Source organism: Aquamicrobium terrae (genome assembly GCF_052978165.1).
The window spans coordinates 450,787-506,029 of record NZ_JBRKLZ010000002.1 but is presented as its reverse complement, the minus strand read 5'-3'; the positions used below and the strand labels follow the sequence as shown (position 1 = coordinate 506,029).

The window sequence follows — 55,243 nt, the reverse complement described above, 5'->3', positions numbered from 1 at the left end:
TCCGGCTCGGGCGCGACGTGCCGCCTTCGGCTGCCGTCCTAGACAGGGCCGAATGCGCGGCGCTTGTCGATGCCATCGTGCCGGCGCTGGAAATCCTCGAGACCCGGCTTGAGCCGCCTGCGGCGCAGGACCCGCTGTGGAAGCTGGCGGATTTGCAGGCCAATGGCGCCATGGTGGTCGGCAAGCCGGTGCCTTGGACCGGACAGGATCCCGGCCAGGTCCGTCTCGCCATCGGCTCCGGGCAGGGCGGGGCCTTCGATGAGGTCGCCCATCCGTTCGGGGCGCCGTTCGACCTGTTCTGCTGGACCGTCAACCACGTCGCGCGCCAGCGCGGCGGGCTGAAACGCGGCGATGTGATCATCACCGGAAGCTATTGCGGGATCGTCGAAATCCGCGATCCACAGCGCTTCGTGGCAACTTTCGCGGATTATGGCGACGTTTGCCTGACCGTCCTCTGATAATTTCGAATTCGATAATAGTTACCAAGATTAATTCAATGGATTTGTCAATCCGATGCCGGAATAGTGCCGGTATCCACTATGTCCGTCGGGAGAGAAAAGTGACGAAAGCTGGCCGCCATTTCCTGCAGATCCCCGGGCCCTCGCCGGTGCCCGAACCTGTTCTGGCCGCGACCGCGCAACAGGTCATCGACCACCGCAGTCCGGAATTCGGCGAGTTGGGAGCCAGGGTGCTGTCGAAGGTCAAGCAGATCTTCAAGACCCGGTACGACGTCATCATCTACCCGTCGTCGGGCACCGGCGCCTGGGAGGCGGCGCTCTGCAACGCGCTGTCGCCGGGCGACAAGATCATGACCTACGAGACCGGCCATTTCGCCTCGCTCTGGTCCAAGCTCGCCACCCGCATCGGGCTGGTGCCGATCACCGTCGGTGAAAACTGGCGCGGCGGCGTCGACCCCAACGTCATCGAGGCGGAGCTGCGCAAGGACACCGGCCACGAGATCAAGGCGGTGTGCGTGGTCCACAACGAGACCTCAACCGGCTCGACCACGCGCATCAAGGAAGTGCGCGACGCCATCGACGCCGCCGGCCATCCGGCGCTGCTCATGGTCGATACGATTTCCGGGCTGGGCTCCGCCGACCTGCGCATGGACGAATGGGGCATCGACGTCGTGGTGGCCGGTTCCCAGAAGGGCCTGATGCTGCCGCCCGGCCTGTCTTTTAACGCCGTGGGGCCGAAGGCGCTGGCTGCTTCCAAGACATCCGGCATCCGCCGTTCCTACTGGGACTGGGCCGAGATGATCGCCATCAACAAGACCGGCTATTTCCCCTACACGCCAGCGACCAATCTCCTGTTCGGCCTCGACAAGGCGATCGACATGCTGCTGGCCGAGGGCCTCGACAATGTCTTCGCCCGCCATGAGCGGCTGGCCGAGGCCACCCGCCGGGCGGTCCAGTCCTGGGGCATGGAGAACCTGTGCCAGTCGCCGCGCCATTTCTCGCCGGTGCTGACCACGGTGGTGATGCCCGAGGGCCACAGCGCCGACGCCTACCGGCGCAAGGTGCTGGAGAACTTCAACATGTCGCTGGGCTCGGGCCTGTCCAAGGTCGCCGACAAGGTGTTCCGCATCGGCCATCTGGGCGACATCAACGAGCTGACCTTGATGGGTACGCTGGCCGGGTGTGAAATGGGCTTCGAGCTTGCCGGCGTTCCGCACCAGAAGGGGGGCGTCGACACCGCCATGCGCTATCTTGCGGAAACCAGTGCGGCCTAGGCGATGAATTCTCCCGTTTCTTCCCCGGCTCTGCCCACCTATGCCGACGTCGTCGCGGCGCACGAACGGATCGCCCCGTTCGTGCATCGCACGCCGGTTCTCACCAGCGCCTATCTGGACGCGCTTACCGGCGCCAGCCTGTTCTTCAAATGCGAGAACTTCCAGAAGGCCGGGGCGTTCAAGGCGCGCGGGGCCTCCAATGCGGTGTTCGGTCTCTCTGCCGAACAGGCAGGGAAGGGCGTCGCCACCCATTCCTCCGGCAATCACGGCCTGTCGCTTTCCTATGCAGCAGGCCGGCGCGGCATTCCCTGCACCGTGGTCATGCCGCGCACCGCGCCGGAGGCCAAGAAGGATGCGGTGAAGGGCTATGGCGGCCGCGTGGTCGAATGCGAGGCCTCGACCTCCAGCCGCGAGGCGGTGTTTGCCGAGGTCGTGGCCGAGACCGGGGCGGAATTCGTCCACCCCTACAACGATCCGCGCGTCATCGCCGGGCAGGGCACCTGCTCGCGCGAGCTGGTCGAGCAGGTCGAGGGGCTGGATGCGGTGATCGCGCCCATCGGCGGCGGTGGCATGGTGTCGGGCACCTGCCTGACTCTGTCCGCCATAGCGCCCGGCATCCGCATCTATGCCGGCGAGCCGGAGCAGGCCGACGATGCCGCGCGCTCCTTCCGCGCCGGCCACATCATTGCCGACGACTCGCCCGAGACGGTGGCCGACGGGCTCAAGGTTCCGCTCAAGGAGCTGACCTGGCATTTCGTGAAGAACCACGTCACCGATATCCTCAGCGCCGGCGAGGACGAGATCGTCGCCGCCATGCAGCTCGTGTGGAAGCGCATGAAGATCGTCATCGAGCCGTCGAGCGCGGTGCCGCTCGCCGCCATTCTCAGGAACCCCGACATATTCCGCGGCAAGCGGGTCGGGGTGATCGTAACCGGAGGCAATGTCGACCTCGAAAGACTGCCCTGGGGCAGGTCCTGACGAACGGCATCGCCGCAGTTTCAAGCTGGAGCCTTCAATGAACGCACATGTGGACTTCGCCACTCTCGACGTCGGCTACGACATCCCCGCCGTTCCGGGCATGGACGAGGTCGATATCCAGACCCCGTGCCTGATCCTCGATCTCGATGCGCTGGAGCGCAACATCGTCAAGATGGGGGACATCGCAAGGGAAATGGGCGTGCGCCACCGCGTCCACGGCAAGATGCACAAGTCCGTCGATGTGGCGAAACTTCAGGAGAAGCTGGGCGGCGCCTGCGGCGTCTGCTGCCAGAAGGTGTCGGAGGCGGAGGTCTTCGCCCGCGGCGGCATCAAGGACATCCTCGTTTCCAACGAGGTCACCGACCCGGCCAAGATCGACCGGCTGGCGCGGCTGCCGAACCTCGGCGCGCGCACCATCGTGTGCGTCGACCATCTGCCGAATGTCGCCGACCTGTCGGCGGCGGCGGTGAAGCACGGCACCACCATCGAATGCATCGTCGAGGTCGATTGCGGCGCGGGGCGTTGCGGCGTCACCACACCGCAGGCGGTGGTGGAGATCGCGCGCGCCATCGACGCCGCGCCCGGCCTGAAATTTTCCGGCCTGCAGGCCTATCAGGGCGCCATGCAGCACATGGACAAATACGAGGACCGCAAGGCCAAGATCGACGTCGCCATCGCCCTGGTGAAGGATGTTATCGCCGCGCTGAAGGCGGCCGGCCTCGATTGCGACATCGTCGGCGGGGCCGGCACCGGTTCCTATTATTTCGAGGGAACCTCGGGCGTCTACAATGAGCTCCAGTGCGGCTCCTACGCCTTCATGGACGCCGACTACGGCCGCATCCTCGACAAGGACGGCCGCCGCATCGACCAGGGCGAGTGGGAAAACGCGCTGTTCATCCTCACCACCGTCATGAGCCACGCGAAGCCCGGCAAGGCGGTATGCGACGCCGGCCTGAAGTCGCAGTCGGTCGACAGCGGCCTGCCGCTAGTCTTCGGCCGTGACGACGTGACCTATGTGAAGTGCTCCGACGAACACGGCGTCATCGACGATCCGGATGGCGTACTGAAGGTCAACGACAGGCTGCGGCTGGTGCCCGGCCACTGCGACCCGACCTGCAACATCTACGACTGGTATGTCGGCGTGCGCGGCGGCAAGGTCGAGCTGGTGTGGCCGGTCAGCGCGCGCGGCAAGGCCTATTGAGCGGGCCGATGCTGTATCTTTCGGAACAGGATGCCCGCGCCCTCGTCGGCCATGAGAACGCCTTCGGCGCGGTGCGCGAGGTGTTCGCCTCGATCGCGCGCGGCGAGGCCCGCAATTTTCCGGTGGTGCGCGAGGACCTCGGCCATGCCGGCGCGGTCTATGGCATCAAGTCGGGCTTCGACCGGCTGGGCAAGATCCTCGGCCTGAAATCCGGGGGCTACTGGCCCGGAAACGAAGAACGCGGCCTGACCAACCACCAGTCGACCATCATCCTGTTCGATGCGGACACCGGCCAGCCGCTGGCGGCGGTGGCCGCCAACTGGCTGACCGCCGTGCGCACGGCCGCCGCCAGCGCGTTGTCCATCGACCTGCTGGCAAGGCAGGACACCGAGGTCCTCGGCATCGTCGGGGCCGGCTTCCAATCCCGCTTCCAGCTCGAGGCCGCGGTGCGCCGGAGGAAATTCCGTGAGATCGTCGGCTGGAATTTTCACGCCGACATGCTGCCCAACCTGGAGCGCACCGCCGCCGATCTCGGCCTGCCGTTCCGGGCGGTAACACCGCAGGAACTGTGCGCCAGCGCCGATGTCATCATCACCATCACCTCGGCCGCCAGCGCGCATCTGGAGGCCGGATGGATCAGGCCCGGCACGCATATCGCCTGCATGGGCACAGATACCCGTGGAAAGCAGGAACTCGATCCGGAAATCCTTGCGCTCGGCTCGGTTTTCACCGACGAGGTGGAGCAGTCGATCAGCATTGGCGAAGCACAGCATGCCTTCGCTGCCGGCCGGCTCCGACGCGATGCCATCTGCCAAATCGGCAGGGTCATCGTCGGGGAGCGGTTGGGCCGCGCCTCGGATGACGAGGTGACGGTCTTCGACGGAACCGGCGTGGCCTTGCAGGATCTCGCGGTCGCCAAAATCGCGCTGGAGGCCGCCGCCGCACAGGAACTGGGAAAAAGCCTGACGGCTTGAAGCGAACGATATGGAGGATATGAAATGATCGAAACCAAGCAGCTCGAACTGGCAGATGCGCGCGCCGTGGTCGAGGCCGCCCAGAAGGAGGCGGCAGCCAATGGCTGGAAGATAAGCGTGTCAGTGGTCGATGCCGGCGGTCATCCGATCCTCTACGAGCGCATGGACGGCGCCTCGCCGGCGACCGCCCGCATCGCGTACGAGAAAGCGCGCACCGCCGCGATGTTCCGTGGCCCGACCGGACCCATGGAGGACCGCATCGCCGAGCGTCTGGCGATGCTGGCGCTGCCCGGCGCCACGCCGGTCAAGGGCGGCGTGCCGCTGGTGGCCGGCGGCCAGGTGGTGGGCGCAGTCGGCATTTCCGGCGTGCTGCCGCAGCAGGACCATCAGGTGGCCGAAGCCGGGGCGGCAACCGTCAGGTAAACGGACGGACGGGCGGCGCGCGGGAGAACGACATGGAACTCATTCAAACGGATCGCGCGCCACACCCCTTCGGCCACTATTCCCAGGCGGTGAAGGCCAACGGCATGGTCTTCGTTTCCGGCATTCTGGGTGTGCGCCACGACGATCACGAGATCGTCGTGCGCGACCTCGCCGCCCAGACCGAAATCGTGCTCGCCAACCTGAAGGCGGTGCTGGAAGCCGCCGGCTCGGCGCTGGACCAGGTCGTCAAGGTGACGATCTATGCCGAGAGCGTGTCGAACTGGGACAAGGTCAACGAAATCTACCGCAGCTATTTCGGCGAACACCGGCCCGCCCGGGTCTTCGTGCCCACCGGCAAGCTGCATCACGGCTTCCAGATCGAGATCGACGCGGTGGCGATGGCCTGAGCGGTTGGCCTCGGGCCGACCTGTATGGGGCCACCGGCCCGTCACGTTTGGGGAAAAGAAGATGAAGGCACTGTTTCTGACGAACCGGGCTCCGCGCCATCAGAAGATCGCCATGCAGGCGGCACCGGATTTCCTCGACATGACCATGCTGGAGGCGCCGAGCCGCGACAGCATCCTGGCCAACATCGCGGATGCCGAGGTGCTGATCACGGAACGCAGCGGCGTCATCGACGCCGGCATCGTCGAGGCGGGCCGCAAGCTGCGCCTCGTCCAGCGGCTCGGCCGCTTCACGCACGACATCGACGTCGCGGCGGTCGAGCGGGCGGGAGCGGCGCTGTGCTTTTCTCCCCTGCTGGTCAGCACGCTGGTTTCCGAGCATGTGGTGATGCAGGTCCTGGCGCTCGCCAAGACCTATCGCGAGGCCGCCCATGCCATGCTCCAGCCCGGCGATTGGCCTCAGCCGCGCAAATGCGACGAGAATTATTTCGCCTATAACTGGACCGGGCGCACCGGCATGCGCACGCTGGCCGACTCCACGGTCGGCATCGTCGGCCTCGGCGAGATCGGCGCCGACGTGGCCCGCCGCCTGCAAGGGTTCGGCTGCGAGGTGCTCTACTACAAGCGGAACCGCCTGCCCGAGGCGGTGGAAGCCGAGCTGGGCATCGCCTATGCCGATCTCGACACCATCCGCGCCCGCAGCGATTTCCTGTGTCTGCTGACGCCGCACAGCCCGGGGGCAGGGGAGTCCATCGACCGCGCCTACATAGACAGGATGAAGCCCGGCGCCTTCCTCGTCTCGACCGGCGCCTCGACGGTGCTGAAGGAGGCGGACGTGGCCGAGGCGGTGCTGGACGGCCGCCTTGCCGGCGTCGCCTCGGACGGGTTCGTCTATGAACCTGCGCCGCTCGATAGCCCGCTGCTCAGCCTTGCCCGCGAGCACCCGCAGGCGAACGTCATCCTCAGCCCGCACATTGCCGGCGGTGTCGCCTCGAACGACGTTGCGGCACGGGCGCGCGAATTCGAAAACATCCGCCGCCTCAAGGACGACCGGCCGCTGCTCCACCGTCTCGTCTGAACCCGGCCGTACCCGAACCAAAATCCGCTTTTGCTGCCGCGACCATGCGTGGGACCTTCCCGCGCCTGCCCGCCGCCGCCCTGTTTCGACACGAAAGGCCAGTCCATGAACGATCAGTTGCGGCAGGATGCGCTCGCCTATCACGCGGCGCTGCCGAGGGGGAAGTTCCAGATATCGGTGACCAAGCCGATGACCACGCAGCGCGATCTGGCGCTTGCCTACAGCCCCGGCGTCGCCATTCCCTGCGAGGAGATCGCGGCTGACCCCGGTCAGGCACACGCCTATACGATGCGCGGCAACCTCGTCGCGGTGATCACCAACGGCACGGCGGTTCTGGGGCTCGGAAATATCGGGCCGCTGGCCTCCAAGCCGGTGATGGAGGGCAAGGCGGCGCTGTTCAAGCGCTTCGCCGGCATCGACGTGTTCGACATCGAGGTTTCGCCCACCGAGATCGACGCCTTCTGCAACGTGGTCGAGGCGCTGGAGCCGACCTTCGGCGGCATCAACCTGGAAGACATCAAGGCTCCTGAATGCTTCGAGATCGAACAGCGGCTGCGCCGGCGCATGGCGATCCCGGTCTTCCATGACGACCAGCACGGCACGGCCATCGTGTGCATGGCGGCGGTGCTCAACGCGCTGGAGGTGGTGGGCAAGGCGATCGGCGAGGTGCGCATCGTCGTCAACGGTGCCGGCGCCGCGGCCCTGGCCTGCCTCGACCTGCTCGTCGGCTTCGGCGCCGACAGGCGCAACATCGTCGCCTGCGACCGCAAGGGCGTCATCTACAAGGGCCGCGACGCCAACCCCGATCGCTACAAGCAGGCCCATGCCTGCAATACCGGCGCGCGCACCCTTGCCGATGCGCTGAAGGGAGCCGACATCTTCATCGGCCTGTCCTCGGCAGGGGCGGTCACGCCCGAAATGATCGCCACCATGGCGCCGCGCCCGCTGATCATGGCCATGGCCAATCCCGAGCCCGAAATCCGGCCGGAGGCGGTGCATGCGGTGCGCGGCGACGCCATCGTCGCCACCGGCCGCTCCGACTATCCCAATCAGGTGAACAACGTCCTGTGCTTCCCCTTCATTTTTCGCGGCGCGCTCGATGTCGGGGCAACCGAGATCAACGAGCCGATGAAGCGGGCCTGCGCCGAGGCCATCGCTGCACTCGCCAAGGCGCAGCCGCTGGACTGCGTTCTGGCTGCCTATGGCGCCAGCGGCATGAGCTTCGGGCCGGATTACATCCTGCCCAAGCCTTTCGACCCACGCCTCATCGTGGACGTGTCGTCGGCGGTGGCGCAGGCGGCGATGGACACCGGCGTCGCCACCCGGCCCATTGCCGACATGGCGGCCTATCGCGCATCGCTGGTGGGCTACGGCGCCTCGCTCACCGGTGCCGGCGGCTGAGATCTCCGCTTCCCGGAACCGATATGCTGGGTCCCTGGCCCACCGTGCCGGAAAGGTAGGGTGGGTTTTTCGGTTGACCTTGAGTCAACAGGATCGATAACGCAGGGGCTGTCTTTTGCGGCTATAACGTGATTGAACTTCGGCAATGGCACTTGTTACAGTTTCAAGTGCCTCGACTTGCATCGGGTTCCAAGAAGAAAGCTCGTCAGAAACGGGGAAGCTGGAATGAATATGGGAAGAATCAACACGCGTTTTCGTCCGCTGTTCGCAGGCGCGGCCATGTCGCTGCTGCTCGTCGCCGGCGGTTTTGCGCCCGCATCGGCAGCGACACCGGCCGACACGCTGGTCCAGGCCTGGGCCATCGACGACACCATCACGCTCGACCCGGCCGAATCCTTCGAGCTGTCGCCGGCCGAGTTCATCGGTAACGCCTATGACATGCTGGTGCGCCTCGACATCGACGACACCACCAAGGTCAAGCCCGGCATCGCCGAGAGCTGGGAAATCTCCGACGACGGCTTGACTTACACCTTCAAGCTAAAGCCGGGCATCAAGTTCGCCTCCGGCAATCCGATCACCGCCGAGGACGTCGCCTGGTCGTTCGAGCGCGTCGTCAAGCTCGACAAGAGCCCGGCCTTCATCCTCACCCAGTTCGGGCTGACCGGCGACAATGTCGCTGAAAAGGCCAAGGCGGTGGACGATACCACCTTCGTCTTCACCGTCGACAAGCCCTATGCGCCGAGCTTCGTGCTCAACTGCCTCACCGCCACGGTGGGCGCCGTGCTCGACAAGAAGCTGGTGATGGAGCATGCGCAGGCCACCACGCCGAGCGACGACTACAAATACGACACCGACTTCGGCTATGCATGGATGAAGACCAACTATGCCGGCTCGGGTCCGTTCAAGATCCGCGACTGGCGCGCCAACGAACTCGTCGTGCTGGAGCGCAACGACAACTACTATGGCGAGAAGCCGGCGCTCGCCCGCGTCATCTACCGCCACGTCAAGGAAAGCGCCACGCAGCGCCTAATGCTCGAGGCCGGCGACGTCGATGTCGCCCGCAATCTGGAGCCCGGCGACCTGGAGGCCGTGCAGAAGAACACCGAGCTTGCCTCGACCAGCGCGCCGAAGGGCACGGTCTATTACATCAGCCTCAACCAGAAGAACGAGAACCTTGCCAAGCCAGAGGTCCGCGAGGCGTTCAAATATCTGGTCGATTACGACGCCATCGGCGCTACCCTGCTCAAGGGCATCGGCGAGATCCACCAGACCTATCAGGTCAAGGGCGTGCTCGGCGCTCTGGAGTCCAACCCCTACACCTTCGACGTGGCCAAGGCCAAGGAACTGCTGGAGAAGGCAGGGCTGAAGGACGGCTTCTCCGTCACCTTCGACGTGCGTAACACGCAGCCGGTGACCGGCATCGCCGAATCCTTCCAGCAGACCGCCGCACAGGCCGGCGTGAAGATCGAGATCATCCCCGGCGACGGCAAGCAGACGCTGACCAAGTACCGTGCCCGCAACCACGACATGTATATCGGCCAGTGGGGCATGGATTACTGGGACCCGAACACCAACGCCGACGCCTTCACCTCCAATCCGGACAACAGCGACGATGCGGCGGTGAAGTCGCTGGCATGGCGCAATGCCTGGGACATTCCGGAGCTGACCAAGCAGGTGCAGGCCGCACTTCTGGAGCGCGACAACGACAAGCGCGCGGAACTGTACCAGAAGCTGCAGCAGGAGGCGCTGGAGACCAGCCCCTTCGTCATGATCTTCCAGCAGATCGAGGTCGCCGGGGTGCGCGGCAACGTCAAGGGCTACAGGCTGGGGCCGAGCTTCGACTCCAATCCCCTCGCGCCCGTCTCCAAGGAATGATCCGGCAGGGTCAGCCCGGTGAGCAGCACTGAGACACCAATGCCGGCCAGGCGCGCCAACCGGCGCGCCTGGGCCCTCTTCAAATCGGTCGCCGGCTTCCTGGTGATCGTCGCCACCACCTATCTCGGCCTTCTCGCGGTAACCTTCTTCATCGGCCGGGTGGTGCCGATCGATCCGGTGCTGGCCATCGTCGGCGACCGCGCGCCTGCCCATGTGGTGGAGCGGGTGCGGCAGGAAATGGGCCTCAACCTGCCCTATTACCAGCAGTTCATCCTCTACGCGAAAGGCGTTCTGCAGGGCGATTTCGGCACCTCGGTGCTGACCACCAATCCAGTGATGACCGACATCCGCCGCGTGTTCCCGGCGACCATGGAACTGGCCACCGTCGGCACCATCATCGGCGCCGCCTTCGGCATACCGCTCGGCGTGCTGGCGGCGGTCAAGCGCGGCAGCCTCGCCGACCAGATCGTGCGCATCCTCGGCCTCATCGGCTATTCGGTGCCGATCTTCTGGCTGGGACTTCTGGCGCTGCTGGTGTTCTATGCAAGGCTCGGCTGGACCTCGGGCCCCGGCCGCATCGACGTGGTCTATGAATACACCTTCACCCCGGTCACCGGCTTCTACCTGATCGACGCGATCATCACCCGCGACTGGGCCGCCTTTCGCGATATCTTCTCGCACATCATCCTGCCGGGCTCCCTGCTCGGCTATTTCTCGCTCGCCTATATCAGCCGCATGACGCGCTCCTTCATGCTGAACGAGCTGCAACAGGAATATATCGTCGCCGCCCGCGCCAAGGGCCTGTCGGAAACGCGCATCATCTGGGGCCATGCGCTGCGCAACGCCGCCGTGCCGCTGGTGACTGTGATCGCGCTATCCTATGCCGGCCTGCTCGAAGGCTCGGTGCTGACCGAGACCGTCTTCGCCTGGCCCGGCCTTGGGCTCTACATCACCAATTCGCTCCAGAACGCCGACATGAACGCGGTGCTTGGCGGCACCATCGTCATCGGCTCGGTGTTCATCGCCATCAACCTCCTGTCCGACGTGCTTTATCGCATGCTCGATCCCCGCACGAGGAGCTGACGCGGATGAGCGAGACCGCAATGACCCGTCGCGAATGGCTGCTGACCGACCGGCCGCAGTCGCGCCTGCAGGCGAGGCTCGGACGCGCCTACGTCACCTGGCGGCGCTTCTCCGCCAACCGGCTCGCCGTCGTCGGCATGCTCATCATCCTGGGGCTGGTGCTGGTGGCGATCTTCGCGCCGCTGCTGGCGCCGCATTCGCCCTATGTCGGCGACCTGGCGGGCAAGCGCCTGCTGCCGCCGGGCGGCGACCATTGGCTGGGCACCGACGACCAGGGCCGCGACATCCTCTCGCGTCTCATCTACGGTTCGCGCCTCACCTTGCAGGTGGTGGTGCTGGTGGCCATCATCGCCGCGCCCATCGGCCTGCTGGTCGGCACCGTCGCCGGCTATGCGGGCGGCTGGGTGGATGCGGTGCTGATGCGCATCACCGACATCTTCCTCGCCTTTCCGAAGCTGGTTCTGGCGCTGGCCTTCGTCGCCGCGCTCGGCCCCGGCATCGGCAACGCCATCATCGCCATCGCCATCACCTCGTGGCCGCCCTATGCGCGCATTGCGCGGGCCGAGACGCTGACGGTGCGCAATTCCGACTATATTTCGGCGGTGCGGCTGATGGGCGCTTCGCCATGGCGCATCGTGCTGCGCCACATCATGCCCTTGTGCATCTCCTCGCTCATCGTGCGTGTGACGCTGGACATGGCCGGCATCATCCTCACCGCCGCCGGGCTCGGTTTCCTTGGCCTCGGTGCGCAGCCGCCGCTGCCCGAATGGGGCGCGATGATCGCCTCGGGCCGTCGCTTCATCCTCGACCAGTGGTGGGTGGCGGCGATGCCCGGCTTCGCCATCCTCATCGTCAGCCTCGGCTTCAACCTGCTGGGTGACGGCCTGCGCGATGCGCTCGACCCGCGGGGAAGCGGCCAATGAGCACGCTTCTCGAAGTCGAGGACCTGCGCGTTTCCTTCCCCACGCGCACCGGCGTTGTGGAGGCGGTGCGCGGCGTCTCGTTCACGCTGGGACGCGAGCGGCTAGGCATCGTGGGTGAGAGCGGTTCTGGCAAGTCGCAGACCGGCCGCGCCATCATGGGGCTGACGCCCGAGCATGGGCAGATCACGGCGAAGAAGCTGGAATTCAGCGGCATCGACCTGCTCAAGGCATCAAAGGCCCAACGGCGGGCGCTGCGCGGCAACCGCATCGCCATGGTCCTGCAGGACCCCAAATATTCGCTGAACCCGGTGATGACCATCGGCCGCCAGATTGTCGAGACATTGCGCGCGCATGAGAAGGTCTCCGGCGCCGAAGCGCGCAAGCGGGCGCTCGACATGCTGGCCGCCGTGCAGATCCGCGACCCCGAGCGCGTCTTCGATCTCTATCCGCACGAGGTGTCCGGCGGCATGGGCCAGCGCGCCATGATCGCCATGATGCTGGTGGCGGACCCCGAACTGCTGATCGCCGACGAGCCGACCTCGGCGCTGGACGTGACCGTGCAGCTCGATGTGCTGGGCATCCTCAACCGGCTGGTCGCGGAGCGCGGCATGGGGCTGATCTTCATTTCGCACGATCTCAGGCTGGTGTCGTCCTTCTGCGACCGCGTCATCGTCATGTATGCGGGCCGGATCGTGGAGGAACTGCCGGCCGGCGAGCTGGCGCACGCGAAACATCCCTACACGCAGGGCCTGCTCAACTGCATGCCGCGCATCGGCGCCGACCGCCATCCGCTTCCCGTTCTCGACCGCAAGCCGGAGTGGGCGCTATGACCCCGGCACTCGCCATCGACAGGCTGCGCGTCACCTTCGAGGATTTCGTCGCGCTGAACGATGTAAGCCTCACCGTGGCGCCGGGGGAATCCTTCGGACTGGTGGGCGAGTCCGGCTCCGGCAAGTCGACACTGCTGCGCGCCGTCGCCGGCCTTGCGCCGATTGCCGGCGGCACCATCGAGGTCAACGGCCAGAGGCTCGACACCAAGCGCAGCAAGGCGTTCTACCGGCAGGTGCAGATGGTGTTCCAAGATCCTTACGGTTCGCTGCATCCGCGCCAGACGGTCGATCGCCTGCTGCTCGAACCGCTGGCCATCCACGGCTTTGCCGACACCGAGCGCCGCATCGTACGGGCGCTGGACGAGGTAGGGCTGGGGTCCGGCTTCCGCTTCCGCTATTCGCACCAGCTTTCCGGCGGCCAGCGCCAGCGCGTCGCCATTGCCCGCGCGCTGATCCTCGAACCATCGATCCTGCTGCTCGATGAGCCGACCTCGGCGCTCGACGCCTCGGTGCAGGCCGAGGTGCTGAACCTGCTGGAGGAGGTGCGCGCCGCCCGCAAGCTCACCTTCGTCATGGTCAGCCACGATCTCGCCGTCGTCACCCATATGTGCGACCGCCTGATGGTGATGCAAAACGGAAGCGAAGTTGAGCTTCTGACCAGTGCCGACCTTGCCGGCCGCAATGTCGGGCAGGACTATACGCGCAACCTGCTCATAGCCAGCGAAGGTTTCCGCCGCAGCGCCTGAAACAGGTCGCCAGAAAGCGGGAACCGGTTTCCAGCAACATACGTAAAATCAATAAAGCGCGAGGAGCGAAGCTGAAAGATCATAGCGCACCTTAGAGCTTTGCGCGTCCTGCAAATAGGCATGCAGGCGGTGCGGTGACGCCGGGTAATGTTGTTGCTGCCGCTGTCGAGAGGATCGGACTGCAGGCGCGCGAACTTCATTCAAAACTATTGTGTCTCACCATCGTTAACCTGATTTTCGTTGATTTATGTTCGTCTGCAAATTGAGCATCTGTTGACTCCATATTTGAGGTCATTGATGCTGTGAAAGATTTCTGAACCCGTGGAGCATCTAATGGACGACCCTCAGGACACTGAATCAGTGCAGATCGCCGCCGTCGACGCCTCTCCAGCGCCGGCACCTTCTCCGGCCAAGAAGAGAGCCCCCCGCAAGAAGGCTGCTCCCAAGGCCCAGAAATCGCAACCTGCGGTCAAGCGCGCCGCCAAGAAAGCGGCACCGGCGCCGGCCGTGGAGCCCGCGAAGGCGCGCAAGACCCGCAAGGTCTATTCTGACAAGGAGCGCACCCAGAAGCTCGGCGAGATCGATAAATCGATCAGCCGTGGCACGAGCACCCGCAATGCGGTCAAGCAAGCCGGCATTTCGGAGCAGACCTATTACCAGTGGAAGAGGTCGGCAGCAGCACCGGCTGCCGCCACAGGCGGTCACCTGAAGGACCTGTTGGCGCTGGAGCAGGAAAACGAGCGGCTGAAGAAGCAGCTTGCCGAGCGTCTTCGCAAGGAAAATGCGGAGCTGAAAAAGAAGCTGGGGCTCGCCTGAACGGGTTGACCTGATCGATCCGGCTCGACCGGATCAATAACCGGCCGTTGCCCAACCGGGCGCGGCCGGATTGAGCTATTGGTTTCGGCCCGGTAAGCGGGAAATGTCGTCCGCAATGCGGGCACCCTGCTCCTACCGGCGGGGCAGGGGCCGTTTCCGGCAAAAACCGGAAACGCTCTACCGCGACAGCCGGTTCTCGTCGTCGACCAGAGTAAGACGACAGGGTGCGGCGTCGCCCCATTTCCACAGGACGAGGTTGAGGTCGTCGGTGCTCGCGCCGGGGGCGAAGCTGCGCACCAGCAGGCCGTGATAGCCCGCCGCGGCGAGCCAGCGGGCGAAAGTCTGCGTTCCGGCTTCCCCGGTCGCCTTCATCTGGTCGCGCCAGGTCGCATCGGCGAGCGCGGCGGCATCCATGTCTTGCCCGCGCAGGGCCGTCTCGTCGCGGCTGTCGAAGACGCGCTCGATGTCCGCGTCATAGGACACCAGCGTCGTCGGTTGCAGGCTGCCGACCTGATTGGCCTCCCTGAGCGCCGTCATGATCGCCAGGGAGGTGTAGAGCGCCGGCGTTCCCTTGCGGTTGAAGCGGCCGCCGTAAAGCTCCGTGCCACGACCCAACAGCGGCTGTCGGGCATGGACCGGGCTGAGCGCCCGATACAGTGGACCCTGAAAATGCATGCGGTGTCAGGTGTGCACGCCGGCGTCGACCGCGTCGATATAGTCAAGCACCTCTTCGGCGCGACCGTCGCGGACCAGTTGCATGGCTGTCATGCCGGAAAAGCCGGGCAGGGGCTCGGAGCGATACCAGGCATAGGCCATCAGTGCCGAGCCGAAGCGCGGCTCGACCTTGTTGACGATCTCCGCCATCTCGCGCAGCCGGCGCTGGGTCTTGGCGGAGCGGATGCGGTTCTTGCGCTGGATCGCATCCTTGCCGAGCCCGGCGGTGCGCGCGATCTCCTCGCTCGTCGTGCGCAGCGCATCGGCGATCTTGCGCGGCGAAAAGAGTCCGCCCTCGGCATATTGGGCGATGCCCATGGATCTGACCTCCAATGCTGAATGCCAATTATTATGACGCAAAATAGCGTCATAGTTTGCGGTGTCCAATCCGATTATGGGAAAAGAATGCCGCCGGCCAAGCGGGCGGAATCAGGCGTTTGCGGTTGTTGGGGCGACGGGCGATACTAAAACCATGACGGACGACCCCTACGAACTGGAGCGGTTCGTGGCCGCGCAGGCCCCGGTCTTTGACGCGGCGGTGGCAGAACTGCGCGCCGGGCGAAAGCGAACGCATTGGATGTGGTTCGTCTTTCCGCAGCTTCGCGGGCTCGGCCGCTCGTCGACGGCCCGGTTCTACGGCATCGCCTCGCTGGACGAGGCCCGCGCCTATCTCGCCCATGCCGTGCTGGGGCCACGGCTTGACCTCGCCACCAGCGCCGTGCTGTCGACGCGCGGCCGCTCGGTGAGCGAGATCTTCGGCGCGCCGGACGATCTCAAGTTCCACTCGTCGATGACGCTGTTCGCCCTTGCCGGGGGCAGGACGGAAAGTCCCTTCAGCGAAGCGCTCGAGCGGTGGTGGCAGGGCCGGATGGATGAGGCGACGCTGTCGCTCCTCGACCGCGACAATCCGGCCTGAGCTTTTGCCCTATCAGCCCTTGGCGTGGATGCGCCGGCGCTCCGGGAAATACCATTGCAGGACCTTGCGGAACCTGTCCGAGCTTTCCCTTGCCCAGTTGCGCATCAGTTCGCTGCCGAAGGAGATGGCGGTGACGGGGTGTGCGCCTGCCTGGATCATGCGGTCGAAGGCGCGCTCGTGGCTGACCGGCGAGATGCCGCCCACCGCGTCGGCGACCGGATAGACCTCGTAGCCCTCGGCCAGCATGTCGAGCACGGGAAAGGCGAGGCAGACCTCCGTCCACAATCCGCCGATCACAACCTTGCGCCGGCCCGTCGCCTCCACCGCCTTGCGGAAATCCTCGTCCTCCCACGAATTGACGCCGGTCCGGTCGATCTCCGCCACATCGGGCAGCACCTGGCGGATGGCGTCGACCGTGCCCTTGTTGACGCCCATGTCGACGCCCACGGTCGAGAGCACCACGGGGATGTCGTAGGCGACGGCCAGCTTGCAGACGGCCACGGCGTTCAGGGTGATCTCGTCATGGGAGCCGGAGGTGATCGTCGAATATTGCTCGGGCTGGTAGTCGATCAGCACCACCACGCAGTTTTCCGGCGTCAGCAAATGGTCGGTCTTCGGGTCGCGGACCGGTTCGGGTCGGGTCTTGGCCATCGCAAAGTCTCCTTCCTCGGTTGAGGGTTAAGTCCCGTCTCAGGGGCTTTCGCCGGGCGCGGTGGTGAACGCGTCCGACCATTCGGCATGCTTGGCATATTGGGCCCGCACATAAGGGCATATCGGAATGATACGGAAGCCGTTCCGGCGCGCATCCTCGACCATGAAGGAAACCAGCGCGGCGGCAGCGCCGGTGCCGCGCATGGTTTCGGGCGCGCCGGTGTGGTCGGCGCTGATGCGGTCCGGCCCGCGCCTGGTGAAGGTGATCTCGGCCTCGCCCTCGACACCCTCGATGCGGGCGACATAGCGTCCGTGCCGCCCCTCGCCCTCTTCCTTCTCAATCCTGATACCCGCCATCGTGCTCTCCCTGTTTTTCGGCAAGCCATTGCCCTGCAAGTTCCGCGTCCTGCGGGGTGATCTCGTGGCCTGCCTCGATGCGATGCGCATCGAGATCCACGCCGGCCCGGCGCAGCCAGGCTTCCAGCTCTGGCGCGGTGCGGGCGAAGGGATCGCGCGCGCCGGTGACCAACAGCACCTCGGCGCCGGCCAGATCGACCGGCGGCGGCGCCTCCAGAACCGGTATCGCCCGCAGCAGGATGGCCCGGCGGATCAGGCCCGGATGCAACCCCATCACGGCGGCCAGGAAGTTGGCGCCGTTGGAAAGGCCCAGAAAGCTGGTGCGCGCCGGATCGAGGCCGTAGCCGGTCACCGCGCCTTCGACGAAGGCGGCGAAGGCTTCCGCCTCCGAGCGGATGTCGGCCTGGTCGAAGCTGGTGGGGGTGAGGCGACGGAACCAGCGCGCCACCCCTTCCTCATGGGCACGGCCGCGCACTCCCAGAAGCGTGGCATGCGGCGCGGCGCGGTGCGCCAGCGGCATCAGGTCGGCCTCGTCGCCGCCAGTGCCGTGCAAGAGAACGATGGTGCTGCCGTCCGGCGCCTCGGGCGTGTGGAAGCGATGCACGAAGGGCAGGTCGCGCCATGGCAGGCGCGGCGCGCCGGGCATGGCGAACTGTGGCAGCATCACCTTGAGGTCTTCGGCGCGCTCGCGGTCATGCGGCGGTATCAGCAGCGTCTCGCCGAGCCGGTCTTCGGCCTCGTCCACGGTGAAACCGGGACCATCGGTGGCCAGCTCGAACAGCGTGCCGCCCGGCTCGCGCACATAGAGCGAGGTGAAATATTTGCGGTCGTGGAAGCTGGTCGGTGACGAGTTGAGCCGCGAAAACGCCTCCTGCGCGGCGCGCACGGCCGCCACGTCCGCAGCGCGGAAGGCGACATGGTCGGCGGTGCCGGTTCCGGGAATGCCGGGCACGTAACCGGATGCGTCGCGGATATCGATGGCGTCGGTGTCCGACAGCATGCGCTGGATGGCCCCGGCGCGCGGACCCGGCCGGTAGCCGAAGCGCGTGACGAAGGCCGCCGTCTCGTCCGGCGTTTCGGTCAGAATGGTGGCGGCGCGCAGCCGCCGCACGGCCGTCGCCGCATCACCCCACGGGTGGGCGGCGGGAAGGTCCGCTCCCACCAGCTTGACGATGATGCCGTCGGGGTCCTTCAGGCGCAGCACCGGCTCGCCGAACTCGCGCGAAGGCCCCTCGACCGGCACGCCGTGGGCGAGCGCGCGCGTCATCCACTCACCGATGGCCGATACCGGCACGGCGAAGGCGATTTCGGAGACCTGGCCGTTGCCGACGCGGCCGGACGCGCCGTCCTCCCAGACCAGGAAGGTGACGAGCGAGCCGGGGGAGCCAAGCCGGTCGCCATAGAACAGATGTAGCTGCTCGCCGTCCTCATAGCCGCCCGTGCGCTTGGCCAGCCGCAGGCCGAGGAAGCCGGCATAGAAATCGACATTGGCCTGCACGCGCCGGGTGATGAGCGTGAGGTGGTGGATGCCGCTGGAAAAACTCGTCGTCATGCCGCTCCTGAAGCAGGCCGCCTGAAAGGGGAACCCGGTTTCAACGCCTATGGAGGCTCTCGAACTCAAGTTACAGTTTCAATCGCGGCAGGCACAAGCGGTTCCCTGAACGGCGATCGCACCTGCGGCCTTGACTCATTCATATCCGGATGGTTATGAATTAAAACAATAACCAGAGAGTTATGAATATCGATGTCGAACGTCCCCGCGGACCTGCTGTTCAGAACCCTCGCCGATCCGACGCGGCGGGCCATCTTCGAGCGGCTGTGCCTGGAAGGGGAGCAGACGGTGGGGGCGCTGACGGCGCGGGCGGGGGTCTCGCAGCCGGCCGTGTCCAAGCATCTTGGCGTGCTGAAGCAGGCCGGGCTGGTGCTCGACCGCCATGAAGGCCGCCAGACGCATTACAGCGCGCAGCTTGCCGCGCTTGCCCCGCTGGTCGACTGGACGAGCCGGATGAGCGGCTTCTGGGAAGGACGGTTCGACAATCTTGAAAACCTGCTGAACAGGATGGACCAATGAACGCCACATCGGCCGAAACGCGCTCCGTCGTCGTCGAACGTGAGATCGCTCACCCGCCGCAAAAAATCTGGCGCGCGCTCACCCAGCCGCATCTGATGGCGGAGTGGCTGATGGCGAACGATTTCAGCCCCGTCGTAGGCCACCGTTTCAACCTGCGCGGCGAGTGGGGCGGGGTGCTGGATTGCGAGGTCCTTGTGGTCGAACCCGACAGGAAACTCGCCTACACATGGAATTTCGCGCATGACGACCCCGCCTACAACCTTGAGAGCGTGGTGACCTTCACGCTCACCCCGACGCCCGCCGGCACGCTTCTGCGCATGGAGCAGGCGGGTTTCCGCCCCGACCAGAAGCAGGCTTTTGGCGGTGCCAATGCCGGCTGGCGGGAATTCTTCGGCAAACTGGAGCAGGTGCTGGCGCGGATGGGCTGAAGGCGCCGGCAACGAACGGGAAATGGTCATGAACATTGTTTTGTGGGTCCTGCAAATCCTGCTGGCGGTGCACACCGCCATCGGCGCGGTGTGGAAGTTTTCCAACCCCGCGCAGACGATGCCGTCCCTGAGCGCGATTCCGCCGGGCGTCTGGCTGGGCATGAGCGTGGTGGAACTGCTGTGCAGCCTGGGTCTCGTCCTGCCCGCCTTCCACAGGCCGCTGGCCTATTTGGTGCCGGTCGCGGCACTCTTCGTGGCCGCGGAAATGCTGGTGTTTTGCGCCTTGCACATCGCTTCCGGTGACGGAACCTATGGTCCGCTTATCTATTGGGTGGTCGTAGCGGCCCTGTGCGCCTTCATTGCCTATGGCAGGCTGACGCTCAGGCCCCTTTGACGGAAATGCAAACCTGACGGAAACGCGAACGATGTGCCGGAGGTGACCGCCATGGCCGACAGGAAAACGCCGAAGACAGACCGCCCGAAGACCGCCCGAAAGACGGACGCCGGGCAGGACGATGCGAAGCCCGTACTGCTTTCCGGCGGCAATCCCCAGATCGCCAAGGGCTATGGCGATGAGCCGGTGCAGGCCTATATCGCCGCCATGCCGGGCTGGAAAAGCGAGATCGGGCGCCGCATCGACGCCGTGGTCGAGCGCGTCGTTCCGGGTGTCAGCAAGGCCGTGAAGTGGAACTCGCCACTCTACGGCGTCGAGGGGGAGGGGTGGTTCCTCAGTTTCCATTGCTTCACCAGATACGTCAAAGTCACCTTCTTCCGCGGCGCCTCGCTGGATCCGGTCCCGCCCGGCGCGTCCAAGCACAAAGACGTGCGCTACCTCGATATTTACGAGGACCAGTTCGACGAGGCCCGGTTTGCGGATTGGGTCGGGCAGGCGAGCCGGCTGCCCGGCGAAAGGATGTGACACGCGGTCCGGCCGATGAGACGAAACAGGGAGTTGCGAAATGACGAGGCGATTCAAGATCGGCGATCACGTGAGCTGGAATTCCGAGGCGGGCCGGGTGTCGGGAACCATCATCGCCGTCCACACCAGCGACTTCGATTACAAGGGCCACACGCATCACGCGACAGAAGACGATCCTCAATATGAGATCAAGAGCGACAAGACCGATCATGTCGCCGCGCATAAAGGCAGCACCCTCGACCATGCGAAATGATGGAAACGCGTAAGCTGCCTTCTTCCGCATGGGCAGGCGGGCCTACACCAAGGCACGGCCGAAGCATGATCGGCGGCGCTTGGGAAGAAACCATTCCTCCGACGAATATCGCTCAGAACTTCATGCGCAAGGAGGCCTCTATGCTGCGGCCGACGCCCGGTATCTCCTCCAGGGAGGACCGATATTCCTTGTTGAGGATGTTGTTGAAGGAAACGGCGTAACTGTATTTATCCTCATCGCCAAACGAACCGCCGAAGGCGAAGTTGAGCGTCGCCCAGCCGGGAAGGGAGTTGGTAACGAACCCGCTGACCCCTGGCGCCCGTCGTATCACCCAGTTCGTCTGTTCCACGCCGGTCGCCGCGCGCACGAAAAGGTCGGCCCATGTAGCATGATTGGCGACCTCGCCCTCCCAGCGTACGCCGAAGCGGCCGGAAAGCGCCGGCGTGTTGGTATTGTAGGTCGACATCGTGCCGAAGCTGCCGGTGAGTTCCATCTGCCGGCGCATCCAGGTAGCGGAAACGTAGGGTGTGAAGGCGGTGCCGGGCACGGCGTATTCGGCGGCCAGTTCGATGCCGTAAGAGGTTGCCGAATCCGCGTTGATATAGATTCTTTCATTATCCAGTGAACCGGCCGGGCATCCGGCACCGGCGGTGCAGGGAACGCTGGTGATGTAGTTGCGGGCCTTGGTGTAGAAGCCGGCCACGTCGAAGGTGAAGTCGCCGGCATTATAGCGCGCGCCGATCTCGACATTGCGCGAGGTCTCGGGGGCGAGGTTCGCGTTCGCATGGGTGGTTTCGCCGCTGCCGGCCGAGGTGTCGGTGAAAAGCTGAAGCAGCGTCGGCGTGATATAGCCTTCGGAATAGAGCGTGCGCAGTGTCGTGTTCTCGATCCCCGTGTAGGTCAGCCCGGCGGAGGTGACGAACCTGCCATCACTGCCGTTCGGACGGGTCGGCACGGCCACCGAATTCACCTCCGAATAATCATGCACGGTTCTCGAATAATAGTAGCGGGCGCCCGTGGTCAGCTTGAAATCGTCGGCGAAGGACCACTCGTTCTGGGCAAAGCCCGAAACCGTATGGATCGAGGCATCGTCGAAACCCCATGACGGTGTAACCATGGCAACGGGCGGCGGCGGCAGGTGGAGGGTCGTGGTCATCGTGCTCGTCTTCGCCACCTGCAGATTGTCCGTGAGATATTGCACGCCGAAGATCGTGTAGTGGTCGAGGTGGAGTTGCAGGTCCACCTGGGCCGTGCCGCCATAATTGATGATGCGGTCATCGGAAGTCGAGGCAACGCCCACCGATACACGGGGCGAGGGCTGCATGAGCACCTCGTTCCTGAACTCCCGGTCGACCGTCTGGTAATAGGCGTCGAGATGAACCTTGCGGACGACGTCATTGATATCGGTGCCGTCGTAATAGACTCCGACCTTGCGCAGATCGCGCTGCGGCAGGTCGATGTTGAAGTCCGTCACCGGGTACTCCAGCGTCGAGCGGTCGATCCAGCTCTCCGTCGACAGCCGGTGCTGCTCGGCCTTCAACGCAATGTAGTGGTTGCCTTCCTCGCCGAAGGTATATCCCAGATGCGCCGACAGGTTGTCATTGTTGAACGAGGTGTTATCGAGCCGGCCGGTCGAGGTATAGCGTCCCTCCGGCACCCGGCGGTCGCCATGGTCGTCGAGGCTTCCCGAGAAGCGGTAGTCGAAATTGTCGATCGTGCCGGAGACCGCCGCCCAGCCCTGCCAGCCGGCGGTGCCGGAATAATAGCTGCCGCCAAGCTCGGCCTGGATCGGCTTGTCGGCGCCACGCTTGGTGACGATGTTGATGACGCCGCCTATGGCCTTGGCACCGTGCAGCACGGAGGATGGGCCACGCACCACCTCGATGCGTTCGACATTCGAGGGATCGACCAGGATCGGGGTGCCGTAGGTCGAATGGTCGGTGATCTCCTGCCCGTCGACGAGGATGGTGACGCGGCGCGAGGATTCACCGCGGATCGACAGCCGCTTCATGCCGGGGGCGGAGGAATCCACCACCTGCACGCCGGGCACGTCGCGCAGCATCTCGGCGATGCTTTCAGGCGCTTTCTTCTCCATCTCCTCCTGGTCCACCACCGTCACGGAGGCTGGGTTGTCCTGCACCGAGGTCTCGGTACGGGTGCCGACCACGGTGATGGTGTCGAGCCAGGTCACACCGTCCTTTTCGAGGGCATGGGCATGGACGGTTCCGATGGCTGCGGAGGCCGACGAGATCAGCAGCGCCAGCGCCGCCGCCTTGAGGATTGCCTGGCCTGAGGGGCATCGCGCCTTGCGGCCGACAGGGATGGTCGTGTCGTTCATGGGTCCCAACTCTCCGGACTGGAAATTTCTGCCGTGGCGTGGCGTGTCATTCGCCATCGATGACGATCTTCTGCGTCGAGGTGGCACAGAACTGGCCGGCTTGCACAGTTGCGGCCTCGCAGGATTCCACCCTTTCCACCGTTGCCTTCGTGTCGTCGAATGAGATCAGGTAGGCTTGGCGGTCCGCCGGTTCCTCCATGCCGTGGACGAACGGCTCGAATTCGACCTCCGCCGCCCGGCAGACCATCTCCTCGATGGGATAGGCGCCTTTCTCCAGGATGCCTCGGACCACGGCGGCGCGCTGCTCGCACGCTTCCATCGTGTCGGTGTTGACGAAGGCGGCGGAAAGCTGGCCGTTGTCGACCAGCGTGAGGATGATCATCAGGAAGCCGAGCTTCATGTCATGTCCCTTTCGCGTTTCGAATTCGTCATCTGGCTAGGGGAAATGGCTCGATGGCGTTGACGGAATGTGCCTGGTCGGCATCGACGGCGGCGAAGGCGCGGCCTTGCGTCGCCGGGTCGCGCAGCGCGCGGGCGACGAGGTCGGCAACGTCCTCGCGGTGGATGAAGCCGTGCATCTGCGCATCCTCCGACAGGATGCCGCGGCCGGTGGCCGGCTCGGAGCGCAGGCCGCCCGGCCGGATGAAGGTGGCAAAGGGGAGGACGCGCCGCGCATGGTCCTCGGCCCGTGTCTTGGCGTCGACCGCCGCACCGAAGGCGGCAATGGCGCGCTCTGAACGGTAAGGCGCCATCCCGCCGCAACCGATCGAGGTGACGAGCACGAAGCGCCCGACACCGCGCGCCGCCGCGGTGTCGGCAATATTGATGTTGCCGTCCTCGTCGGCGAAGCGGCCGTCTTCATGGCGGCCGCCGACGGTGGAAACCACGTCGAAGCCGCCTGCGCCGGCCCCGCCTTCACCGGCAAGATCGAGCGTCGCCTCGATATCATCGCGCACGAAAGCGTCACCGCGGATGATGCCCACGCCCATCGCCTCCAGCGCGGCGGCGTCGGTACCCGGCCGCAACATGGCGATCACCGGCACGCGCGCCTGCCGCAGCAGCCGCGCGAGATGGAGGCCGACGCCGCGTCGAGCGCCGAAGATCACCGTGCAGGCAGCCATGTCAGGCGGCTTCCGCCTTCCGCGTCAGGCGCGCCTTGAGCTGCTCGAAGCGCTCGACCTGATCGGGCTTGAGCGCGCGGTTCTCGTCGCGGCCGACGAACACCTTGAACATCGAGCCACCTTCTTCGTTGAAGAACTGCACCGAGACCGATTCCTTGCCCATGAACGGCCGGCGCAGGAACAGGATCGCCTTGCAGTTGCCGGCGCGCAGATGGCCGCCGATGGGGCTGTCGCCGTGCAGATTGTAGAAGCCATGGCCGAGCTTGCCGGGCGGCACCGGGCCCTCGACCTCGAGGATAATGTCCTTGGTATGGGCAATGACGGTGACCGAGCCCCATGCGGACAGGTCCTCCATCACCTCGACGAACAGATCGCCGGGGACCCGCGCCCACATCTCCTGCGGCAGGCATTCCACCACCGTCTGCAGCGGCAGGTCGTGCTGGGCAGCGGTCGCCTCCAGCACCCCGCCGGGATTTTCGGCGAGTTCGCGGCGGATGGCATCGAGATCGGCGGTTGCGGCTTGCTTGCTCATGAAAGCTCTCTTTTCCTGTGCTGGTTGGAAGGAAGACCGGTGCGGGGAAGGGGGTCTCCGGGCCGCGGCGCGGCGCTGGCGCACAGCAGCGCGTCGAAGGCGAAGACCAGGTTGGAGTACCAGAAGCGGCCGGCGGTGGTGAGTGCCATGACATCGCCGTCAAGCTCGACCAGCCCCGCGTCGTGCCATTGCCGCAGCAGCGGCGCAAGCGCGCCCGCCACATCCGCGCCCGGCGCCAGCGGGGCGAGGGCGGCGATGTCGAGCAGCCCTTTCTCGATACCGGCGGTGACGGCGTTGCGCAGCGGCTGCAGCGTATCCGATACCCGCATGCCCTCGATCGGCTTGCGGCCGGCGCGCACGCCATCGGCATAGCTTTGCAGGTCGGGTGCCACGGCATAGCTGCAACCGCCCAGCAACCCGCCGCCGCCGGAGCCATAGGCGAGGCATTCCACCCCTTCCTTGATACGCAGGTTGTAGACGTTGCGCTCGCGCGCGGTGCGCCGCCAGTGGCTGTTGCTGATCTGCTGCCAGCCCCGTTCGGCAAGGAAATCGGACCCCATGCGGTACATGCCGCCAAGATCGGCCAGCGTCGGCGCGTCGGGAAATTTTCCGGCCGCGGCGGCGCGCTGCAAAGGGGTACCTGGAATGAGGTTGAGGCCGTAGAGATCGATCCCGTCGGGAGCAAGGTCGGCGGCTATAGCCAGGTCCTCGCGCCACACCGCCTCGCTCTGGCCCGGCAGGCCGAACAGAAGGTCGATGACGACGGCGGCACGGTCGCGATCACGCAGTGCCTCGAGGAAGGCGATGGCCTCCTGCTTGCCGGCGCGGCGACCTTGCCTGCGTCGCACGGCAGTGTCGAAGCTCTGCACGCCAATGGAGATGCGGTTGGCGCCAGCCTCCAGGCAGGCGTCGACCTTCTCGGCGTCGAAATGGATGATCCGGCCCTCGATGGTGATCTCGCAATCGGACGCCAGCGGCAGGCAGCGACGGATGGCGGCGATGAGGCGCGCCAGTTCCGAAGCCGACAAGGCGCTCGGCGTGCCGCCGCCGAGATAGACCGCCTCGACCGGCTGCGCCCCGACGGCGGGAGCGTCCGCCTCCCGCTCGATCTCGGCGATAACCAGATCGGTGTAGGCGGTCGCCGCCTGCGGCGTGTAGGCGTTGCGGTAGAAACCGCAGAACAGGCAATGGTTGGCGCAGAAAGGCACGTGGACATAGGCGAGGCGGGGGCCGGCGGGGCGGCTGTCGGCCAGAAGCCGCGCCCAGGCGGTTTCGACCTCCTCGGCAGCCAGCGGCCGCCGGCTGCGCCAAGGCATCACCGCCCGGCGCGCGGCGAACGCATCGCGCACGGGATCGCCGCCCATCCGGGCAAAATGCGGCACAAGCCCTTCCGCCGTCATTGCCTTCCCCTCAAAACCCCATCCGGCATGCCGCCGGCCCCTGCGCCAGACCCACTCGTGCCCCACTCCCGATCCGGTTGTCCCGGTCGCGGTGGCGGCGACCAATCAAGACGCTGGAACGGGTAGGGTCTTTGCGCTATGTCAAATAGTGGAGAGGAAAAGTCCACTTTGCAATCAAGAGCAATTCAGCGGGCACTTCGGCACCGGGTCCATCGATCCCATTCGGTCCCGGCATGCAGCCGCGGCAAAGCGTTGCAAGGTCGATCCGGTGACACTCCGATGCTTTGGAAGCACCGTGGTCGAGGTTGCTGCATCACAAGGCCCTTGACGCAATCAGCACGGAAGGCATGGTTTCGCAAGGGTGGTCCATGCCTCAACCCGATGGAGTGACGTCATGCAGTGGTCTTATCCGATCATCCGTGTCGGCGGCACCGAAATTCGCATCCACCTGACCTTCCTGCTGCTGCTTGCATGGATCGGTATCGTCTATTTCCAGCAGGGCGGCCCCTCGGCCGCGATCGAGGGTGTCGGTTTCATCGGCGCCGTGTTCGCCTGCGTCTTGCTGCATGAGTTCGGCCACGCCACCGCCGCGCGCCGCTATGGCATCCGTACCCCGAAGATCACGCTCCTGCCGATAGGCGGCGTGGCGGAACTGGAGCGTCTGCCGGAGAAACCGTCGGAAGAAATCTTCGTGGCGCTGGCCGGGCCGCTGGTCAATGTCGTCATTGCCTTATTCCTCGTCGTCGTGCTTGGAGCCGCCGTTGGGCCCGAGGCGCTGACCTCGATGGAGGATCCGCGGGTTGCCTTCATTGCACGCCTTGCCGCGGTCAATATATGGCTTGTCCTGTTCAACCTCATTCCGGCGTTTCCGATGGATGGCGGCCGCGTGCTGCGGGCCCTGCTCGCCACGCGATACAACCGTGTGCGCGCTACGCGGATCGCCGGAACGATCGGCCAGTTTGCCGCCTTCGCCTTCGGCTTCATCGGCCTGGTCGGGGGCAATGTGCTGCTCGTGTTCATCTCCATCTTCGTCTATCTCGCCGCCACTGCGGAGATGCAGGCCACCGGGCTGCAGGATGCGGCGCGCGCGGTCAGCGTCCGCGATGCCATGACCAGCCGGTTCGAAAGCCTGTTGACGACCGCGAGTCTCGATGAAGCGGCGCAGGCGCTGCTGCGCACGACGCAGCATGAGTTTCCGGTCGTCGATGGCGCCGGCAAGTTGCGCGGCATGCTGACGCGCGCCGGGCTGGTTGCCGGGCTACAGCAGCAGGGCAACCAGGCTTCCGTGATGGAAGCAGTGGTTGCGGATATCCCCGTCATCCGGGACGATGAAAAGCTCAGCACGGCGCTCGACCACCTGCAAGAGAGAACGACCCCTGCCGTCGGCGTCGTCGATGCCGAGGGGCAACTCGTCGGTTATGTCACCGTTGAGAATATCGGCGAACTCATGATGCTGCGCGATGCCGTCGCGCGCTGACGCGCCGACCGCTCGCACTCCCAAGGCGCCAGCATCTTGCCATATGGCAAAATCATCCCTATTTTATGCCGAAAGGAGATTTGCCATGTTGCAGGAAATCCCGCGCACGGAAGCCGTACCGAACACCCCGCAGATCACCGCCCGCGAGGCGGAGGCAATGGCGCGGGCGGTGATCCGGCTTTTCGAGAAGTGGCAACTGTCCGATACGGAGGCCCGCGAAATCCTCGGCGGGCTCGCCGCCCGCACCTATGCCCGGTGGAAGGCCGGCGAACCTGGGCGCATCGACCGCGATCTCGCCACCCGTCTTTCGCTGCTCATGGGCATTCACAAGGGGCTGCGCTATCTGTTTTCCGATCCGGAGCGGGGATATGCCTGGGTGAAGAAGCCGAACCGGGCCTTTGGCGAGCGCACCCCGGCCGAGATCATGGCGCAAGGGGACATTTTCTCGCTGGCGCGGGTGCGGTCCTGGCTCGATGCGGAGCGTGGCGGCTGGTGAGCGACGGCCTTTCGCCTGTACGGGTGCAATGGCCGAAGGCCTATCGCATCATCCGCTCCATCCACCCGCCCATCGATCTCTTCGAGGACATTGCCGATCCGCAGGACTGGGAGGCGCTCGTCTCGGCGGAATCGAAGACCAATCCGCGCATCTGGGGTCATATCGGCAGGCTCGACCTCGTGCCGCCGGAACGGCGCGTCAGCGGACCTGGCGCCAGCTACCTCATGGCCCCTTTCGTCCACATCAGCACCGACCGGCCCGGGCGCTTCACCGATGGCACCTACGGCGTCTACAGCGCCGGAGATGCGGAGGAGGTGGCCATTCGGGAAGTCGCCCATCATCATGGAAACGCCATGGCCAGCAGCGGCGAGGACGCGGGGTGGACTTCGCAGTTTCGCATGCTGGTCAACCGGCTCGATCTCGACCTGCACGATGCGAGGCCCCATGCCCGCTATCATGACCCGGATGACTACAAGGCTTCACAGGCCTTGGGGCAGAGCCTCAGGGCCGCGGGCGCCAACGGCATCGTCTATCGCAGCGTTCGCTGCGCGGACGGGGAATGCGCGGCGATCTTCTGGCCCGATCTCATGGATGTCCCGGTGCAAGCGGACCATTTCGATTTCCATTGGGATGGAAGGCGGGTCGACAAGGTCCGCAATTGCCGAACCAGCGCGATCTTCGCGCTGTAGCCATCCGCGCCGATCCCGGATCGAGGTCTACGGCGAGCCCATCGCGGCGCGCAGGTCCGCCAGACCGCGCAAACCGTCGCGACTGCCGGTTCCCGCCGCCGCCTCGAAGACTCGCCGTGCATCCTCGAACCTGCGCATCTTCAGATAGGCGTAGCCGCGCAGCACCATCAGGTCGATGCGTTCGGGCGCGAGTTGCGCACGCTGCTCGAGCGCGATCAAGGCTTCGGTGTAGCGGCCGCGCTCAAAAGCGCCGAGCGCCCGTTCCGCCAATATGGCGGTCTGCAATTCCGCCGCGCGCTGTCCATTTTGCGGCGCCCTGGCAGCGGCCACGGCCGCGTCGTCGACGAGGCCGGATCGCAAATAGGCAAGGCTCTGGCCATAGGACGCATCGCGACGCACCCGCTCGGCCGGAGCCCGCAGGGCAATTTCGAACGCCTGCGCGGCTTCCAGCGGCCGGTTGGCATCCATGAGACACCAGCCCCGCTCGAGAGCGGCCTGCGGCGACAAGGTTTCGGGATGGATATGGGCCGGGCAGTTTCGCCTTCCGGATGCCACCGTGCGCGGCGTTGAACGAGGCATCGCCTTACGAGGGAGGGGCGCTGCCGAGGTTTCGGAAGCGACGGGACGGGGCGCAGCAGACGGAGTGTCCACACCTGGCGCTGGCGCCGCTTCGATTGCCCCCATGCCCACCTGCCGGATACGGTCGGAGCGGCCTGCCCACCTGCGCTTGATCTCGGCGAGGCCAGCCGCATCCCCGAGCAGGTGCCGCGTCAGCGCCAGTCCGTAAGCGGAAGGCTCGTCGTCCGGGTTCCAGCGCAACGCCGTTTCGAACCATTGCCGCGCCGTCTGGTGCTGTTCCCAGGCCCTGGCGTACCAGCCGAGCTGGCGGGCCGCGGGAACGTCGCGCGCGGCTGCGACTTCCGCCACGATCCGCTGCAGCACTTCGCCCGACAGCTTCACGCGGGGCTCGACACCCAGAAGGTTGGCCACCGTCGCAAGATAGGTGGCGCGTGTCTCGTCGGTCTCGCCGCGCCAGCGGTAGAGGGTCGCTTCGGCCTCGGCATAGGCATGGCGGGCGGAAAGGGCCAGTGCCAGACCCTGCGCCGTATCGGCGGTGTCCTCGCGCTCGCGGGCCATGGAGAACCATTCCTCGGCCTGCCGGAAGCGCTCGCGCCCGATATCGTACCAGCCGAGCAGCCGCGCGTCGGACGCGGAGCCTTTTTCGCGCGCCAGCTTCTCGACACGGGCAAGCTGGTCTTCGGCAACGGTGATCGCGGCATCGCTGCCGCCGCGCGCCACCGCGTTGCGCGCGAGATCGTCGCGCACGGATGCGAATTCGCCCGTGCCCGCTTCTTCGGTGCCCGTTTCACCGGGACGCTCAAGGGCCAGCAGTTCGTTCACCAGCGGCGGCGACAGCAGCCTGGCGGCATTCTGCATCGTCGCAAGCCGCTCCTGCGGGTTGTCGCAATTGGAAAGAATGTAGCGATAGGTGTCCTGCGCCCGCGCTTCGCGATCGGTCCGGACGAATGCCTCGGCGACACGCCACAAAACGTCGACCTCGCTGCATGTCAAAAGCTGCGGGTTGCCGGAAGCGACGTTGATGACAGTACCGTACTGGCCGATCTGCGACGCATTGAGCAGCCTCTCGCGCGCCTCGGCAAGAGCCAGACGGTCGAGAAGATCGGCGGGCGGCTGCCAGTTCGGCTCGTCGGTCTGCCGCCTTGCAATGGCCTGCCGCGCCTCGGCCAGCTTTCCTTCGGAATAGAGGCGCCAGATCGCCTCCAGCCGCTCGTCGATATTGGCGGGCGCCGCCAGCGGATCGGCGGGCGGTGTCCAGTTCGGGTAAAGCGCCCGCAGCCGCGCAATCTCCCGCTCGAGCCTTTGCTTGTCTCCTTGCTGGGCGAAATAACGCAGAGCGGATTCATCCACCTGTGGTGGCGCGGCGGGTGCTGGAGGATCCTGTCTCCGGCCCTGCCTGAGCGAGCAGCGGCGCTGCGCGGTTTCCAGGCGACGGCACCTGCACCGCCGGGGCGGGGGCGGCGCGCGCGCCCTTGCCGTCATCGGAAGCGGGAAGGACGTCGCCCATCCATCGGTTCTGGAACTGCGCGCCGCCGGCGGCTGCCAGCAAAGCGAGCAGGCCGCCTGTGCCGGCCGCGATCACCCATGCGCGGATCACAGGCATTCGGGCCGTTCCTTTCGGGCAAATGAAAGCGACAGCAGATGCAGTGTTGAGGGGTAGTAGTTGGTCGGCGTGAAGCGCGTGAGGTCGTCCGCAAGCGGCTGCCTGTCCAGTATGCAGGAGGCCAGCGCCGGGATGATGCGATAGCCGGGGTCCGTCAGTTCCTCGATGACCCTGCCTGCGTCCAGATCGACGCGGGCGACACCTCCGCTCGGTCCCGTCATTCCGTCCCGCATCCGCTTCAGCAGTTCCATGTCCGGATCATGCGCACGCATGAGATAAAGGGGGATTCGCAACGCATTATAGCCGAATTCGGCCGGAAAGCCTTCGGCCGGCACCGGCTTTGCCGCCATCGACAGCCAGTCCGGCGGCAAGCGCCTGTCGCCGAATCCGGCGCTGGCGATCTTCCTTCCGCTGCGCGCAACGGCCTGCCAGTCGGTTTCCGGGGCAAGGGTTTCGAGAACCGGAAACGCCTCGAACACCCAGTAGGACGGGTTGACGACCGGGCCGTCGGGACGTTCGCCGGCGGCGAAGCCGGCCACGCCCGGGCGCAGCAGCATCTCGCCATGATGCTCGAACACCGATGTGCGGGCGAGCGCTTGCGCGATCTGCCGCGCGCTTTCGCCAAAGCCGTCCTCGCTCCAGAGCGCGTCCGCCTGTGCCAGGGCATAGGCGATGAGGATGTCGCCGTCGGACGCGTTGTTCGCATCCATGATATGGGGTGTCGTGGCAGGGTCCCATTTCCAGGCGGCAAGTCCGTCGTCGCGCAGCATCAGTTCCCTTTGCGTGAACGACCAGATGCGCTCGAAACCTGGACGGTCCCCGGAAAGGACGGCAAGCAGCAGGCCGTAACCCTGTCCCTCGCTGTGCGAAATGCCGCCGTTGCCGTCGTCGACCACACGGCCGTCCTCGGCCACGAAACGCTCCTGATAGGTGGTCCATTCCTCGGGCAGGATCTGGGGCCGGGCAGTGTTCGGCATCAGGCCGGCAACGAGCAGGGCGAGGGCAAGCACATGGAAGGTCATCGCCGCCTCCCCAGACGCGACAGCAGCGCGGAAGTGACGATGCCCAGCGCCACACAGGCCACGACCAGCAGCAGCGAATAGGAAAGGATGTTCGCCGACAGCCAGTTGGCGGTGATGAGGCGGATATTGGAAAAGGAGCGTGGCTGCGTTTCGATCAGCGACAGCGAGGAAGCGGGCAGTGCATTCACGGTTTTCAGGTCGCCGTCCAGCGTCGTTATGCGGCCGGACAGCCGGTTCCACAGGGGCAGCCGGGCAAGCGCCCCGACTCCCTGCTTCAACATGTCGTTGTCCGGGGCCGTGACCACGGTCCATGTGCCGGTGCCGGCCGGATTCGATCCCTGTGCCAGCAGGAGCGTTGCCGGACGCGAGGGCGTAAAGTCGGTTTCCGCTGCCGGGGTGAAGCGCAGCATGTCACGCGAGAGATCGAAGGTATCGGCAAACCATTCCTGCACCGCGTGGGACCAGCCCCGCTCCTGCATCTGCCGGCGCCATTCCTCGGCGTCGGCCTGATCGGTGCCTGCGCCCGCCGGTACGCGCCCGTGCGAGGTCGCCCATGAGGTGCGGCTTTCGTCGGAGACGCCCACCTGGGCCAGAACGCCTCCCGGTATTCCGGTGATCCCGCCGATGAAGACGGCGTCGTGTGTTCGGGCGGCGTCCACCGAACTCGTGAAGGCGACCGGAATGGAACGGCCCGCGCTCAGGGCCATGCGGGCGAACAGGTCCGCCGCGGCGGAAAGGCTGTCCGCATCGCCGCGTTCCATGAACACGGGCACCGCCTCCCGCCCGGGGCCGTAAGGGTAGCCGGTGCCGCCCATCGCCGCGAGGTCGGGCCGCTGCGCGATGCGGCCGAAATCGGGAACCACGAAACGCGACGTGCCGAAGATGGCGAAGCGCGGGCTGTCTTGCGCCGTGGCGCCCGGCAGACAGGCCGCATCCCGTTCGGTCAGGAGATTGGCCTCGATCACCACATCGTTGAGGCCCGGCTTGAAATGGCGCATGGTCAGCTTGATGGGCAGCCGGTTGAGGACCATGCCGTGTTGCGAGGTGAGCGGCACGGAAGCGGCGATGGTGCCGTTCACATAGACGTTGATCTGGCTGCCCGGCAGCACCGCATCCGAATAGCCCGCATCGAGCAGGATGCGCGCCTCGCCATATGCGTCGGCGTAAAAGTCGGCGGGGATGGCGAACTGGAAGCCGGTCGAATAGCGCCGGCCGGAAAACTGTTCGGACCGGATGCCGAGATCGGTGAAGGAGAGATCGCGCCGGCCGTAGATCATCGGTGCATTCGGCGTGCGCCAGGCTTCCGTGATGAGCGCGTCGCGCGCGCCGCCGGCGGGCCGGTCTACGGCTCCCAAGATACGGTCGATCGCACCCAACCAGTCCTCGCGGTTGCGCCCGCTGATCACCAGTGTCGGCGCATCGTTGCCGTCGCGCTGGGCATGGAACGCCGCAACCGGCCCGTTGGCGGCCCCGGCCGGCAAGGCCCATCCCTGTTCGGCCAGTTCCTGGTTTGAACCCAGTAGAACCCTGAGCGCCAGCGCATCCTGGGAAGACGAGGCATCGGCCCCGACGCTGAACCTGATGTCCGGCAGGGCCGCATAAAGCGCGATTGCCTGGGCAAGGCGTATGAAGTCTGCGCCGATGTCGCCCTGCGTCATGGCGGGCGCGACGATGCTTACATGGGCGCGGCCCTGGGTATCGGCGGCAAGGGCGCGCAGGTCGTCGACGGCGGCCGGCTTACCCGCGGCCGGATCGGCGAAGGACAGGAAAGTGGCGGCGGAATCGATCTCGGTCCACAGTTCATAGGTGGAGGCGATCGTGCAATCGGTGCGATGGCGCTGGCGGACCCGCACCGTGATTTCGTTGCGGCCGGCGCGCAGCAGGGCGGCGGGCAGGTCCGCGGCGATTTCCGACAGGCCGCCGGCGGAGCTGATCGGCGTATCCATGACGGCCACATCGTTGAGCAGCACCTGCAGCCGGGAGCTTTCCGGTGCGACCACGATGGCGTTCCGGTAGCCGAGATGGAGCCGCGCCGGCCCGGTGGCCTGTACCGGCGTGAGGTGCAGGCTCCAGCTCCTTGCGGCAACCTCGCCGGGAAGCGTGAGATTGCCGCCCGGCAGCAGGAGCCGGCGAACATCGCTTGCCGGCCGTGCCCGTTCCAGGGGGAGAGGTGCCGGCGCTTCCGGCTCCGTGGCCGGCTGCCGTGGAGCCGGATCTTCAGGGGCGGGCCGTTCCGGCGTCATGTCGAACGGCGCGGGCTGCGCCTGCAGGGCGCCCACAGCCGACAGCAGGACGAACAGCGATGCCGCCGCGAGCCTCATGTCCTTGCCCCGCCGGCGACGGGTCGCCGCTCCTCGGATGCACGCACGCCGCGCAGCAGATAGACGAGGCCGCGCCAGGTCTGGTAAAGCGCCAGCCGCAGGAACCAGAGCGTGCCGATCACCACGCCGGGGTTGCGCCGCCGCGACTTCTGGAACTGGGTCCACTGATCGGCATTGGCGAAGATCAGATCGGCCACAAGGCGATGATGGTCGGGGAGCGAGCGCACATATTGGCACCCGACCGCCAAGGTGTCTCCTTCTTTCTCGCTGTTGCGGATCACCACCGGCAGGGCGGCGGGGTCACCGCCCGACAGCGGCGTGAACCGGATGTTCGCCTGGCCCTCGGCAACCGCGCCCTGCGCGTTCTTGCCATGGATGCGCACGCGCGCGCCGTTGACCGAAACGTCCTCGATCATGGCCGGCAGCCAGAGACCCTCGCGGCCGAACTCGCAGCGGCGGTTGACCTTGACGCGGCGCGTTGCGGCCCGCTCGCGCCGCTCCGACACCACGCCCAGCGCACAGCCGGCCATGATCAGGTTGAGCAGGTTCCAGCCGCCGACGACCAGCGTGACATCGGCCTTCCACGGCTCGGCATAGACGCGCCATGCGGTGACGCCGACCCCGACCAGCAGCAAGGCGAAGATCAGGAAGAACGGCCGGCTGAGTTCCGAAAGCCGGCTGGTGGAGATGGATTCGTCCTTGGCCGTGACCTTGAAGGTCGGCTTGCGCGGATTGAGCATGACCGAGATCACCGCCGGCAGGAGATGCACCGACTGGATGTATTCGTACAGCTCCGAAATCCACGGCCAGCGGAACCTGCCGTAGAGATAGTTCTGCATCATCAGGTTCACGACCATGTAGCTGAGCGTGTAGGCGAGAAACTCCCCGCCCGAAGCGGTGAAGATCTGCAGGTCGAAGAACAGGTAGAAAAGCGGCGCGAGCAGGAAGATGGTGCGCGGGAAAGGAAACAGCCAGAACAGCGTCGAGGACATGTAGCACAGACGCTGCGGCAGGCTGAGCCCGCGCTTCAGCGGGGGGAAGCGGAAACGCAGGATCTGCATCATGCCCTGCGCCCAGCGGCTGCGCTGGCCGATGAAGCTGGCGAAGGTGGCGGGCTGGAGTCCGGCGATCAGCGGCTTGTCGACATAGACGCTGTTCCAGCCGCGCGAATGCAGCTCGACCGCCGTCTCGCAATCCTCGGTGATCGAGACGCCGGCGAAGCCGTCCGTCTCCTCCAGTGCCTCCCGCCGCAGAACCGCGGCCGAGCCGCAGAAGAAGGAGGCATTCCATTTGTCGAGACCGCGCTGGATGATGCCGTAGAACATCTCGTTCTCCGACGGCATCTTCTCGAAGGTTCTGAGGTTCCGCTCCAGCGGATCGGGATTGAGGAAGAAGTGCGGTGTCTGGACAAGGAAAAGCCGGGGGTCTTCGTTGAAATAGCCGACCGTTTCCCGCAGGAAGCTGCGTGCTGGCGCATGATCGGCATCGAAAACGGCAATGAGATCGCCGCTGGAATGGGCGAGCCCGTTGTTGAGGTTGCCGGCCTTGGCGTGCTCGTTGCGCTCGCGCGTCAGGTAGTGCGCGCCGAGATCGGCGCAGAGCTGCTGCAACTCGAGGTGCCGCTCCTGCGCGGCCTGCGCTGTGGCCACGTCATCCGCATTGCGCTTCTGGACGGTGCCGCCGTCGTCGAGCAGCCATACCGTCAGGCGATCCGGCGGATAATCCATCGCCTTTGCTGCCGCCACCGTATCGGCAAGCAGGACGGCAGGCTCGTTGTAGCTGGGGATGAAGACGTCGACGCTGGGCAGCTCTGCCTCGGCCACCTCGATGGCGGGGCGCGAGGGCAACGGCCTGGCGACGATGAACAGGCTGAGCGCCAGCATGAAGACGCTGTACATCTCGGCCAGGTAGAGCAGCAGGCCCGGAATGAAGTTTTCGAGCTGGCTGACAGGCGGGATGGTGCTGGTCGTGCGCCAGTAGACATAGCGCAGCACGATCGCCGTTCCCAGCGAGAGTGCCACCAGCCGCCACGTGCCTTCCGGACGGAACATCTTCATGGCGATCATCACCGCAAGCACGATGGTGCCCGCGATGAGGTGCGCCTGGAGATTGATGGGCATCGAGACGATGAAGATCACGCAGGCTGCCGCGAGGGCCCACATAATTCCCAGGACAAGCTTTCCCATCATCCAGCTCTCATGACCGGGATGCCCAGACGTGCAGTCTCCTTTTCGGGCCGGAACGCCTCTCCTCCACTCAACACGCAAGATGCGCCGGGGTTCACAATTTTCCCCACAGGTGAGGGCCTGGCCGCTTTCATAGCTAACGGGTGGTTAAGAAAAGACCTTGTCGTGGCTTCAGGATCGCGCAACGCCGTCTCCCCCTATTCGGCCGGTGGTGCCGGTACGGTGATATCTTCTCCGGCTGCGGCGGCCGGTGGCGGAGGAACGGTGGGCGCCCCGGCGGGCGGGGCAGGCAGGGTCTGGAGCACGGGCGCGGCGACAGGGGTGGGGCTCCGGCGAACCGGTGCGGGTGCAGGCTCCGGATCATCGCTTGCCTGAGGCACGGGGGGCCCGGCCGAATGGATCGGCTGGCCCGTCCTGCCGAGGCGGGGATCGGCCGGGGAGGGCGGGCCGTAGGGGTTCCATCCCGAGCCGGCAAAGGAGGCGTTGATGGTGTAGCCGTGCATGATGGCGAGGAGCGCCTGTTCCGTGGCGCCGGCCCGGCAAACACGCAGGCGGATCTGGATCGTACCCCTGCTGCCAAGCGGCGCATTGGCCTGCGAGGCGGCTATCCGCTGCCAAGCATAGAGGCAAAGATCGGATTTGCCGTGACGGCCGGTCGCATAGCCGAAGGGGCCATAGGCATTCTGCGCATACAAGGCCGAGCGCCGCATGGCGACGCCGGGCAGCAGGCCGCGCATCTCCCGCCCGATCGCCGCCCCCGACAGATGCCTGTCGACGAGTGCCGTGGTGCCGCCTGAGCCGACGGGGCCGAAGGCCTGTATGCGCAGGAGGTTCTGCCCGGGCACGGCGGTTTCGGCCGCCAGCACGACATCTTGCTGGATAGCGTTGGAGTACCGGCGTTCGATGACCCCGACGACTGCCGGCCCGCCCGGCGGCGGCAGCACGAGCGCCTGCTGCGCCGGAAGGCTCTCGGTCAGCGAAGAACGCTCGAGCCGGTTCGGCTGGGCGCAGGCCGCGACGACGACGGCCAGAACGGACAAGGCCACGCCACGCAGACAGGACGTATAGGTAACATACGGCAGGGGTTCCGCTCTGGTCTTCACCATGCATCGAATCAGTTTGGCCCCTTGGATGCGATGGTAGCCACCGCATCCGGGGGAACAAGAGATAATTGGGTGTCGGCGACGGCTTCTCGGGTTCGCCAACCCGCCTGGACGAAGCGGGATTTCTCCGCTGCGCCTTCCGATGCGGTGGCCAGGTCGCTGGGGACAGGGTCTCTGTGCCATTCAGGCACAATAAATATCCTGGCCAAAACAGCGCGCATCGACGCTGTCGACCATCGGAAAAGCAAGCTCCCCACAACAACTTAGCCTGGACTTTTCCCCCTTGCCAAGCACCCAAACATGGCCAATTGATTGGCCACCTACGAAATGGGAAGAAAGGAAGGGAAAATGCCGAAAGGATTTAACGGCTTTCTTGCGACCCTCTTTGCAAGTGCAATCCTCGTGGTTGCGAGCCCGGCTTTTGCTGAAGCGGTGCTTCATCGCGGCAATGCCGGCGAACCCCAGACGCTCGATCAGGCGCATACTTCCATCAACATCGAGGAGTTCATCCTGAAGGACCTCTATGAGGGCCTGACGATCTATGACGCCGCCGGCAAAATCGTTCCCGGCGCCGCCGAAAGCTGGACCGTTTCCGACGACGGCACGGTCTACACCTTCAAGCTGCGCGAGGACGCGAAGTGGTCGGACGGCTCCCCGGTGACGGCCGAAGACTTCGTCTTCTCCTTCACCCGTATCGAGGACCCCAAGACGGCGGCCGGCTACGCCAACATCCTCTACCCGATCAAGAACGCGGAAAAGGTCAACAAGGGCGAACTCAGTCTGGACCAGCTCGGTCTCAAGGCGGTCGACGCCAAGACGCTGGAAGTGACCCTGGAGCGCCCGACGCCCTTCTTCCTCGAATTGCTCGCGCACCAGACGGCACTGCCGGTTTCCAAGGCGAGCGTCGAGAAGAACGGCGCCGACTTCGTCAAGCCCGGCATGATGGTCTCCAACGGTGCGTTCAAGCTGGTCAGCCACGTACCGAACGACAACCTCGTGGTGGAGAAGAACACGGAGTACTGGGACGCCGCCAACGTCAAGCTCGACAAGGTGATCTTCTACCCGATCGACGACCAGGCCGCCTCCGTGCGTCGTTTCGAGGCGAAGGAAATGGACCTCGTCTACAACTTCTCGGCCGACCAGATCGACCGGCTGAAGCAGAGCTATAGCGATCAGGTCCACGTCTCGCCCACGCTGGCGACCTATTACTATGCCTTCGACACCCGGCAGGAGCCTTATAGCGACGTGCGCGTGCGCCGGGCGCTCTCCATGGCGGTCGACCGCGATTTCCTGGCCAAGGAAATCTACTCGGGCTCGCAGATCCCGGCCTATTCCATGGTGCCTCCAGGCATGGAAGGCTACGAACCGGCCTATGCCGATTTCGGTGCGCTCTCGCAGCTCGACCGCGAGGACAAGGCGATCGAACTGATGAAGGAAGCCGGCTACGGCGAGGGCGGCAAGCCGCTCAAGATCGAGATCCGCTACAACACCAACCCGAACCACGAGCGCGTGGCGACGGCGGTGGCCGACATGTGGAAGAACACCTTCGGCGCGGACGTCTCTCTGGTGAATCTCGACGTGTCCTCGCACTACGCCTACCTTCAGGAAGGCGGTGCGTTCAACGTGGCCCGCGCCGGCTGGGTGGCCGACTATGCGGACCCGGAGAACTTCCTGGCGCTGAGCGTCAGCTCCAACAAGACCTTCAACTACGGCAAGTTCGACAACGCCGAATACGACGCCCTGATGAAGAAGTCGTACGAGGAACGGGACCCGGCGGCACGCGCCAAGGTTCTGCATGAGGCGGAAGCGCTGCTCATGCAGGAACAGCCGATCGCGCCGCTGCTGACCCAGGCCGACCTGTGGCTGGTTTCCAGCAAGGTGCAGGGCTGGCAGGACAACGCAGCCAACCAGCACTTGAGCCGCTTCCTCAGCGTTTCGGAATGATCAGCTGCAGATGCGCGGCCGCCTGAGGCCGCGCACCGCACCGCTGGGGAGACCCGGTCATGCTTGCCTTCGTTCTGAGGCGCCTCGCAAGCGCCGTGCCGACGCTGTTCATCGTCGTCACGATCTCGTTCTTCCTCATGCGCTTCGCGCCGGGCGGACCGTTCAATCTCGAACGGCCGCTGCCGCCCGCCACGATGGAAAACCTGATGCGGGCCTATCAGCTCGATCAGCCTTTGTGGCGGCAGTATCTCACCTATATCGGCAATGCCGTCACCGGCGATTTCGGCCCGAGCTACGTCTACAAGGACAACACCGTCGCCGAGCTCATCGGCAAGGGTCTTCCCTATTCGATCGAACTCGGCTTCTACGCGCTGCTTCTGGCGCTTGTCGGCGGCGTCATCGTCGGCACGATCGCGGCGCTGCGCCAGAACAGCATGCTCGATTTTGCCGTCATGTCGGTGGCGACCATCGGCGTCACGGTGCCGAACTTCGTTGTCGGCCCGGTTCTGACGCTGATCTTCGCCATCATGCTGTCCTGGCTGCCGGCCGGCGGCTGGGGCGACGGGTCGCTGCGCTTCCTCATCCTGCCGATGATCGCGCTCGCCTTGCCGCAGCTCGCCGTTTTCGCGCGCCTCACCCGCGGCTCGATGATCGAGGCGTTGCGCACCGACCATATCCGCACCGCGCGGGCCTATGGGTTGCCGGCGAAATCGGTGGTCGTGGTGCACGCCATGCGTGGCGCCATGCTGCCGGTCGTTTCCTATCTCGCACCCTGCGCGGCGGCACTGCTCACCGGTTCGGCGGTCATCGAGACGATCTTCACCATTCCCGGCGTCGGCCGCTATTTCGTGCTCGGCGCGATCAACCGCGACTATACGCTGGTCATGGGCACGGTCGTCCTGATCGCCATCTTCGTCATCGTCTTCAACCTGGCTGTCGACATCCTCTACGGCCTGCTCGATCCGAGGGTGCGCGATGACTGACACCACCGTTTCTTCCGCTCCCGAGGGCGAGGTGAAGGGACGCAGCCTCTTCCAGCTCGCCGTCCTGCGCTTCCGCCGCAACCGCCCCGCCATGGCCGGCAGCGTCATGCTGGTGCTGATCGCGTGCTTCTCCTTCCTCGGCCCATTCGTCATCAGCCACAGCTACGATCAGGTCTTCTCCTCCTATGTGACGGTCCCGCCGAGCCTCGAGCCGCGGCCGGGCGCCGATGCGCTGGAGGCGGCGATGAAGGGCGTGGCGACGCGGGCGCGCGTCGAGCTTCAATCCTTCTCCGTCGAAGACGAGACCTTCACGGCCGTCGTCACGGCAGAGGACCCCATCGATCCGCGCACGACGCGCTACTTCGACCGCGCCAACGAGTTCGACAGGACCGAGGTCGTCACAAGCGAGGACGAGGGCCGCAAGCTCACCCTTACCGGCATCGTCGACCGGGAATATTTCCTGTTCGGCACGGATACCAACGGGCGCGACCTCATGGCCCGCGTCATGCTTGGCGGGCAGATCTCCATTGCCGTCGGGCTTCTCGCCAGCCTCGTCTCGCTCGGCATCGGCGTCGTCTACGGCGCGATCTCGGGTTACATGGGCGGGCGCGTCGACAATGTGATGATGCGCTTCGTCGAAATCCTCTATTCGCTGCCCTTCGTCTTCCTCGTCGTGGTGCTCGTCGTCTTCTTCGGGCGCAGCTTCGTCTTGATCTTCATCGTCATCGGGGCGGTGGAGTGGCTGGATATGGCCCGCATCGTGCGCGGCCAGACGCTGTCGCTGAAACGGCGGGAGTTCATTGGCGCGGCGGAAGCACTGGGCCTCACCGACTGGCAGATCATCCGCCGCCACGTCATCCCCAACACGATCGGTCCGGTCGTCATCTTCGTCACGGTCATCGTGCCGAAGGTGATCCTGCTCGAAAGCTTCCTTTCCTTCCTCGGCCTCGGCGTGCAGGCACCCTTGACGAGCTGGGGATCGCTGATCGCGGAAGGCGCCAACAACATGCAGTCGGCGCCGTGGCTGCTGATCTTCCCCGCCATCTTCTTCGTCGTCACGCTGTTCTCGCTGAACTTCGTCGGCGACGGCCTGCGCGACGCGTTCGACCCGAAGGATCGCTGACATGGCGGACATGCGAAAGACCATGGAACCGATCCTCACCGTGCGCGACCTCAAGGTCTCGTTCACGACGCCGGACGGCGACGTCGACGCGGTGAAGGGCATCGACCTCGATGTCCGCTCCGGCGAGACGCTGGCTGTCGTCGGCGAGTCCGGTTCCGGCAAGAGCCAGACCATGATGGGCATCATGGGCCTGCTTGCCGCCAACGGCACCGTCTCGGGTTCGGCGAAATATCGCGGGCGGGAGATGATCGGGCTTTCCCCGAAGGCGCTCAACGAGATCCGTGGCGCCAGGATCACCATGATCTTCCAGGAGCCGATGACCTCGCTCGATCCGCTCTACCCCGTCGGCAGGCAGATCGCCGAGGTGATCACGCACCATCGCGGCGGCACCCGCAAGGCTGCGCGTCCGCGCGTGCTGGAGCTTTTGAAGCTGGTCGGCATTCCCGACCCGGAGCGCCGCATCAACAGTTATCCGCACGAAATGTCCGGCGGCCAACGTCAGCGCGTGATGATCGCCATGGCATTGGCCAACGAGCCGGACATCCTGATCGCCGACGAACCGACGACGGCGCTCGACGTGACCATCCAGGCACAGATCCTCAAGCTGCTGCGGGACCTGCAGAAGCGTTTCGACATGGCGATCGTGCTGATCACGCACGATCTCGGCATCGTCCGGCATTTTGCCGAGCGTGTCATGGTCATGCGGCGCGGTGAAGTGGTGGAACAGGGTGCGGCCGCCGACATCTTCGACAATCCGAAGGCCGACTATACCCGCATGCTGATCGAGGCCGAGCCTTCGGGGCGCAAACAGCCACCACCCGACGGCGCGCCGATCATTTTCGAGGGCCGCAACGTCATCGTCGACTACAAGATCGATGCCGGCATGTTCAGGAAGCGGGCCTTGCTGTTTCGCGCCGTCGACGATGTCAGCATCAGCCTGCGCGAGGGACAGACCATCGGCGTGGTGGGAGAATCCGGTTCCGGCAAGTCGACGCTGGGCCGGGCGCTGCTGCGGCTCGTTCCCAGCACCGGCAGCTACCGTTTCGGCAAGACCGACATTTCCCATCTGGACCGGGCCGGCATGCGGCCATTGCGGCGCAGCATGCAACTCGTCTTCCAGGATTCCTACGGTTCGCTTTCGCCGCGCCAGACGGTGGGCGAGATCATCACCGAGGGCCTGTATGTCCACGAACCGCAGCTTTCGCGCGCCGCCCGCGACAAGCGGGCGATCGAGGCGCTGAAGGAGGTGGGGCTCGATCCGGCGGCACGCAACCGCTATCCGCACGAGTTCTCAGGCGGCCAGCGGCAGCGCATCGCGATTGCCCGTGCGCTGATCCTCAAGCCACGGGCCGTGGTGTTGGACGAGCCGACCTCGGCGCTCGACCGCTCCGTGCAGGGCCAGGTGATCGAGCTTCTGCGTGACCTCCAGGCCCGCCACGGGCTCTCCTACATCTTCATCAGTCACGACCTGTCGGTGGTGCGCGCCATGTCCGACTATGTCGTGGTGATGAAGGACGGCAAGATCGTCGAGGAGGGGCCGGCAGACGCGATTTTCAGCGCCCCCCGACAGGATTACACCAGGACACTGATCGGCGCCGCCTACAACCTCGCACTACAGGGCTGAGGCCAGACGCCTGATCGTCCGTTCGTTCGGCCTCTAGCCTCTGGCCTCTGGCCACCTCTATGCACCGTGGCCGACGATGGCCTTGAGTTCGAGGAAGTCGTGGATCGCCCAGTCGGCATATTCACGGCCGTTGCCCGACTGCTTGTAGCCGCCGAAGGGAGCGAAGGTGTCCCAGTCGGGATAGTTCAGGCTGACCTGTCCGGCCCGCAGCCGTGCCGCGACGGCGCGCGCATGCGCGAGGTCCTGCGACTGGACATAGGCGGCCAGGCCATACACCGTGTCGTTGGCGATGCGCACCGCGTCGTCGTCATCCTCGTAGGAGATGACGGAAAGCACCGGGCCGAATATCTCCTCGCGCTCGATGGTCATGCCGGGCCTTACATGGCCGAAGACGGTGGGCCGGGCATAATAGCCGCGATTGAGGTGGCCCGGCCGGCCGGTGCCACCGGTCACCAGTGTCGCGCCCTCACTGATGCCGGCCTCGATCAGCCGCTGCACCTTGTCGAATTGCTGCTGGCTGACGAGCGGCCCCAGTTGCGTTTCTTCCGAACGCGGATCGCCGACGACGAAAGCCTCGGCAGCCTTCTTGGCGATGGCCAGCGCCTCGTCGTGCCGCTCGACCGGCACCAGCATGCGTGTCGGTGCATCGCAGGACTGCCCCGTATTGCCCATGCATCCCTCGACACCCTTGATGATCGCGGTCTCGAAGTCCGCGTCCCGCAAGATGATGTTGGGCGACTTGCCGCCGAGTTCCTGCGCCACGCGTTTGACCGTGTCAGCGGCAGTCTTGGCCACGATGATGCCGGCGCGCGTCGAACCGGTGAACGACACCATGTCGACGTCGGGATGCCCCGCCATCACCTGTCCGACATCGGGACCGGTGCCGTTGATCATGTTGTACACGCCCTTCGGCACGCCTGCGGCTTCCATGATCTCCGAAAAGACGATGCCGCTGACCGGCGCGATCTCGCTGGGCTTCAGCACCACCGTGCAGCCGGCCGCGATCGCCGGCGCGACCTTGCACACGATCTGGTTGAGCGGCCAGTTCCATGGCGTGATGAGGGCGCAGACGCCGATCGGCTCCCGCACGATCAGGGTCTCGCCACGCATTTCGGAGAAGGCAAAATCCTCCAGCCCCTTGATCGTCGCTTCCAGATGCGCCTGTCCGGCCCAGGCCTGCGCCTCGCGCGCCCAGGTGATCGGCGCCCCCATCTCGTGGCTGACCGCCTGGGCTATGTCCTCGTAGCGCTCATTGTAGATTTCGAGGATGCGGCGCAACAGGGCGAGGCGCTCTTGCTGGCTCGTCGCGGCGAAAGCGGGAAACGCGGCCTTTGCCGCCGCCACGGCCCGGTCCACATCCGCGCCGGAGCCGACGGAGATGCGGGTGAATGGCTCTTCCGTGGACGGATCGATGACATCCAGCGTGGCGGGCTTGACGGGCTCCACCCAGGCGCCGTCGATGAAGAACTGGAGGTGATGCGTGGTCATGGCGCTTATCTCTCTTCTTCTGCGAGCGGCCTTTCCGCTGGCGCCCTCGGGCTCATATCGGCGTTGAAGGTCTCCATGGAAGGCATGGGCAGGATGGGACGGCTGTCGAGCTTATGCAAGCAGGCCTCGTAGTCGGCCAGTATGCCGGCCCGTGCCTCGGGCGTGATGTAGGGAATATGCCAGCCGATGAAGGGCTTGATCACATCGTAGCCTACGTAGCCCAGCGTGCCCTGGACCAGCGGCTTGAGCAGGTGCTCGATGGGGCCGTGGATCGCGCCTTCGCCGAACATGTGCTCGCGTCCGCCAAGGGTGAGCCCGACAAAGGCGCGCTTGCCCACCATGCCGCCCTTGTCGTAGATGCGCCGCCCGCCATAGCAGAGGCCCGACACCAGCACGCGGTCGATCCACCCCTTCAGGATCGCCGGGGTCGAAAACCAGTAGATGGGGAAGTTGAGGATCAGCAGGTCGGCCGCCATCAGCTTGTCCAGTTCGGCGCGAATGTCGGCGGCAATGGTGCGTTCGGCAACGTTGTGGCGCTGCTCCAGCGCATAGGTGAGATAATCGCCATTGGCGCGGGAGCCGAAATCCGCCGCGCTGGCAACCGGGTTCCAGCCCATCGCATAGAGGTCGGAATGAACGACGTCATGGCCCAGCGCACGCATCGTCTCGACCGACGAGCGCGCCATGGACGCAACGAAGGAATTGGCTTCCGGCGTCGCACTGACAACGAATACCTTCATGCGGGCGGCCTCTCCTATCTTCCCTTCCAGACCGGATCCCGCTTCTCGACGGCGGCGCGCGGCCCCTCCAGCGCATCCTCGCTTGCGATCAGCTTGCCGAACAGGGGGAACCGGCCGGCGCGCATGGCGGCATAGGCTTCCTCGAGGCTCATATGCTGCGCCAGCCGCGTGGTCTCCTTGGCCGCCGCGACCGAAAGCGGCGCCGAGCGCAGGATGCGGCCCGCCAGGGCGCGCGCCGCCTCCATCAGCCCGGCCTGCGGCACGACTTCGTTGACCAGGCCCCAGCGCAGGCAGTCCTGCGCGTCGAAGCGGCGGCCGCCATATAGCACTTCATTGGCGATGACCTTGGGCAGGATCTTCGGCAGCACGAAGGAGCCGATGTCGGGCAGGACGCCGAGCGAGGTCTCGGGCAGCCAGAACTGGGCATGGTCGGCAGCGACGATGAAATCGGCGCAGAGCAGGATTTCGAAGCCAGCCCCGATGGCGTAGCCGTTAACGGCGCAGATAACCGGCTTGTGAAGCTCCGGAAGCTCCGAGAAACCGTAAATGCCGCCCTGGCCGTAATCAGCGATATAGCCGTCGCCGCCCTCGGCGGACGCTTCCTTGAGGTCCCATCCGGCCGAGAAGAACTTCTCGCCGCCGCCGGTGAAGATCGCCACCCGCAAATTGGGATCGTCGCGGAAGGCCGCGAACGCATCGCCGAGCTTGCGGCTCGTCGGCTGGTCGATCGCATTGGCCTTCGGCCGGTCGAGCGTTATCTCGGCGATCTGCCCGTTGCGGACAAGCCTGACCTCATCTGACATTCCGGTCCTTCCTGCGGATCGATATCCGCTTCGTCCAATATCCGATCCTGCGCCCTCAAGGCGTGAGAATTTCGACAAGCGCGGGTCTGCCAGCGGCGCGCGCCGCCTGCAGGGCCGCCGTCAGGGGCGCCAGATCGAGGCCGCCCGGCACCAGGGCATCCTGGCTGGTGGCGTCGGTCAGGCGGATACGCTGGGCCGGAATGCCATAGGCGGCCGCGATCCCGGTGAAATCGGGCGCGGACGGCCGCACGCCGACAGGCTCGATGTCGCGCGCCAGCATATAGTCCTCGATTTCCTGATAGCCGTTGTTGTTCCACACGACGAAGATGACGGGCGCGTTCTCGTCGGCAGCCGACCCCAGCGTGCCGAGGCAGAACTGGAAACCGCCATCGCCGACGATGCAGACGACGGGCGCGGTGCCGAGCGCGATGCCCGCACCGAGCGCTGCCGGCGGACCGTAGCCAAGCGATCCGTAACCCGTCGCGGCATTGAACCATGTGCGCGGCGCGGCCGCCTCCCAGTAGAGGTTGCCCGCATAGGCGAGCTGCGTGGAATCGCCGACGATGGTGCAGCCCGGCAGCGTGTCGCGGATGGCACCGAGCACTTCGATCAGCGCCCGCATCTTGTCCGACAGGCCTTCGAGAGCCCCTTTGCGCGCGGCGGCGGCGCGCCCCTGCGCCGGTGGCTGCCGCGAGGCGGCGGCGGCGCCGCGCAATGCGGAGGCCAGTGCATTTGCGGCAACCCCGGCATCCGCGACGATCGATACCGTGGCGGGGAAGCTCGTCGCCTCCGCATGCGGGTCGATATCGATGCGGATGAGATTGTCCGGCCGCACGAAGCCGCCGTCCTCATAGGCGTCGTAGTCGGTCGGTCCGAACTGTGTGCCGATGGCGATGGCGAGGTCGCAATCGCGCATCAACGTCCGCACCGCTTCAAGGCTGGGGCTTGCCGGCACGACCAGCGGATGGCCGGCAAGCAGGCCCCTGCCGTTGGTGGTGGTGACGACCGGCGCGTCGAGAAGCTCCGCCAGATCTCGGATCGCCCCGTCGGCCCACACGGCACCGCCGCCGGCAAGGATGAGCGGGCTGCGCGCCGCTCGGCAGAGGCCGGCTGCGGCTTCGATTGCCTGTGCGGAAGGCTCCGCAGGCGGCGAAGGCTGGTGCGGAAGCGTCCCCAACGGCAGCGCAGCCTCCATCAGGTCGGTGGGGATCTCGATATGCACCGGCCCCGGCCGTCCGGCACGCATCGCCGCAAAGGCGCGTGAAACGACGGCCGGCAGATCCTGCGGACGTTCCAGCCGCTCCGACGACAGGGCGATCGTGCGGATCATGGCCGACTGGTCCGGAAGTTGGTGAAGATGGCCGCGATAGTGGCCATGCGTGTCGAGTGCGTTGATGCCGGAGATGACCAGCATCGGGATCGAGTCCGCGCGCGCCTGCCCCATGGCGGTGATCGCGTTGGTGAGGCCCGGACCGGTGATGAGCAGGCAGACCCCCGGCTTGCCCGACGCGCGGGCGTAGCCGTCCGCCATGAAGCCGGCGTCCAGCTCGTGGCGGGGCGTCACATGGCGGATTTTCGAACCGGCCAGCCCCCTGTAAAGCTCGGCCGTATGGACGCCCGGAATGCCGAACACCGTGTCGACGTCATGCGCCTCCAGCAGCCGGATCAGCTCCAGTCCGACGGTATGTTTCGCGCTCATGATGCCATCCGTTCGGATCGCGTGTTGATGCCACGGGCGAAGGAGGCGATGCGATCACACGCCTCGGCAAGCTGCTCGTCAGGTACGGTCAGGCTGAGCCGGACGAGATATTTCGCGGCTTCCCCAAAGGAGCTGCCAGGCATGACCGAGACATGACGTTCCTGAAGAAGGCGTGAGGCGAAGCCAAGGCCGTCCAGCCCGGTTCCGCTGACGTCCAGCAACACGAACATGCCGGCTTCGGGCGGCAGCGCGCGCAATCCGCCCACGCCGTCCAACCGCTCGACAATCAGTCCGGCCCGGGCGGCATATTGCTCGCGCATCAAGGCAGCGGTCGGAAGCTCATGGGTCAGCGCATAGGCCGTCATGTCGGAAATGAAAGGCTGGCTGCCGAACAGCATCGATTCCGAAAGCGGCAGAAGGCGCCGGCAGAATTCCTCCGGGCCGACGGCCCAGCCGCTGCGGAAGCCCGGCGCGGCATGCGACTTCGATATCGAGGAGACGACGATGGTGCGGTCAGCCAGCCCCTCGATGTCGAAAGGAGAGGCAAAATCCGCGCCGAAGGTCAGTTCCTCATAGACTTCGTCGCTGACGAGCCACAGATCGTGCCTGCGGCAGACTTCGCCGATCGCCTCGATCTCGGCGCGCGAGAGCACCGCGCCGCTTGGATTGTGCGGGCTGTTGAGGAGCAAGACGCGGCAACCGGGCACAATGGCGGCTTCAAGGTCTTGCGGCCGCAGATGGAAGCCATTGGCTACGCTCAACGGAACTGGAACGAGCTCGGCACCCGGACCGCGCACCAGACCTTCATAAGTGGCGTAGTAGGGGTCCGGCATCAGCACCTTGTCGCCCTTTTCGACAAGACCCATCATGACGGCGAAGAGCGCGGTCTGGGTGCCGGGGAAGCACAGGATGTTCCGCTCCGTGACCTCGCGGCCGCTGCGGCGCGTATATTTGCGCGCCAGCGCGGCAAGCAGGGTCGGCTCGCCCCGACCATTGGAATAGCGCGTGCGTCCGGCCCGCATGGCGGCGCTGCAGGCATCGAGCAGACGGTCGTCCGGGGAGACGTCCGGCTCGCCGATCGTCAGTTCGATCAGCGGTTTTCCCAGCGCCCGCATTTCGCGGCCGCGCAGGTGGATTTCCCATTTCTCCGATCCGAGATCGGCCAGACGGTCCGTGATGGATGCGTAATGCATGTCAGTTTTCTCCGTCTTCACGAGGCGCCGGAAGCTTGATTGCCAGCAGGCTTTCGGCCGACCTGAAGCCGATCTCGATCTGCAGGCTTTCGTTGATTTCCTCGGCGCTCAGGCAACCTTCGAGCCACAACCCGTCTATGAGCGCATTGAAGGCAATGCCGAGCCGTTCCCGTTCGGGCCCGCCCAAGGCACGACCTTCGGCCACTATGGCATCGGCAATCAGCGTTTCGGTCGCCCGGCGATAGGCGAGATATCCGTCGCGATGCTCGCGCGCCAGATCGGGATTGTGATGAACCTGGCTGATGAACGTCGCCCATAGGGACAGCATGCGCGGATCGGCAACCGGACCGCCGAGGCTGGCGACGATGAAGCGGCCGAGCCTGTCATGCGGGGTGCCTTCCTCCGATTCCAGGACGGCGAGAGCCGGTCCCGTCATCATCTCGATCGTGCGGCGGTAGGCGGCGACGATCAGATTGTCCTTGGAAGCGAAATGGTGGCGGATGAGACCGTTGCTGACGCCGGCGCGGGCCGCCACGGCACGCACGGTGGTGCCCTGAATGCCGAGGTCGGCGATGCAGTCGAGCGTGGCCTCGACCATGTCGGTGCGCCGGTCGAAATCGGGGGCGCGCCTGAACGAACCCGTCATCGCCTCCTCCCCAGTTTGTCGACATCAATTCCGCTTTCGATCCCTGTCATTATGCACTTGCATAACAACTATTCAACTGTATAGTTTGAAGTGAACAACAAGGCGGAGCCGCCGCTGGCGAAATAGGATTCGACAGTCGGCGGGAATGACGGAAAGATACCGCCACGGGAATTGAGGGGCCGAGCTATCCGGACGAATATCCGGGCTTGAGGAGGCAGTCACCCGATGAGCCAAGGCGATCAGGCGATTTCAGTCGTCGACCTGCACAAGCGGTTTGGACAGCTTGAAGTCCTGAAGGGCATTTCGCTCAACGCCAGGGAAGGGGATGTCATCGCCATCATCGGCGGCAGCGGCTCGGGCAAGTCGACTTTTCTGCGCTGCATCAACATGCTGGAGCTGCCGACCTCCGGAAGCGTGGCGATCCATGGCGAGACGATCGCCATGAAGAGCGACGGACAGGGCGGTCAGATGCCCGCCGACCGCCGCCAGGTCGAGCGCATGCGCACGCGCCTCGGCATGGTCTTCCAGAGCTTCAATCTGTGGCAGCACATGACAGTGCTGGAAAACGTCATCGAGGCGCCGGTGCATGTCCTCGGCGTGCCGAAGGACCAGGCCATCGCAACGGCCGAGACGCTGCTGCGACGCGTCGGCCTTTATGAGAAGCGGGACGTCTATCCGGCCTTCATGTCGGGCGGCCAGCAGCAGCGGGCGGCGATCGCCCGCGCGCTCGCCATCCAGCCGCTGGTGATGCTCTTCGACGAGCCGACCTCGGCGCTCGATCCGGAACTTGTCGGCGAAGTGCTCTCGGTCATCGGCGACCTCGCCAAGGAGCGGCGCACCATGATCCTGGTCACGCATGAGATGAAGTTCGCGCGCAATGTGGCGAGCCACATCGTTTTCCTGCATGGCGGCAGGATCGAGGAGCAGGGGCCGCCGGAAGCGGTGTTCGATGCACCCAGATCCGAGCGGCTCAAGAAGTTCATTAGCTCGGTCCACTAAGGTCATGAATTTAAATCAAAAGAAGAAAGGGAGCACTATGAGGAGATTGTCAGTCAGCCTGTTGGCCACCGTGGCGATGATCGTCGCCAGCGCCGCCGTCGCCAACGCCCAGCAGGTCAAGGTCGGCGTCGCGGCCGAGCCTTATCCGCCCTTCACGTCTCCGGATGCATCCGGCAACTGGCAGGGATGGGAGATCGATTTCATGAACGCCATCTGCGCCGAAGCCAAGCTGGATTGCGTGGTCACGCCGGTCGCGTGGGACGGCATCATTCCCGCCCTGACCACGAACAAGATCGACATGATCGTCGGTTCGATGTCCATCACGCCGGAGCGCCTCAAGACCATCGACTTCTCCGACAAATACTACAATACGCTGCCGCTCATCATCGGCTCCAAGGATATGGAGTTCGACTCCACGCCGGAGAGCCTCGCCGACAAGGTACTGGGCGTTCAGGTTGCGACCATCCACCAGGCCTATGCGATGAAGCATTTCGCGCCGAACGGCACCACGGTGAAAGAATACCAGACCCAGGATGAGGCCAACAATGACCTTGTCTCCGGGCGCATTGACGCCGTGCAGGCCGACGCGCTCGCACTCAAGGAGTTCCTCGACACCGAGGTGGGCAAGGCCTGCTGCAGCGACAAGGGAAATGTCGCGCCGGATGTCGACGTCCTCGGGCCGGGCATCGGGGTGGGCTTGCGCAAGGGCGACACGGAACTGAAGGACAAGATCAACGCCGCCATCAAGGCCATTCGCGCCGATGGCACATATCAGGAGTTCTCGAAGAAGTATTTCGACTTCGACATCTATGGCGATTGATGGAGCATCGGCGCGGCCATAGCTGTTGGCCGCGCCCTTTGCTGGCGCAGCTTCCATGGATGCACCCCTGATCAACTGGGCTTTGCTCGCGCTCGACCCGCCAGGTTGGGGCGGCGTGCTTCTGCGCGGTTTCTGGAACACGTTGCAGATCGCGGTGGGCGGCTATTCGCTGGGCCTGCTGATCGGCATGTTCGGCGCGCTCGGCAAGCTCTATGGCGGACCGGTCACGCGCGACCTGCTGGAGGTCTACACCACCGTGGTGCGGGCGGTGCCCGAACTGGTGCTGATCCTCATCCTGTATTATGCGGGAACCGACCTGCTCAATCAGCTTCTTCTCACGCTCGGTTACGGCCGGGTGGACATCAGCGGCCTTGCCGCGGGCATCTTCGTCATCGGGGTCGTCCAGGGCGCCTATTCGACGGAGGTGCTGCGCGGCGCGATCAAGTCGATCGCGCCCGGCCAGCTGGAGGCCGGCCGCGCCTTCGGCATGTCGCCCCGCAAGATCCTGACCCGCATCACGATTCCCGCCATGCTTCCCTTCGCCATTCCCGGGCTGGCCAACCTGTGGCTGATCGCCACGAAGGACACCGCGCTTCTGGCGGTCGTCGGCTTCAGCGAGCTGACGCTGGTGACGCGGCAGGCCGCCGGCGCCACCAAGCATTATCTGCTGTTCTTCATGGCCGCCGGGGCGATCTATCTGACCCTTACCCTGGTCTCGAACGTCCTTATCGGCTTCGTCGAGCGCCGCTCCCGGCGCGGTTTCGCCAGGATGACCTGAATGGCGCACCCGGCTTCGACCATGATCGACCGCGCAGCGCGCACCAGCCTGTGGCTGAAACCGCATCGCATCGCGCTCATCGCAATCGCCGTCGCGCTGGTGGCAAGCGCGATCGTCTTCGGGCGCTGGGACTGGCTTCCCAATTATCTGCCGCGGCTCGGACACGGCGTCGTCGTGACGCTCGCCATGCTGTTCGGTTCGGCGGCGCTCGGCTTCCTGTTCGCGGTGCCGCTGGGGCTGGCGCAGGTGACGGGCCCGTTCTGGCTGAAGTGGCCGGCGGCGGCGTTCTGCACCGTCATCCGGGGCACGCCGCTCCTGCTCCAGCTATGGCTTCTCTATTACGGGCTCGGCTCGCTGTTCCCCTCGATCCCCGGAATCCGCAGCTCCTTCCTGTGGCCGTACCTGCGCGAGGCCTGGCCGTACGGGCTGGCGGCGCTCACCATCTCGTTCGCCGCCTATGAGGGCGAAGTCATGCGCGGCGCCTTCGCCGGCGTGCCGTCCGGCGAGTTGCAGGCAGGCCGCGCCTTCGGCATGTCGCCTTTCAAGGTGTTTCGTCGCATCTGGCTGCCGCGCGCCGTCCATCGCGCCTTGCCGACGCTGAACGGCGAGACGGTGCTGCAGCTCAAGTCGACGCCGCTGGTCGCGACGATCACGGTGGTCGATCTCTACGGCGTCATCTCGCGCGTGCGCCAGGAAACCTTTCTCACCTATGAGCCGCTGCTGCTTCTGGCGGCCATCTACATGCTGCTCACGGCCGTGCTTGTGATCCTTTTCCGCCATTTCGAGAACCGCATACCGACACGAGGCGTTTGATTTGACCACCGTCCAGCCGACCATCCTCAACAGCCTGCCGGAGCTGGTCGCCGTGCGCCATGATCTGCATGCGCATCCCGAACTCGGACTGGAGGAAGTGCGAACCTCGAATCTGGTGGCACGGCAGCTAGAGGCGATGGGCTACAGGGTCACGCGCGGGCTGGCGCGGACCGGCATCGTGGCGACGCTGAGCAACGGGACCGGCCGCCGGTCGATCGGCATCCGCGCCGACATGGATGCCTTGCCGATCGCCGAAGAAACCGGACTTGCCTATGCCAGCAGGATGCCCGGCCTGATGCATGCCTGCGGCCATGACGGCCACACCACCATGCTGCTGGGCGCCGCGAAAGCGCTTGCAGAGCGCCGGAACTTCAACGGCACCATTCATCTCATATTCCAGCCGGCCGAGGAAAATGTCGGCGGCGCCAGGATCATGGTCGAGGAGGGGCTGTTCGAGCGCTTCCCCTGCGATGCGGTGTTTGCGCTGCACAACGAGCCGAACCTGCCTTTCGGCCAGTTCGCCTTTCGGGAAGGGCCGATCATGGCCGCCGTCGACGAGGCCTTTATCAAGGTCCGCGGTTCGGGTGGCCATGGAGCGGAGCCGCAGGCGACCGCGGACCCGATCGTGGCGGGCGCATCGATCGTCATGGCGCTGCAATCGATCGTCTCGCGCAACATCCACCCACTCGATCCGGCGGTCGTCACCGTGGCGGCCTTTCATGGCGGGGCCGCCAGCAACGTCATTCCCTCGACCGCCGACATCACCGTCGGCATCCGCTCCTTCGACCCCAGGGTGCGCGACGAACTGGAGCGCCGCATCGGCCTCATCGCCGCGCGGCAGGCGCAGAGCTACGACATGACGGCGACGGTGGACTATCGGCGCAGCTACGATCCGACGATCAACCACAAGGCCGAGACGGACTTCGCACGCAGCCTCGCCCGGCGCTTCGCCGGGCCTGAAAAGGTGGTCGACCTGGAGCGGCCCTTCATGGGCAGCGAGGACTTCGGCTATATGCTCAAGGAGCGGCCGGGAACCTATTTCTTCCTCGGCGGCGCACGGGCGGGAAACAGCCACCCGCTTCACCATCCGGCCTATGATTTCAACGACGACCTGATCCCCATCGGCGCGGCCTTCTGGACCGAGCTTGCCGAAACCTATCTGAAGAGCGAATGATGCCTGCTGTCTACGAATTCAATTCCGCCATCGTCCGTAAGCCCGGCTCCTCGGTCGTTCAAGGGCTGCGGGCCGACGATCGCGGCAACCCGACCTACGAAGGCGTGCTTGCCGAGCACGATGCCTATGTGGAGGCCCTGCACTCCGCCGGTGTCGAGGTCACGGTTCTGCCGGCGCTGGAGGCCTATCCGGATGCGATCTTCGTCGAGGACCCGGCGCTGGTCTTTCCCGAGGGCGCGCTCCTGCTGCGGCCGGGCGCGGAAACGCGTGCCGGCGAAACCGCCGAGGTCGAGCCGATACTGCGCTCCATGTTCGCCACGGTGATCGACCGGCCGGCGCAAGGATTTGCCGAAGGCGGAGACGTGCTGACGACGCCGGATGCGGTGATGATCGGGCTTTCCGCTCGCACCGACAGGGCCGGCGCCGAAGCGCTCGTGGCGGGGCTCAACAGGCTTGGCCGGCGCGGCAGGATCGTCGAGACGCCGAAAGGCGTCCTGCATTTCAAGACCGATTGTTCGCTGCTCGACGAGGAAACCGTCCTTGCCACCCACCGCCTTGCCGGGTCGGGCTTCTTCACGGGGCTGCGCGAGATCGTCGTTCCCGAAGGCGAGGAGCCGGCGGCCAATGCGCTGCGCGTCAACGGGGTCGTCTTCGTCGGTTCCGATTATCCCCGGACCATCGACCTGCTCGACGCCAGGGGCTACAAGGTCGTTCCCCTGAAGACGAGCGAGATCGGCAAGATCGACGCCGGCCTTTCCTGCATGTCGCTGCGCTGG

55 protein-coding genes and 1 pseudogene (2 of these 56 running past the window's edge) are annotated in these 55,243 nt (G+C 65.5%); 34 read left to right on the top strand and 22 right to left on the bottom strand.

The genetic code is table 11. The features are described from left to right. From ACVCNR_RS19645 to ACVCNR_RS19575, 15 genes and pseudogenes are all read left to right on the top strand, one after another. On the top strand, positions 1-458 hold the 3' portion of the coding sequence (locus tag ACVCNR_RS19645) for a hypothetical protein (protein WP_447076161.1). The gene continues 286 nt to the left of window position 1, outside the view; only the last 458 of its 744 coding nucleotides appear in the window; the start codon falls outside the window, past its left edge; the stop codon is at positions 456-458. A gap of 101 nt (positions 459-559) precedes the next feature. After that, a complete protein-coding gene (locus ACVCNR_RS19640) occupies positions 560-1,732 on the top strand; it encodes a pyridoxal-phosphate-dependent aminotransferase family protein (RefSeq protein ID WP_447076160.1) in 1,173 nt (390 codons plus the stop codon). Between the two features lie 3 nt (positions 1,733-1,735). Then, a complete protein-coding gene (gene bhcB / locus ACVCNR_RS19635; protein WP_447076159.1) occupies positions 1,736-2,710 on the top strand; it encodes a beta-hydroxyaspartate dehydratase BhcB in 975 nt (324 codons plus the stop codon). A gap of 37 nt (positions 2,711-2,747) precedes the next feature. Then, on the top strand, positions 2,748-3,911 hold the full coding sequence (gene bhcC, locus ACVCNR_RS19630; protein ID WP_447076158.1) for a 3-hydroxy-D-aspartate aldolase BhcC: 1,164 nt from the start codon (positions 2,748-2,750) through the stop codon (positions 3,909-3,911). An 8-nt stretch (positions 3,912-3,919) separates the two neighbouring features. Continuing rightward, a complete protein-coding gene (locus tag ACVCNR_RS19625; RefSeq protein WP_447076157.1) occupies positions 3,920-4,885 on the top strand; it encodes an ornithine cyclodeaminase family protein in 966 nt (321 codons plus the stop codon). A gap of 24 nt (positions 4,886-4,909) precedes the next feature. Continuing rightward, the gene (locus ACVCNR_RS19620) at positions 4,910-5,308 is read left to right on the top strand and encodes a GlcG/HbpS family heme-binding protein (RefSeq protein WP_354193735.1); all 399 of its coding nucleotides are present in this window, start codon (positions 4,910-4,912) and stop codon (positions 5,306-5,308) included. 32 nt (positions 5,309-5,340) lie between these two features. Beyond that, positions 5,341-5,715 (top strand): RidA family protein, encoded by a 375-nt coding sequence (locus tag ACVCNR_RS19615; protein WP_354193736.1) that lies wholly within the window; start codon positions 5,341-5,343, stop codon positions 5,713-5,715. Positions 5,716-5,776: 61 nt separating this feature from the next. Continuing rightward, the gene (locus ACVCNR_RS19610; protein WP_447076156.1) at positions 5,777-6,790 is read left to right on the top strand and encodes an NAD(P)-dependent oxidoreductase; all 1,014 of its coding nucleotides are present in this window, start codon (positions 5,777-5,779) and stop codon (positions 6,788-6,790) included. A 105-nt stretch (positions 6,791-6,895) separates the two neighbouring features. Further along, a pseudogene (locus ACVCNR_RS19605) lies at positions 6,896-8,161 on the top strand (malic enzyme-like NAD(P)-binding protein); the annotation flags it as partial. 261 nt (positions 8,162-8,422) lie between these two features. Then, a complete protein-coding gene (locus ACVCNR_RS19600; protein ID WP_447076666.1) occupies positions 8,423-10,066 on the top strand; it encodes an ABC transporter substrate-binding protein in 1,644 nt (547 codons plus the stop codon). Positions 10,067-10,105: 39 nt separating this feature from the next. After that, positions 10,106-11,149 carry an ABC transporter permease gene (locus ACVCNR_RS19595; protein WP_447076155.1) on the top strand — a complete coding sequence of 348 codons (1,044 nt, stop codon included), beginning with the start codon at positions 10,106-10,108 and terminating at the stop codon, positions 11,147-11,149. Between the two features lie 5 nt (positions 11,150-11,154). Continuing rightward, on the top strand, positions 11,155-12,072 hold the full coding sequence (nikC, locus tag ACVCNR_RS19590; protein ID WP_447076154.1) for a nickel transporter permease: 918 nt from the start codon (positions 11,155-11,157) through the stop codon (positions 12,070-12,072). After that, entirely contained in the window at positions 12,069-12,902 is an 834-nt protein-coding gene (locus ACVCNR_RS19585; RefSeq protein WP_447076153.1) for an ABC transporter ATP-binding protein, read from the top strand. The genes nikC and ACVCNR_RS19585 overlap by 4 nt, the downstream gene beginning before the upstream one ends. Beyond that, the gene (locus ACVCNR_RS19580; protein ID WP_447076152.1) at positions 12,899-13,648 is read left to right on the top strand and encodes an ABC transporter ATP-binding protein; all 750 of its coding nucleotides are present in this window, start codon (positions 12,899-12,901) and stop codon (positions 13,646-13,648) included. Before ACVCNR_RS19585 ends, ACVCNR_RS19580 begins: the two co-directional genes overlap by 4 nt. Before the next feature lie 360 nt (positions 13,649-14,008). Then, a complete protein-coding gene (locus tag ACVCNR_RS19575; RefSeq protein WP_447076151.1) occupies positions 14,009-14,464 on the top strand; it encodes a transposase in 456 nt (151 codons plus the stop codon). A gap of 177 nt (positions 14,465-14,641) precedes the next feature. Here ACVCNR_RS19575 and ACVCNR_RS19570 read toward each other — a convergent pair whose 3' ends face one another. Continuing rightward, a complete protein-coding gene (locus ACVCNR_RS19570) occupies positions 14,642-15,139 on the bottom strand; it encodes an RES family NAD+ phosphorylase (protein WP_447076150.1) in 498 nt (165 codons plus the stop codon). Positions 15,140-15,145: 6 nt separating this feature from the next. Next, the gene (locus ACVCNR_RS19565; protein ID WP_447076149.1) at positions 15,146-15,496 is read right to left on the bottom strand and encodes an MbcA/ParS/Xre antitoxin family protein; all 351 of its coding nucleotides are present in this window, start codon (positions 15,494-15,496) and stop codon (positions 15,146-15,148) included. A 154-nt stretch (positions 15,497-15,650) separates the two neighbouring features. Between ACVCNR_RS19565 and ACVCNR_RS19560 the strand changes: the two genes are divergently transcribed. After that, complete coding sequence (locus ACVCNR_RS19560; protein WP_447076148.1) at positions 15,651-16,094, top strand: DUF1810 domain-containing protein; 444 nt, start codon at positions 15,651-15,653, stop codon at positions 16,092-16,094. Between the two features lie 12 nt (positions 16,095-16,106). Here ACVCNR_RS19560 and ACVCNR_RS19555 read toward each other — a convergent pair whose 3' ends face one another. The 3 genes from ACVCNR_RS19555 to ACVCNR_RS19545 are packed head-to-tail and all read right to left on the bottom strand — an operon-like array spanning position 16,107 to position 18,654. Beyond that, positions 16,107-16,745, bottom strand: a complete 639-nt coding sequence (locus tag ACVCNR_RS19555) for a hydrolase (protein ID WP_447076147.1) — start codon at positions 16,743-16,745, stop codon at positions 16,107-16,109. A gap of 39 nt (positions 16,746-16,784) precedes the next feature. Beyond that, entirely contained in the window at positions 16,785-17,102 is a 318-nt protein-coding gene (locus tag ACVCNR_RS19550; RefSeq protein ID WP_447076146.1) for a GNAT family N-acetyltransferase, read from the bottom strand. Beyond that, on the bottom strand, positions 17,083-18,654 hold the full coding sequence (locus ACVCNR_RS19545; protein WP_447076145.1) for a VOC family protein: 1,572 nt from the start codon (positions 18,652-18,654) through the stop codon (positions 17,083-17,085). The genes ACVCNR_RS19550 and ACVCNR_RS19545 overlap by 20 nt, the downstream gene beginning before the upstream one ends. 192 nt (positions 18,655-18,846) lie before the next feature. Between ACVCNR_RS19545 and ACVCNR_RS19540 the strand changes: the two genes are divergently transcribed. From ACVCNR_RS19540 to ACVCNR_RS19520, 5 genes are read left to right on the top strand one after another with little or no spacing between them, the layout of a single operon-like run. Then, positions 18,847-19,173, top strand: a complete 327-nt coding sequence (locus tag ACVCNR_RS19540; RefSeq protein WP_447076144.1) for an ArsR/SmtB family transcription factor — start codon at positions 18,847-18,849, stop codon at positions 19,171-19,173. Next, positions 19,170-19,601, top strand: a complete 432-nt coding sequence (locus ACVCNR_RS19535; protein WP_354193749.1) for an SRPBCC family protein — start codon at positions 19,170-19,172, stop codon at positions 19,599-19,601. Before ACVCNR_RS19540 ends, ACVCNR_RS19535 begins: the two co-directional genes overlap by 4 nt. A gap of 28 nt (positions 19,602-19,629) precedes the next feature. After that, the gene (locus ACVCNR_RS19530) at positions 19,630-19,995 is read left to right on the top strand and encodes a DoxX family protein (RefSeq protein ID WP_354193750.1); all 366 of its coding nucleotides are present in this window, start codon (positions 19,630-19,632) and stop codon (positions 19,993-19,995) included. Between the two features lie 51 nt (positions 19,996-20,046). Beyond that, a complete protein-coding gene (locus ACVCNR_RS19525; RefSeq protein WP_354193751.1) occupies positions 20,047-20,520 on the top strand; it encodes a DUF1801 domain-containing protein in 474 nt (157 codons plus the stop codon). Positions 20,521-20,560: 40 nt separating this feature from the next. Then, positions 20,561-20,773, top strand: a complete 213-nt coding sequence (locus tag ACVCNR_RS19520) for a hypervirulence associated TUDOR domain-containing protein (RefSeq protein WP_354193752.1) — start codon at positions 20,561-20,563, stop codon at positions 20,771-20,773. A 112-nt stretch (positions 20,774-20,885) separates the two neighbouring features. Here the strand turns inward: ACVCNR_RS19520 and ACVCNR_RS19515 are convergent, their stop codons facing one another. The 5 genes from ACVCNR_RS19515 to hutW are packed head-to-tail and all read right to left on the bottom strand — an operon-like array spanning position 20,886 to position 26,164. Then, entirely contained in the window at positions 20,886-23,111 is a 2,226-nt protein-coding gene (locus tag ACVCNR_RS19515; protein WP_447076143.1) for a TonB-dependent receptor plug domain-containing protein, read from the bottom strand. Between the two features lie 46 nt (positions 23,112-23,157). Beyond that, complete coding sequence (locus ACVCNR_RS19510; protein WP_354193754.1) at positions 23,158-23,511, bottom strand: hypothetical protein; 354 nt, start codon at positions 23,509-23,511, stop codon at positions 23,158-23,160. 28 nt (positions 23,512-23,539) lie between these two features. Continuing rightward, the gene (locus tag ACVCNR_RS19505) at positions 23,540-24,232 is read right to left on the bottom strand and encodes an NAD(P)H-binding protein (RefSeq protein WP_447076142.1); all 693 of its coding nucleotides are present in this window, start codon (positions 24,230-24,232) and stop codon (positions 23,540-23,542) included. Position 24,233: 1 nt separating this feature from the next. Next, positions 24,234-24,764 carry a heme utilization cystosolic carrier protein HutX gene (hutX, locus tag ACVCNR_RS19500; RefSeq protein ID WP_354193756.1) on the bottom strand — a complete coding sequence of 177 codons (531 nt, stop codon included), beginning with the start codon at positions 24,762-24,764 and terminating at the stop codon, positions 24,234-24,236. Further along, positions 24,761-26,164 (bottom strand): heme anaerobic degradation radical SAM methyltransferase ChuW/HutW, encoded by a 1,404-nt coding sequence (gene hutW, locus ACVCNR_RS19495; protein WP_447076141.1) that lies wholly within the window; start codon positions 26,162-26,164, stop codon positions 24,761-24,763. The genes hutX and hutW overlap by 4 nt, the downstream gene beginning before the upstream one ends. Positions 26,165-26,558: 394 nt before the next feature. On the opposite strand from hutW, the gene ACVCNR_RS19490 reads away from it, so the two are divergent. The 3 genes from ACVCNR_RS19490 to ACVCNR_RS19480 all read left to right on the top strand — a co-directional run bounded on the left by ACVCNR_RS19490 (position 26,559) and on the right by ACVCNR_RS19480 (position 28,826). Continuing rightward, positions 26,559-27,641 (top strand): site-2 protease family protein, encoded by a 1,083-nt coding sequence (locus ACVCNR_RS19490; RefSeq protein ID WP_447076140.1) that lies wholly within the window; start codon positions 26,559-26,561, stop codon positions 27,639-27,641. An 85-nt stretch (positions 27,642-27,726) separates the two neighbouring features. Next, positions 27,727-28,137, top strand: coding sequence for an antitoxin Xre-like helix-turn-helix domain-containing protein (locus ACVCNR_RS19485; protein ID WP_447076139.1), 411 nt, complete (start codon positions 27,727-27,729; stop codon positions 28,135-28,137). Further along, entirely contained in the window at positions 28,131-28,826 is a 696-nt protein-coding gene (locus ACVCNR_RS19480) for an RES family NAD+ phosphorylase (RefSeq protein ID WP_447076665.1), read from the top strand. Before ACVCNR_RS19485 ends, ACVCNR_RS19480 begins: the two co-directional genes overlap by 7 nt. Before the next feature lie 27 nt (positions 28,827-28,853). On the opposite strand, the gene ACVCNR_RS19475 is transcribed toward ACVCNR_RS19480, so the two are convergent. The 6 genes from ACVCNR_RS19475 to bcsN form a co-directional block, all read right to left on the bottom strand. Further along, a complete protein-coding gene (locus ACVCNR_RS19475) occupies positions 28,854-30,755 on the bottom strand; it encodes a tetratricopeptide repeat protein (RefSeq protein WP_447076138.1) in 1,902 nt (633 codons plus the stop codon). Continuing rightward, complete coding sequence (locus ACVCNR_RS19470) at positions 30,748-31,008, bottom strand: hypothetical protein (RefSeq protein ID WP_447076137.1); 261 nt, start codon at positions 31,006-31,008, stop codon at positions 30,748-30,750. The genes ACVCNR_RS19475 and ACVCNR_RS19470 overlap by 8 nt, the downstream gene beginning before the upstream one ends. Next, positions 30,999-32,030: a family 8 glycosyl hydrolase gene (locus tag ACVCNR_RS19465; protein WP_447076136.1), complete on the bottom strand. Its 1,032-nt coding sequence runs from the start codon at positions 32,028-32,030 to the stop codon at positions 30,999-31,001. The genes ACVCNR_RS19470 and ACVCNR_RS19465 overlap by 10 nt, the downstream gene beginning before the upstream one ends. Further along, a complete protein-coding gene (locus ACVCNR_RS19460) occupies positions 32,027-34,351 on the bottom strand; it encodes a cellulose biosynthesis cyclic di-GMP-binding regulatory protein BcsB (RefSeq protein ID WP_447076135.1) in 2,325 nt (774 codons plus the stop codon). Before ACVCNR_RS19460 ends, ACVCNR_RS19465 begins: the two co-directional genes overlap by 4 nt. Continuing rightward, the gene (gene bcsA / locus ACVCNR_RS19455; protein ID WP_447076134.1) at positions 34,348-36,537 is read right to left on the bottom strand and encodes a UDP-forming cellulose synthase catalytic subunit; all 2,190 of its coding nucleotides are present in this window, start codon (positions 36,535-36,537) and stop codon (positions 34,348-34,350) included. Before bcsA ends, ACVCNR_RS19460 begins: the two co-directional genes overlap by 4 nt. A 197-nt stretch (positions 36,538-36,734) precedes the next feature. Then, positions 36,735-37,643: a cellulose biosynthesis protein BcsN gene (gene bcsN, locus ACVCNR_RS19450; protein WP_447076133.1), complete on the bottom strand. Its 909-nt coding sequence runs from the start codon at positions 37,641-37,643 to the stop codon at positions 36,735-36,737. 345 nt (positions 37,644-37,988) lie between these two features. Here bcsN and ACVCNR_RS19445 point away from each other — a divergent pair, with 345 nt between their 5' ends. The 4 genes from ACVCNR_RS19445 to ACVCNR_RS19430 are packed head-to-tail and all read left to right on the top strand — an operon-like array spanning position 37,989 to position 43,314. Further along, the gene (locus tag ACVCNR_RS19445) at positions 37,989-39,584 is read left to right on the top strand and encodes a peptide ABC transporter substrate-binding protein (RefSeq protein WP_447076132.1); all 1,596 of its coding nucleotides are present in this window, start codon (positions 37,989-37,991) and stop codon (positions 39,582-39,584) included. Between the two features lie 59 nt (positions 39,585-39,643). After that, entirely contained in the window at positions 39,644-40,567 is a 924-nt protein-coding gene (gene oppB, locus ACVCNR_RS19440; protein ID WP_447076131.1) for an oligopeptide ABC transporter permease OppB, read from the top strand. Next, positions 40,560-41,690 carry an ABC transporter permease gene (locus tag ACVCNR_RS19435; protein WP_447076130.1) on the top strand — a complete coding sequence of 377 codons (1,131 nt, stop codon included), beginning with the start codon at positions 40,560-40,562 and terminating at the stop codon, positions 41,688-41,690. The genes oppB and ACVCNR_RS19435 overlap by 8 nt, the downstream gene beginning before the upstream one ends. 10 nt (positions 41,691-41,700) lie before the next feature. Continuing rightward, positions 41,701-43,314, top strand: a complete 1,614-nt coding sequence (locus tag ACVCNR_RS19430) for an ABC transporter ATP-binding protein (RefSeq protein WP_447076664.1) — start codon at positions 41,701-41,703, stop codon at positions 43,312-43,314. Positions 43,315-43,371: 57 nt separating this feature from the next. On the opposite strand, the gene ACVCNR_RS19425 is transcribed toward ACVCNR_RS19430, so the two are convergent. From ACVCNR_RS19425 to ACVCNR_RS19400, 6 genes are read right to left on the bottom strand one after another with little or no spacing between them, the layout of a single operon-like run. Beyond that, positions 43,372-44,802: an aldehyde dehydrogenase family protein gene (locus ACVCNR_RS19425; RefSeq protein ID WP_354193768.1), complete on the bottom strand. Its 1,431-nt coding sequence runs from the start codon at positions 44,800-44,802 to the stop codon at positions 43,372-43,374. 5 nt (positions 44,803-44,807) lie between these two features. Continuing rightward, complete coding sequence (locus ACVCNR_RS19420) at positions 44,808-45,542, bottom strand: NAD(P)H-dependent oxidoreductase (protein ID WP_447076129.1); 735 nt, start codon at positions 45,540-45,542, stop codon at positions 44,808-44,810. Between the two features lie 14 nt (positions 45,543-45,556). Next, positions 45,557-46,345 (bottom strand): enoyl-CoA hydratase-related protein, encoded by a 789-nt coding sequence (locus tag ACVCNR_RS19415; protein ID WP_447076128.1) that lies wholly within the window; start codon positions 46,343-46,345, stop codon positions 45,557-45,559. Between the two features lie 55 nt (positions 46,346-46,400). Then, entirely contained in the window at positions 46,401-48,044 is a 1,644-nt protein-coding gene (locus ACVCNR_RS19410) for a 5-guanidino-2-oxopentanoate decarboxylase (protein WP_447076127.1), read from the bottom strand. After that, complete coding sequence (locus ACVCNR_RS19405) at positions 48,041-49,237, bottom strand: pyridoxal phosphate-dependent aminotransferase (RefSeq protein WP_447076126.1); 1,197 nt, start codon at positions 49,235-49,237, stop codon at positions 48,041-48,043. Before ACVCNR_RS19405 ends, ACVCNR_RS19410 begins: the two co-directional genes overlap by 4 nt. 1 nt (position 49,238) lies before the next feature. Further along, positions 49,239-49,883 (bottom strand): TetR family transcriptional regulator C-terminal domain-containing protein, encoded by a 645-nt coding sequence (locus tag ACVCNR_RS19400; protein WP_354193773.1) that lies wholly within the window; start codon positions 49,881-49,883, stop codon positions 49,239-49,241. A 225-nt stretch (positions 49,884-50,108) separates the two neighbouring features. Between ACVCNR_RS19400 and ACVCNR_RS19395 the strand changes: the two genes are divergently transcribed. The 6 genes in view from ACVCNR_RS19395 to ACVCNR_RS19370 are tightly spaced (at most 55 nt apart) and all read left to right on the top strand, a layout consistent with a single transcriptional unit that may run on beyond the window. After that, a complete protein-coding gene (locus tag ACVCNR_RS19395) occupies positions 50,109-50,882 on the top strand; it encodes an ABC transporter ATP-binding protein (RefSeq protein WP_447076125.1) in 774 nt (257 codons plus the stop codon). Positions 50,883-50,919: 37 nt separating this feature from the next. Next, entirely contained in the window at positions 50,920-51,702 is a 783-nt protein-coding gene (locus tag ACVCNR_RS19390; protein ID WP_354193775.1) for a transporter substrate-binding domain-containing protein, read from the top strand. A gap of 55 nt (positions 51,703-51,757) precedes the next feature. Next, a complete protein-coding gene (locus tag ACVCNR_RS19385) occupies positions 51,758-52,480 on the top strand; it encodes an ABC transporter permease (protein WP_447076124.1) in 723 nt (240 codons plus the stop codon). Next, the gene (locus ACVCNR_RS19380; protein ID WP_447076122.1) at positions 52,481-53,293 is read left to right on the top strand and encodes an ABC transporter permease; all 813 of its coding nucleotides are present in this window, start codon (positions 52,481-52,483) and stop codon (positions 53,291-53,293) included. A 1-nt stretch (position 53,294) separates the two neighbouring features. Then, entirely contained in the window at positions 53,295-54,467 is a 1,173-nt protein-coding gene (locus tag ACVCNR_RS19375) for a M20 aminoacylase family protein (protein ID WP_447076121.1), read from the top strand. Continuing rightward, positions 54,464-55,243, top strand: the 5' portion of a protein-coding gene (locus ACVCNR_RS19370; RefSeq protein WP_447076119.1) for a dimethylarginine dimethylaminohydrolase family protein. The gene runs 9 nt beyond the window's last position; 780 of the gene's 789 nt are visible here — the first part of the coding sequence; the start codon lies at positions 54,464-54,466; the stop codon falls past the right edge of the window. The genes ACVCNR_RS19375 and ACVCNR_RS19370 overlap by 4 nt, the downstream gene beginning before the upstream one ends.

What these genes read in the sequence shown, in the direction of transcription:
- bhcB (WP_447076159.1), top strand. Translation starts at nt 1,736, where the DNA reads ATGAATTCTCCCGTTTCTTCCCCGGCTCTGCCCACCTATGCCGACGTC.
- bhcC (WP_447076158.1), top strand. Translation starts at nt 2,748, where the DNA reads ATGAACGCACATGTGGACTTCGCCACTCTCGACGTCGGCTACGACATC.
- ACVCNR_RS19625 (WP_447076157.1), top strand. Translation starts at nt 3,920, where the DNA reads ATGCTGTATCTTTCGGAACAGGATGCCCGCGCCCTCGTCGGCCATGAG.
- ACVCNR_RS19620 (WP_354193735.1), top strand. Translation starts at nt 4,910, where the DNA reads ATGATCGAAACCAAGCAGCTCGAACTGGCAGATGCGCGCGCCGTGGTC.
- ACVCNR_RS19615 (WP_354193736.1), top strand. Translation starts at nt 5,341, where the DNA reads ATGGAACTCATTCAAACGGATCGCGCGCCACACCCCTTCGGCCACTAT.
- ACVCNR_RS19610 (WP_447076156.1), top strand. Translation starts at nt 5,777, where the DNA reads ATGAAGGCACTGTTTCTGACGAACCGGGCTCCGCGCCATCAGAAGATC.
- ACVCNR_RS19600 (WP_447076666.1), top strand. Translation starts at nt 8,423, where the DNA reads ATGGGAAGAATCAACACGCGTTTTCGTCCGCTGTTCGCAGGCGCGGCC.
- ACVCNR_RS19595 (WP_447076155.1), top strand. Translation starts at nt 10,106, where the DNA reads ATGCCGGCCAGGCGCGCCAACCGGCGCGCCTGGGCCCTCTTCAAATCG.
- nikC (WP_447076154.1), top strand. Translation starts at nt 11,155, where the DNA reads ATGAGCGAGACCGCAATGACCCGTCGCGAATGGCTGCTGACCGACCGG.
- ACVCNR_RS19585 (WP_447076153.1), top strand. Translation starts at nt 12,069, where the DNA reads ATGAGCACGCTTCTCGAAGTCGAGGACCTGCGCGTTTCCTTCCCCACG.
- ACVCNR_RS19580 (WP_447076152.1), top strand. Translation starts at nt 12,899, where the DNA reads ATGACCCCGGCACTCGCCATCGACAGGCTGCGCGTCACCTTCGAGGAT.
- ACVCNR_RS19570 (WP_447076150.1), bottom strand. Translation starts at nt 15,139, where the DNA reads ATGCATTTTCAGGGTCCACTGTATCGGGCGCTCAGCCCGGTCCATGCC.
- ACVCNR_RS19565 (WP_447076149.1), bottom strand. Translation starts at nt 15,496, where the DNA reads ATGGGCATCGCCCAATATGCCGAGGGCGGACTCTTTTCGCCGCGCAAG.
- ACVCNR_RS19560 (WP_447076148.1), top strand. Translation starts at nt 15,651, where the DNA reads ATGACGGACGACCCCTACGAACTGGAGCGGTTCGTGGCCGCGCAGGCC.
- ACVCNR_RS19555 (WP_447076147.1), bottom strand. Translation starts at nt 16,745, where the DNA reads ATGGCCAAGACCCGACCCGAACCGGTCCGCGACCCGAAGACCGACCAT.
- ACVCNR_RS19550 (WP_447076146.1), bottom strand. Translation starts at nt 17,102, where the DNA reads ATGGCGGGTATCAGGATTGAGAAGGAAGAGGGCGAGGGGCGGCACGGA.
- ACVCNR_RS19545 (WP_447076145.1), bottom strand. Translation starts at nt 18,654, where the DNA reads ATGACGACGAGTTTTTCCAGCGGCATCCACCACCTCACGCTCATCACC.
- ACVCNR_RS19540 (WP_447076144.1), top strand. Translation starts at nt 18,847, where the DNA reads ATGTCGAACGTCCCCGCGGACCTGCTGTTCAGAACCCTCGCCGATCCG.
- ACVCNR_RS19535 (WP_354193749.1), top strand. Translation starts at nt 19,170, where the DNA reads ATGAACGCCACATCGGCCGAAACGCGCTCCGTCGTCGTCGAACGTGAG.
- ACVCNR_RS19530 (WP_354193750.1), top strand. Translation starts at nt 19,630, where the DNA reads ATGAACATTGTTTTGTGGGTCCTGCAAATCCTGCTGGCGGTGCACACC.
- ACVCNR_RS19525 (WP_354193751.1), top strand. Translation starts at nt 20,047, where the DNA reads ATGGCCGACAGGAAAACGCCGAAGACAGACCGCCCGAAGACCGCCCGA.
- ACVCNR_RS19520 (WP_354193752.1), top strand. Translation starts at nt 20,561, where the DNA reads ATGACGAGGCGATTCAAGATCGGCGATCACGTGAGCTGGAATTCCGAG.
- ACVCNR_RS19515 (WP_447076143.1), bottom strand. Translation starts at nt 23,111, where the DNA reads ATGAACGACACGACCATCCCTGTCGGCCGCAAGGCGCGATGCCCCTCA.
- ACVCNR_RS19510 (WP_354193754.1), bottom strand. Translation starts at nt 23,511, where the DNA reads ATGAAGCTCGGCTTCCTGATGATCATCCTCACGCTGGTCGACAACGGC.
- ACVCNR_RS19505 (WP_447076142.1), bottom strand. Translation starts at nt 24,232, where the DNA reads ATGGCTGCCTGCACGGTGATCTTCGGCGCTCGACGCGGCGTCGGCCTC.
- hutX (WP_354193756.1), bottom strand. Translation starts at nt 24,764, where the DNA reads ATGAGCAAGCAAGCCGCAACCGCCGATCTCGATGCCATCCGCCGCGAA.
- hutW (WP_447076141.1), bottom strand. Translation starts at nt 26,164, where the DNA reads ATGACGGCGGAAGGGCTTGTGCCGCATTTTGCCCGGATGGGCGGCGAT.
- ACVCNR_RS19490 (WP_447076140.1), top strand. Translation starts at nt 26,559, where the DNA reads ATGCAGTGGTCTTATCCGATCATCCGTGTCGGCGGCACCGAAATTCGC.
- ACVCNR_RS19485 (WP_447076139.1), top strand. Translation starts at nt 27,727, where the DNA reads ATGTTGCAGGAAATCCCGCGCACGGAAGCCGTACCGAACACCCCGCAG.
- ACVCNR_RS19470 (WP_447076137.1), bottom strand. Translation starts at nt 31,008, where the DNA reads ATGCCTGTGATCCGCGCATGGGTGATCGCGGCCGGCACAGGCGGCCTG.
- ACVCNR_RS19465 (WP_447076136.1), bottom strand. Translation starts at nt 32,030, where the DNA reads ATGACCTTCCATGTGCTTGCCCTCGCCCTGCTCGTTGCCGGCCTGATG.
- ACVCNR_RS19460 (WP_447076135.1), bottom strand. Translation starts at nt 34,351, where the DNA reads ATGAGGCTCGCGGCGGCATCGCTGTTCGTCCTGCTGTCGGCTGTGGGC.
- bcsA (WP_447076134.1), bottom strand. Translation starts at nt 36,537, where the DNA reads ATGGGAAAGCTTGTCCTGGGAATTATGTGGGCCCTCGCGGCAGCCTGC.
- bcsN (WP_447076133.1), bottom strand. Translation starts at nt 37,643, where the DNA reads ATGGTGAAGACCAGAGCGGAACCCCTGCCGTATGTTACCTATACGTCC.
- ACVCNR_RS19445 (WP_447076132.1), top strand. Translation starts at nt 37,989, where the DNA reads ATGCCGAAAGGATTTAACGGCTTTCTTGCGACCCTCTTTGCAAGTGCA.
- oppB (WP_447076131.1), top strand. Translation starts at nt 39,644, where the DNA reads ATGCTTGCCTTCGTTCTGAGGCGCCTCGCAAGCGCCGTGCCGACGCTG.
- ACVCNR_RS19435 (WP_447076130.1), top strand. Translation starts at nt 40,560, where the DNA reads ATGACTGACACCACCGTTTCTTCCGCTCCCGAGGGCGAGGTGAAGGGA.
- ACVCNR_RS19430 (WP_447076664.1), top strand. Translation starts at nt 41,701, where the DNA reads ATGCGAAAGACCATGGAACCGATCCTCACCGTGCGCGACCTCAAGGTC.
- ACVCNR_RS19425 (WP_354193768.1), bottom strand. Translation starts at nt 44,802, where the DNA reads ATGACCACGCATCACCTCCAGTTCTTCATCGACGGCGCCTGGGTGGAG.
- ACVCNR_RS19420 (WP_447076129.1), bottom strand. Translation starts at nt 45,542, where the DNA reads ATGAAGGTATTCGTTGTCAGTGCGACGCCGGAAGCCAATTCCTTCGTT.
- ACVCNR_RS19415 (WP_447076128.1), bottom strand. Translation starts at nt 46,345, where the DNA reads ATGTCAGATGAGGTCAGGCTTGTCCGCAACGGGCAGATCGCCGAGATA.
- ACVCNR_RS19410 (WP_447076127.1), bottom strand. Translation starts at nt 48,044, where the DNA reads ATGAGCGCGAAACATACCGTCGGACTGGAGCTGATCCGGCTGCTGGAG.
- ACVCNR_RS19405 (WP_447076126.1), bottom strand. Translation starts at nt 49,237, where the DNA reads ATGCATTACGCATCCATCACGGACCGTCTGGCCGATCTCGGATCGGAG.
- ACVCNR_RS19400 (WP_354193773.1), bottom strand. Translation starts at nt 49,883, where the DNA reads ATGACGGGTTCGTTCAGGCGCGCCCCCGATTTCGACCGGCGCACCGAC.
- ACVCNR_RS19395 (WP_447076125.1), top strand. Translation starts at nt 50,109, where the DNA reads ATGAGCCAAGGCGATCAGGCGATTTCAGTCGTCGACCTGCACAAGCGG.
- ACVCNR_RS19390 (WP_354193775.1), top strand. Translation starts at nt 50,920, where the DNA reads ATGAGGAGATTGTCAGTCAGCCTGTTGGCCACCGTGGCGATGATCGTC.
- ACVCNR_RS19385 (WP_447076124.1), top strand. Translation starts at nt 51,758, where the DNA reads ATGGATGCACCCCTGATCAACTGGGCTTTGCTCGCGCTCGACCCGCCA.
- ACVCNR_RS19380 (WP_447076122.1), top strand. Translation starts at nt 52,481, where the DNA reads ATGGCGCACCCGGCTTCGACCATGATCGACCGCGCAGCGCGCACCAGC.